Origin of the sequence: Planomonospora antibiotica (genome assembly GCF_014647955.1) — a bacterium.
In the GTDB taxonomy this organism is placed as follows: Bacteria; Actinomycetota; Actinomycetes; order Streptosporangiales; family Streptosporangiaceae; genus Planomonospora; species Planomonospora parontospora.
Genome location: NZ_BMQE01000004.1, coordinates 112153 through 168211 on the forward strand (window position 1 = coordinate 112153; position 56059 = coordinate 168211).

Below are 56059 nucleotides of genomic sequence, written 5' to 3' on the forward strand. Positions count from 1 at the left end.
CGCTGCTGTCGGCGGGCCGCCCGCACAACGTGCTCCCGCTGTCCGGGGTGACCCACATGACCCCGCAGGAGGTCGTGGCCGAGAACCTCCTGCTGCTCCAGGTCGACTTCCTCAAGAAGGCCCTCGGCATCGGCTGAGCCGTACCCCGGCTACCGGGGAGTGCCGTGCCAGCTGCTCCACAGGGCGGCGTAGGAGCCGCCCGCGGCGACGAGCTCGTCGTGGGAGCCCAGCTCGCTGATCCGGCCGTCCTCGACCACCGCGACCCGGTCGGCGTCGTGCGCCGTGTGCAGGCGGTGCGCGATGGCGATCACCGTGCGGCCGTCGAGGACGGCGGCCAGCGACCGCTCCAGGTGCCGGGCCGCCCGAGGGTCGATCAGCGAGGTCGCCTCGTCGAGGACCAGGGTGTGCGGGTCGGCCAGGACCAGCCGGGCCAGCGCCAGCTGCTGGGCCTGGGCCGGCGAGACCTCCTCGCCGCCGGAGCCGACGGCGGTGTCCAGTCCGTCCGGCAGGGCCGCGACCCACTCTCCGGCGTCCACCGCCGAAAGAGCCGCCAGGATCGCGTCGTCGTCCGCCTCCGGGCGGGCGATCAGCAGGTTGTCGCGGAGCGTGCCCCGGAACACGTGGTGCTCCTGGGTCACCAGGGCCACCTGGCCGCGCAGGTCGTCCAGGGGCAGCTCGACCAGCGGCGCCCCGCCGACCGTGACGGCCCCGGCGCGCGGGCCGTGGACGCCCGCGAGCAGCCTGCCCAGTGTGGACTTGCCCGCGCCGGACGGGCCGACCACGGCCAGCCGCTCCCCCGGCCGGACCGCCAGGTCGATGCCGTGCAGCACGTCGCGGCCCTCGCGGTAGGCGTAGCGCACGCCCTCGGCCCGCAGCTCCCGGCCGTCCGGGGCGGCGGTGCCGGCCTCCCGGTCGTCCGGCACCTCGGAGACGCCCAGCAGGCGGGCCATGGAGGCCCCGCCGACCTGGAGCTCGTCGATCCACATGAGCAGCCGGTCGAGCGGGTCGATGAGCTGCTGCACGTAGATCACGGCCGAGGTGACCTGCGCGATCGAGGCCCAGCCCTCGATGTAGAACGCGCCGCCCGCGACCAGCGTGGCCACGATCGGGATCACGTAGCCGAACTCGACCGCCGGGAACCAGACCGTGCGCAGGCCGAGGGTGTAGCGCTCGGCCGCCCACGACCGGGCGATGTCGGCGTCGGTGCGCCGGTGGCGCCGCTCCTGCAGGCCCAGGGCCTCCACCGTGCGGGCGCCGTTGACGGTCTCGGCGAGGCCGTCGGTCATGTCCGCGTAGGCGGCGCTCTCCCGCAGGTAGCCGTCCCGGGCGCGCCTGAGGTACCACCGGGTGGAGAACCAGAGCACCGGGGCGGCCAGCAGTGAGGGCAGCACCAGCAGCGGCCCCACCAGCACCAGCGCACCGACCGTGACGGCGCAGGTGACCAGCGCGATCAGCGTCTCGGGTACGGCGTGCCGCACGGTCCGCGACAGGGAGTCCACGTCCCGGGAGGTCCGGGTGATGAGGTCGCCCGACCCGGCGCGCTCGACCACCGAGAGCGGCAGCCCGAGCACCCGGCCGACGAACTCCTCGCGCAGCTCGGCGAGGACCTTCTCACCGAGCGCGGAGGAGGCGTAGACGGCGTATCTGACCAGCACGGCCTGGCCGACCAGGAATCCCGCCACGGCCAGCGCCACCGCGGCGGGGGCGACCCCGGCGCCGTCGTGCACGTCCTGGACGAGCCCGCCCAGCAGCCACGGCACGGCCAGGCCGCAGGCGGCGGCCAGGCCGTGCAGGACCAGGGCCGCCGCCAGCGCCCGGGGGTACTTCAGGGTGAGCCGCCGGGCGTAGGCGCGGACCTGCGCCCGGTCGGCGACCGGCAGGATCCGTCCGCCGTCCGGCTCGGCGGTTCCTGCGGCCGGTCCGTCCACTCGTTCGCTCACGGCGGATCAGTCCTCCCCTCGGGTGACGGTGGCGGCGTAGGCGGGCGCGGTGGCCAGCAGCTCGCGGTGGGTGCCCTGGGCGCGCGCGAGGCCGCCCTCGACGTAGATCACCTGGTCGGCGCGGTCGAGCACCAGCGGGCTGGTCGTGCAGACCAGTGTGGTCCTGCCCTGCCGGGCCTTGGCGAGCCGGTCGGCGATGCGGGCCTCGGTGTGCGCGTCGACGGCGCTGGTGGGCTCGACCAGGATGAGCACCTCCGGATCGGCCACCAGGGCCCGGGCGAGCCGGAGCCGCTGCTGCTGGCCGCCGGAGAACTCCCGGCCGGACTCGGCGACGGGGGCGTCCAGGCCGCCGGGGAGCGCCTCGACGACGTCCTCGGCGCACGCGGCGTGCAGCGCCTCGGCCAGGACCTCGTCCGGGGCCGTGCCCGAGACGTCCAGCTCGTCGCGGAGCACCCCGGCGAACAGCCGCGCGCCGTTGTCGGCCACCAGGATCCGGCGGCGCACCTCGGCGAGCGGCAGCGTGTCCAGCGGCACGTCGCCGAAGTCCACGTCGCCGCCCGCGTAGCGGCCGAGCCGTTCCGCGACGGCGACGGCCTCCTCGGGCGTGGCCGCCGCGACGGCGGTGAGCGTGCCGGGGCGGACCGCGACCCCGGAGGCCACGTCGCGGAGCAGGCCGCCGTCCGAGCGGGCGGCGCCGCCGGTCATCTCGGGCTCCAGGTTCAGGATCCGCACCACCCGGCGGGCGGAGACGTGCCCCTTGGTCAGCTTGTCGGCGGCCTCGGTGAGGGTCCGCATCGGGGCGACGAGGAAGACCGCGTAGCCGTAGAAGGTGACGAGGTCGCCGGGGGTGATCCGGCCCTCGAGCGCGAAGGTCGCGCCGAGCCAGGTCACCGCGGCGATCAGCAGGCCGGGCAGCAGGATCTGCGCGCCCTCCAGCGCCGAGTCCACCGCGGCCACCCGGACGCCCGCGCGCCGTACCTGCTGCGACTCGGCGGCGTAGCGGTCGGCGAAGACCTGCTCGCCGCCGACGCCCCGCAGCACGCGCAGGCCGGCGACGATGTCGGCGGCCCGGGTGGACAGCTCGCCCTGCAGGTCGCGGTGGGCGTGCTGGCGCCGGTGCAGCGGCCTGAGCAGCGGTGCCACGGCGGCCGCCATGAGCGGGACGCCGGCCAGCACGGTCAGGCCGAGCACCGGCGACATCCCGAACATGATGACGGTCACCGCGGCGACGGCGACGACCGCGCCGGTGCCGCGGAGCAGGATGTCGATCGCGTTGCCGATGTGGGCGATGTCGGAGTTGCCGACGCTGACCACCTCTCCGGTGGACATCCGCCTGGGCAGCGTCGCCCCCAGCCTGGTCGCCTGCCGGACGGTGACCTGGACGGTCCGGTAGGCGGCGCTCAGCCAGTTGTGGACGGCCATCCGGTGCCGCATGACCCCGGTGACCGCCTGTGCGGCGCCCAGGGCGAACGTCAGCGCCCCCCAGGTGAGCAGTCCGGGCAGGTCCTTGTCGGTGATGGCGTCGATGCCGTTGCCCACGAAGGCGGGGACCAGCGCCATCGTGAGCCACCACAGGACGGCGTAGGCGATGCCGACGGCGAGGGGACCGGCCTGGTTTCGGGCGATCCAGAGCAGGTAGCGGACCGGGCTTCGGGCGTCGGGGATGCCGGGATCAGCGGCGGGTAAGGAGCGCATGGCCCGTCCAGGCTGGCAAACTCCGCTCTGACCAGGCAAACCATTTTCCGTCCGCGTGGCGGCCCGCGGGCGCGTCCGCGCCGCTCCCCGCCGGCCCGCGGGCCGGTCCACAGGCCGATCCGCGCACCGGTCGGCACCCGGTCGGCGCGACGTTGGCGTCAATGAGAGTTGACGAAAAGGCTCCGTCAACCTACATTGACATCATGAGCGATACGGCACAGCTGGCCTCCGACGCCGGCAGCCGCGACCCCGCCGTCGGCCTGCGGGCCGTGCGGGCGCTGCGGATGCTCGTGGACCGACTGGAGGCCCTCCAGGTGGAGAACGCGCGCGAGCAGGGCTGGTCCTGGCAGGAGATCGCCTACTGCCTGGAGGTCTCCAAGCAGGCGGTGCACAAGAAGTACGCGGGGGGCCGCGGTCTCCTCAGAAGGGAGAAGTAGGCATGTTCGAACGGTTCACCCAGGACGCCCGCCAGGCCGTCAAGCTCGCGCAGGAGAACGCCCGGCGGCTCAACCACCACTTCGTCGGCAGCGAGCACATCCTGCTGGGCCTGCTCGACCGGCCGGAGAGCGTCTCGGCCCGGCTGCTGACCCGGCACGGCCTGGACCACGAGCGGGCCTACCGGGCCGTCTTCGGCATGATCCCGCCGCACGCGGGCGACCGGATCGACGCCGACGCGCTGGAGGCGATCGGCATCGACCTGTCCGCCATCCGGGAGCGGGTCGAGGCCGCCTTCGGTCCGGGCGCCCTGGACCGGCCGCCGCAGCGCACCCACCGGGGCCGCCTGGTCAGCGGCCGGCACATCGCCTTCACCGCCCCGGCGAAGAAGGCACTGGAGCTGTCCCTGCGCGAGGCACTCGCCCTGAAGCACAAGCACATCACCGACGGCCACATCCTCCTCGGCGTCCTGCGCGCCGGCCCCGGCCCTGCCCATCGCGTCCTGTCCGAGGCGGACGTCGACCTGGAGACCCTGCGGCTGGAACTCGTCGCCGAGCTCGGCTGAGCCGCGAGGCCGGGCGGCCCCGCGCGGACGGGGCGGCCACCGGGGCGCCGGACACGGGACGGCGGTCCGCGCCCCACACCGTGATGACGACCTCCGCCCGCGCATGCCCCGCGGTCCGCGCCTCACACCGTGATGACGACCTTCGCCCGCGCGTGCTCCTCCTCGAGGTAGCGCATGGCCTCGGGGACCTCGCTCAACGGATACGTCCTGTCGACGGCCGGGACGACCTTCCCGGACTCGGCGAGTTCCTTGAGGGCGGCCAGGCTCTCCGCGGTCGTCTTCGCCGCGAGCGGGCGCAGGCCGTGGCCCACGAACGGCGAGAGCGCGAGCGCGCCGACGACGCGGCCCATGGGGCCGATCCGGCGGCCGCCCTCGCCCGAGCACAGGACGAGCGTCCCGCCGGGGTCCAGCACGCTCCGCAGATCCCGCAGCGAGCGGCTGCCCACCACGTCCAGGACGAGGTCGTAGCGCCGCCCGCTCCGGGTGAAGTCCTCCGCCGCGTAGTCGACGACGCGGTCGGCGCCGAGCGCGCGGACCCGGTCGGCGTTGCGCGCGCTGCACACGCCGGTCACCTCCGCCCCGAGCGCCTTGGCGATCTGCACGGCGAACGTGCCCACGCCGCCCGACGCACCGTTGACCAGGACCCGCTGACCCGGTCGCACCCCGCCCCGGTCGCGCAGGCCCTGCAGGGCGGTGCTCCCCGCCAGGGGCACCGCGGCCGCCTGCTCGAACGTCAGGTTCTCCGGTTTGGGTCCCAGCGCGCCCTCCCGGACGGAGACGTACTCGGCGAAGGTCCCGGCCGTCTCGCCGAACACCTCGTCCCCGGGGCGGAACCGCTTCACGTTCCGGCCGACCGCCTCGACCCGGCCGGCGAAATCCCGGCCCAGGATCCGGTGCTTCGGCCGGAAAAGCCCGTACCCCATGGCGCGGACCAGGGACGGCTCGCCTCTCATCAGCTTGCCGTCGGCCGAGTTGACGGCGGCCGCGCGGACGCGCACCAGCACCTCGTCGTCTCCGGCCTCCGGCCGGCCGATCTCCTCCAGGCGCAGGACGTCGGGGGAACCGTACCGGTCCCGGACGATCGCCCTCATCGTGGTCCTCCGGTCCGCCGCGGGCGTGGGCATGACGCGCTCTCCGTTCTCCGTCATTCGACGGTCCGCAGGATCTGCTCGATCGACGCCGTCCGCGACCGCAGCTCCGACAGGTCGGCGGCGGCCCGCTGCTGGGCGTCGAGGGTGTTCTCGGCGAGCTGCTCGTACCGGCGCACGAGCTGCCGCAGGTCCTCCTCCCTGGCCGCCAGCAGCTTCGTCTTGCGGAGCTCCTGGAAGCTCGCCATGACGGCGATGAGGAAGATCACGGCCAGGAGCAGCACTCCGAGGACGAGGACCGTGCCGGGCCAGGTGGTCGTCTCGGCTGCACCGAGGTTCATCAGGACTGCTCCTTGCGGGCGGGACCCTTCTCCGGGTCCGGTCTGGTCAGGGTCTCGGCCGCCTCGGCCAGCGCCGAGGGGGTCAGGCGCAGATCGAAGTCCGCGACCTCGTAGTACTTCATGGCCTTGCCGTCCTCCGACAGCTCGAGGGTGCCGACGATCAGGCCGGCGGCCTCCAGCCGCTGCAGGTGCATGTGGAGGAGCGGGCGGCTGACGCCGATCTCACGGGCCAGGCGGCTCACGTAGTCGCGCCCGCCGGCCAGTCGCGCGACGATGCGCAGCCGCAGCGGATTGGCCAGCGCGGCCAGCGCCGCGACCAGGTCGTCACCGGTCGGCCGATCCTCCGTCATCCGATTCCTTCACCTGTAAGAATTTTCTTATATATGAAACAGTAGCATGCCACCCAGATCGGTGACAGTCCCGACGGCGGTCAACGCCTCGGCGTAGATGTGCTTGACCACCGTCACGTCCGCCGTCCGGGCCGGGAAGGCGAAGAACACCGCCTCAGGGGTCGTCTGCGGCTAACAGCGCATCCGCCTCGGCGGCACGGATGCCGAGAAGACGTACTGCCGTGCCCAGCGATCTGAGCTCATTCGGGTGGTCGGTGGAAAAGCAGAAGAGATCCCGCACTCTTGTAGCCCGGCCCCTGCGATGGCGGCGTCGACATGGCAATATGAGGCGCGGGAGGTGCCATGGACGTCGACTTCACGACCATCCACCCACAGTTGATCAGCCTCTGCGAGAAGTACGGCATCGCCGAGCTGGCGGTCTTCGGCTCGGTCGCCCGCGGCGATGCCCGGGAAGAGAGCGATATCGATCTCCTCTACGTCCTGAAACCCGGCACCGACATCGGCCTTGAGTTCTTCGGCTTTCAGGAGGAGCTGGAAGACCTGCTCGGCCGCAAGGTCGATGTGGTCTCCAAGGAAGGTCTCCACTGGATCATCCGGGATCAGGTGCTCAGTGACGCCCGGGTGCTTTATGCAGCGTGACGGGCTTTACCTGGTGGACATTGTGGAAGCGGCCGGAAAGATCGCTTCCTATCTCGAAGGTGTTTCGCCAGAGGTGTGGGCTGCCGACTCGATGCGTCGTGATGCAGTCATCTGGCAACTCTCCATCATCGGCGAGGCTGTGGGAGGAATCTCAGAGGAGACCCGTGCCTCCGCCCCCGAGATCCCGTGGAAGTTGATCAGAGGGCTGCGCAACAACGTCGTCCACCGATACTTCAGCGTGGACTGGAAGATCGTGCACAACGCCGCCACGACGAATGTTCCCGAGCTGGAGCGGCAGGTGCGAGATCTGCTCCGAAGCTCCTACCCGGACGTTTTCAAACGTCTACAGGAGCAAGAAGAGGAGTGACGAACTCTCGGCAGCGGCACGGGCGGGACGCACGTTGCGATTCCGGACCCCGTGGACCCGTGGCGGCAAAGAAAACACGGGCCGCACCTCCCCACGAAGGTGCGGCCCGCGATGGTTCACGCCGGCTCCCGCGTCGGCCGCGCGAGTCCGGGCAGCCGTGCCCGCGGTTCACTCGCTGCGGTCGCCCGCCCGGAGGCCGGGTCGCCGCCCGGCAGATCGGAGCATACGCCCCTCAGGTCACTTGGACGCCCTGAGGTAGTCCCGGTTCATCTGCGCGATGGTGTCCAGCGGGATGCCCTTCGGGCAGACCGCGGTGCACTCGCCGGTGTTGGTGCAGCCGCCGAAGCCCTCGGCGTCCATCTGCTCCACCATGGCCCTGGCGCGGGAGTCGCGCTCGGGCTGGCCCTGCGGGAGCAGGGACAGGTGGGTGATCTTCGCGGCGGTGAAGAGGGAGGCCGAGCCGTTCGGGCAGGCCGCGACGCAGGCGCCGCAGCCGATGCAGGTGGCCGCGTCGAACGCCGCGTCGGCGTCGGCCTTCTTCACCGGGACGCTGTGCGCGTCCGGAGCCGATCCGGCGGGGACGGAGATGAAGCCGCCCGCCTGGATGATCCGGTCGAACGACGAGCGGTCCACGACCAGGTCCTTGACCACCGGGAACGGCGCGGCGCGCCACGGCTCGACGGTGATGACGGCCTCGTCCTCGAAGTGCCGCATGTGCAGCTGGCAGGTGGTGGTCGCCACCTGCTCGCCGTGGGCGTAGCCGTTGATGACCATGCCGCACATGCCGCAGATGCCCTCGCGGCAGTCGTGGTCGAAGGCGATCGGGTCGTCGCCCTCCAGGATGAGCCGCTCGTTGAGCACGTCGAGCATCTCCAGGAAGGACATGTCCGGCGACACGTCCTCAACCCGGTAGGTGACCATACGGCCCTTGTCCTGCGGCCCCTTCTGGCGCCAGACCTTGAGAGTGAGGTTCACTTGTAGCTCCGCTGGCTCATCTTGACGTATTCGTACTCGAGGGCTTCCTTGTGCAGGACCGGGCCCTGCTCGCCGTACTCCCAGGCCGCGACGTAGGCGAAGTTCTCGTCGTCGCGCAGGGCCTCGCCGTCGGCGTCCTGCGACTCGGCCCGGAAGTGGCCGCCGCACGACTCGGTGCGGTGCAGGGCGTCGATGCACATCAGCTCGGCCAGGTCGAAGAAGTCGGCGACCCGGCCGGCCCGCTCCAGCGCCTGGTTGAGCTCGTCGGCGGTGCCGGACACCTTGACGTTCTGCCAGAACTCCTCGCGGAGCTCGGGGATCCGCTCCAGGGCCTTGCGCAGGGACTCCTCGGTGCGCTCCATGCCGCAGTAGTCCCACATGAGCTTGCCCAGCTCGCGGTGGTAGGAGTCGGCGGTGCGGGTGCCGTTCACCGAGAGCAGCCTCTCGATCTTGCTCTGCACCGCGGCCTCGGCCTCGGCCACGGCCTCGTCGTCGACCTCCCCGTAGGGGCCGTTCGCGAGGTAGTCGCCGATCGTGGTCGGCAGCACGAAGTAGCCGTCGGCCAGGCCCTGCATCAGCGCGGACGCGCCGAGGCGGTTGGCGCCGTGGTCGGAGAAGTTGGCCTCGCCGACCACGAACAGGCCCGGGATGGTGGACTGCAGGTCGTAGTCCACCCACAGGCCGCCCATCGTGTAGTGCACGGCGGGGTAGATGCGCATCGGCTGGCTGTACGGGTCCTCGCCGGTGATGCGCTCGTACATCTCGAACAGGTTGCCGTACTTCTTCTCCACGGCCTCGCGGCCGAGCCGCCGGATCGCGTCGGCGAAGTCGAGGTAGACGCCCAGCCCGCCGGGGCCGACGCCGCGGCCCTCGTCGCAGACGTTCTTGGCGGCCCGGGAGGCGATGTCGCGCGGGACCAGGTTGCCGAACGCCGGGTAGATGCGCTCCAGGTAGTAGTCGCGCTCCTCCTCGGGGATCTCCGAGGCGGGGCGCGTGTCACCGGCCTTGACCGGCACCCAGACGCGGCCGTCGTTGCGCAGCGACTCCGACATCAGGGTCAGCTTGGACTGGTAGTCGCCGCTGACCGGGATGCAGGTCGGGTGGATCTGCGTGTAGCAGGGGTTGGCGAAGTGGGCGCCGCGCCGGTGCGCCCGCCAGATCGCGGTGGTGTTGCAGCCCTTGGCGTTGGTGGACAGGAAGAACACGTTGCCGTAGCCGCCGGTGGCGAGCACGACCGCGTCGGCGAGGTGCCGCTCGATCTCGCCGGTCACCATGTCGCGGACGATGACGCCGCGCGCCCGGCCGTCGCTGACGATCAGGTCGAGCATCTCGTGGCGGGTGTTCATCTTCACGGTCCCGGCCGCGATCTGCCGCTCCAGCGCCTGGTAGGCGCCGAGCAGCAGCTGCTGGCCCGTCTGGCCGCGGGCGTAGAAGGTCCGGGAGACCTGGGCGCCGCCGAAGGAGCGGGTGTCGAGCAGGCCGCCGTACTCGCGGGCGAACGGCACGCCCTGCGCCACGGCCTGGTCGATGATGTTCACGCTGACCTGGGCCAGGCGGTAGACGTTCGACTCGCGGGCGCGGAAGTCGCCGCCCTTGACGGTGTCGTAGAACAGCCGGTAGATCGAGTCGCCGTCGCCGCGGTAGTTCTTGGCGGCGTTGATGCCGCCCTGCGCCGCGATCGAGTGCGCGCGCCGGGGCGAGTCCTGGTAGCAGAACGAGGTGACGTTGTAGCCGAGCTCGCCGAGGGTCGCGGCGGCCGAGCCGCCGGCCAGGCCGGTGCCGACCACGATGACGTGCATCTTGCGCTTGTTGGCCGGGTTGACCAGCTTGGCGCTGAACTTCCGCTTCTCCCAGCGCTCCTCGATCGGACCGGCCGGAGCCTTGGTGTCGCGGATCGGCTCGCCCTCGGTGTAGTGCTTGTTCACTTGATGACTCCGATCATGACCGCGACGGGGACGGCGAGGAAGCCGAGGACCAGCACCGCGGAGATCGTGGCGGCCACGGCCTTCAGCGGACGGTAGCTGCGGCCGCTCGCCAGGCCCAGGGTCTGGAAGGCGCTCCACAGGCCGTGGCGCAGGTGCAGGCCGACCATGACGACGGCGACCGCGTAGAAGGCCGTGACCCACCAGCGCTCGGGCGCGAAGCCCGCCACCAGGCGCTCGTACGGCGTGCCGTCCCAGCCGGCCGGGTTGACCGTGCCGAACGTCAGGTCGAGCAGGTGGTAGACCACGAACAGCAGGATGATGACGCCGCCGTAGCGCATGGTGTGGACGGCGTAGCCGCCGGCCTGGGACTTGCGCTTGGCCGCGTACTTGACCGGCCGCGCCTTGCCCGCCCGCCGGGCCAGCGTGACCGCCGCCCACATGTGCAGGACGATCGCGACGGCGAGCCCGACCTCCACGATCGTCAGCGCCACCCGGTGGGGGAGCATCGGCTCGCCCATGGTGCGCAGGAAGGAGGCGTACTCGTTGAACGAGGCGGCGCCGAAGAACGCCTTGAGGTTGCCGGCCATGTGGCCGACGAGGAACAGCACGAGGGCGGCGCCCGTGACGGCCATCACGGCCTTCCTCCCGTTGGAGGAGCCGAGGAACCCGCCCTTCCTCTTGGCGGGCGCGGCTCGGGGAGGCGTCACAGGCTTCGCGGGGGCACCCGCGGGGGGGTCGACCTGCGCGGTGGACGTTCCGCGCTCAATCATGGCAGTCACGATCCCGAAGCTAGGAAAAGGACTTTGGTCCCGTCCAAGTCATCGCGGATGTGGTTTCCATAGCCTGCGGCTATTGCTTCTGCGTCCTGGGAACTTGGGTCATGACACCGTGTCAGCAAGTGCGAGCAATCTCACAGTGCTGAATGGCGACGCTGCGCGTCGCGGCTCGGGGGCCGGTAACCGCCGTCTTCCCTCGTCACGTGCTCGCTTCGCTGCGCGCGCTCCTCAGTCCAGACGCCGGAGCCCCCTCGCGGGCTGAATGGCGACGCTGCGCGTCGCGGCTCGGGGGCCGGTAACCGCCGTCTTCCCTCGTCACGTGCTCGCTTCGCTGCGCGCGCTCCTCAGTCCAGACGCCGGAGTCCCCTCGCGGACAACCCCGCCCCGGATCGGGGGGCGGGGGATCCCTACGCTAGGGAAGCGTGCAGCTCCAGCAACTGGCCTATTTCGTGGCGGTCGCCGAGGCCCGGCACTTCACCCAGGCAGCCGAGCGGATGCGCGTCGCACAGCCGTCGCTGAGCAAGCAGATCAAGGCCCTGGAAGCCGAGCTCGGTGCGCCGCTGCTCAGCCGTGCCCGGGGCAACGTCACCCTCACCCCCGCGGGGGAGGCGCTGCTCCCGCTGGCCCGCCGCATGCTCGCCGACGCCGACACCGCCCGGCGCGAGATCAGCGAGCTGGCCGGGCTGCGCCGGGGCCGGGTGCGGCTGGGCGCCACCCCCTCGCTCTGCGCCGGGCTGATGGCCGACGCCCTGGCCCGCTTCCACCGCGCCTACCCGGGCATCGAACTGCTGGTGGAGGAGGGCGGCTCCCGCGACCTGGTCCGGGCCCTGGCGCGGGGGCAGCTCGACCTGGCGCTGATCATCATGCCGCTGCAGAGCGACGACCCCTCCCTCGTCACCGAGGAGATCCTGCGGGAGAACCTGGTGGTCGTCTCCCCGTCGATCGCCCCGCCGCGCAGGCCGTACCTGCGGATAGAGGACCTGCGCGGGCATCCGATGGTGATGTTCCGGCGCGGCTACGACCTGCGGGAGGCCACGCTCAGCGCGTGCCGCCAGGCGGGGTTCGAGCCGCGCTTCGCGGTGGAGGGCGGGGAGATGGACGCCGTGCTCCGCTTCGTGGAGGCCGGCCTGGGCATCGCGCTCGTGCCCTCGATGGTCCTGGACGGCCGTCCGGGACTGACCGGGACGCCGCTGGCGCCGCCGGGGCTGCGCCGTACGATCGCCATCGCCCACCGCAAGGACGTCGAGCCCACCCGCGCCGCCCAGGCGTTCCGCGCCACGCTGCTGTTCTTCCTCGCCGAGGCCGCCCACGACGGCAGCCTCCCGCCGGGCGTCGAGTTGCTCGGCGAGGGTCCTTGACAAGGCTTTCGTTCGATCACCCATCCGCATCATCGGGGCGGCAGCACTATTCTCATAGAGTTGACAGGTTTTCCCCCGAGCCCACGAAGAGGCGTTCGTGACCGCCCCTCCCGACGAAACACTCACGCTCCTCCTGATCGAGGACGACGCGGGTGACGCCTTCCTCGTGGAAGAGCTGCTCAACGAGGCGGAGAACCCCCCGAAGATCATCTGGGTGCGCAGCCTCTCGGAGAGCCTGGTGCGGCTCACCGACGAGGTCAGGTGCGTGCTGGTCGACCTCTCCCTGCCCGACGCCAACGGCCTGGAGGCGCTCCAGCAGGTGCTGGCGATGGCTCCGCACGCCGCCGTGCTCGTGCTGACCGGGCTCAACGACTCGCACGTCGGCGTGGAGGCGGTGTCCGCCGGGGCCCAGGACTTCCTCGTCAAGCAGGACATCGACGCCCGCCTGCTGGTGCGCGCGGTCCGCTACGCCATGGAGCGCAAACGCGCCGACATGGCCCAGCGCAAGCTGGTCGAGGCCGAGCTCGTCACCAAGGAGAACTCCCGCCTGGAGCACGGCCTGCTGCCCGTCCCCCTGCTGGAGCCCGGGACCCTCCACCACGAGTCGCGCTACCTTCCCGGCCGCCAGCGGACCCTGCTGGCCGGAGACTTCTGGGACACCGTGCAGAGCCCCGACGGCGCCGTGCACGTGGTGGTCGGCGACGTCTGCGGGCACGGCCCGGACGAGGCCGCGCTGGGGGTGGCGCTCCGGATCGCCTGGCGCACCCTGGTCCTGGCCGGGCACACCGGCAACGACGTGCTGCACACGCTCGACAAGGTCCTCCGGCTGGAACGCAAGTCCGCGGAGATCTTCACCACGCTCTGCACGATGACCGTCAACCCGTCGCTGGACCACGCCCGCCTGCACGTCGTCGGCCACCCGCCGCCCGTGCTGATCCGTGACGGCGTGGTCGAGGTGACGCCGGGCACCCCCTCCGGGCCGCCGCTGGGCATCTTCCCGGACGTGGACTGGACGCCCATCGACGTGCCGCTCGGCCGGGAGTGGTCCGTCCTGCTCTACACCGACGGCCTGATCGAGGCCACCGTGGGAGGCGGTCCCGACCTGCTCGGGACCGAGGGCCTGCTGCGGCTCATCGCCGACCAGGGCGGCGTCCACCTCGACCGGCTCATCGAGCGGGTCATCGAACTGAACGAGGAGGCGCTCACCGACGACCTGGCCACCGTGCTCATCGCCAAGGACTCGCGGAGCGCCTGACGGTGGAAGATCCTCCCCGTCCGCTGCCCCCGCCCGTGGCGGGCTCGGGGCGGCTGCCGCTGGGGAGGTGGTTCCTGATCGCCGGCTCGGTCGTCGCGCTGGCCTTCACGGTCGCCTCCGCGATCGTCGTCGGCACGGTCGGAGCGACGGGTGAGGCCCGGTCGGCCCTGGTCGACGTCATCGACCCGGCGGCCCTGCGCGTGCTGGAGCTCTCCGAGGCGCTCACCGTCCAGGGCGGCGCGGTGCGCGCGTACGGCGCCACCGGCGACGAGCGGTATCTGGAGGACTACCGGGACGCGGCCGCCGCGGAGTCCGCCTCGCTCGCCGCGCTCGAGGCCCTGCTCTCCCGGATGCCCGAGCGGGCGGCCGTGCGCGCCGAGCTCGACACGCTCAGGAGCGCCTCCGCGGCCTGGCGGCGGGACTACGGCGACCGCGTCGTGGCGGCCGGTCCGGCCGAGCGCGCCGACCTGGCCGAGGAGGAGTACGCCAGGGTCGGCGGTGAGCGCTTCCGCACGGTCCAGACCGCGCTGACCGAGCTGCGCGGCCACCTCACCCGGCTGCACGGGACGGCGACCACCAGGCTGGTGCAGGGCTGGCAGACGCTCTACGCCGCCCTCGGCGGGATGGCGGCGATCCTGGTGCTGGCCGGGATCGGCTTCGCCCTCATCGTCCGCCACGCCGTGCTGCGGCCGGTGGCCGAGCTCACCGGCCAGGTCCGCGCGGTGGCCCACGGCGACTTCGAGCACGCGCTCAAGGTCGAGCGCCCCGCCGAACTGGCCGAGCTCTCCGGGCACGTGGACGCGATGCGCCGCAGGATCGTCGCCGAGTGGCGGCGGACCAGCGAGGCGCAGGACAAGCTCGAGGAGCAGGCCGACGAGCTGCGGCGCTCGAACGCCGAGCTGGAGCAGTTCGCCTACGTGGCCAGCCACGACCTGCAGGAGCCGCTGCGCAAGATCGCCAGTTTCACCCAGATACTGGAGCAGCGCTACGGCGACCGGCTGGACGACCGGGCCAGGCAGTACATCGCCTTCGCGGTGGACGGCGCCAAGCGCATGCAGTCGCTGATCAGCGACCTGCTCGACTTCTCCAGGGTGGGCAGGGCCGGCGGCGAGCTCGTGCCCCTCGACGTCGCCGTGCCCCTGGAGGACGCGCTGGAGAACCTCGCCTCGCAGATCGAGGAGGCCGGGGCCACGGTGACCCGGGACGAACTGCCCCGGGTGCTCGGCAACCGGGTCCAGCTCACCCAGCTCTTCCAGAACCTCGTCGGCAACGCGGTCAAGTTCCGCTCCCGGGAGGCGCCCCGGGTGCACATCGGGGTCCGCCGCGCCGGGGACGTGTGGGAGTTCTCCTGCTCCGACAACGGGATCGGCATCGAGGACAAGCACTCCGAGCGGATCTTCCTGATCTTCCAGCGCCTCCACGGCCGGGAGGCCTACTCCGGCACCGGCATCGGACTCGCCCTCTGCAAGAAGATCGTGGAATACCACGGCGGCCGGATCTGGGTGGACAATGATGAGCCGGACGACGGCCGCCCGGGCGAGGAGGGCGCGTCCGCCGGTCGCGGGACCACGTTCCGCTGGACCCTTCTTCCTGGAGACGCGAATGAATGAGATGCGCTGGATCGACGTGCTGCTGGTCGAGGACGACCCGGGCGACATCCTGCTGACCAAGGAGGCGTTCGAGCTCAACAAGGTCAGGAACAAGCTGCACGTCGTCAACGACGGCGAGCAGGCCATGGCCTTCCTCCGCCGCGAGGAGGGCTACGAGGACGCGCCGCGGCCCGACCTGATCCTGCTCGACCTCAACCTGCCCCGCAAGGACGGCCGCGAGGTGCTCCAGGACATCAAGGGCGACGAGGAGCTGCGCCGCATCCCGGTGGTCGTGCTGACCACCTCCGAGGCGGAGGAGGACATCCTGCGCAGCTACAACCTGCACGCCAACGCCTACGTCTCCAAGCCCGTGGACTTCGACCAGTTCATCAGCGTGGTCCGGCGGATCGACGACTTCTTCGTCACCGTGGTGAAGCTGCCCAGCATCGACTGAGGGCCTCCTCCGCCGTCAGATCCGAGTGACAGGAATCACACCTGGTCTGTGAAAATGTGAGTGATGCTTCTCACACAATCTCCGGGTCCCGTCGTAACGTATCCCCCACCAATATGCGTGCGCCCGGGTGAGCCGCCGCGGCGGCTCGGCGCGCGGCACAACTGAAACGACCCGGACCCCCTGCGAGCAGGGTCCGCGGGAGGTGGAGAGGTCACCGATGACCCAGACAGCGGCCGACAGCCCGGCCAGAAGGCAGCGCGCGCAGATCAAGGAGCGCACCCTACGCACCGACCAGTGGTGGCGCTATCCACTGGTCACCTTCATCATCTTCACGGCGTTCCTCGTCTACGCCACGTGGGCGATCTTCGATATGGACTACTTCGTCTCGCCGTACCACGCGCCGTTCGCGTCGCCGTGCCTGGCGACGAGCTGTCCCGAGGAGGCGCGCCTGTTCGGCCTCGCCCCGTTCGGCGACTGGTACACCTGGCCGCCGGGCATCCTCATCCTCGGCCTGCCCGCGGGGTTCCGCTTCACCTGCTACTACTACCGCAAGGCCTACTACCGGGGCTTCTGGCTCTCCCCGCCGGCCTGCGCCGTGAACGAGCCGCACCGCAAGTACACCGGTGAGTCGCGCTTCCCGCTCATCCTGCAGAACGTGCACCGCTACTTCTTCTACGCGGCGATCGTGATCGGCCTGATCCTCGCCTACGACGCGGTGCTGGCGCTCGTCCACAAGCCGGGCGGTCTCGGCACGTGGATCCTGATCGCCAACGCGGTCCTGATCAACCTGTACACGCTCTCGTGCCACTCCTGCCGCCACATCACGGCCGGCCGGCTGACCCACTTCTCCCGGCACCCCGTCCGCTACAAGGCGTGGACCGTCGTCTCCAAGCTCAACGCCAAGCACCAGGAGCTGGCCCTGGTCTCCATGTTCTCGGTCATGGGCGCCGACCTCTACGTACGGCTGGTCGCCAAGGGCATCATCTCCTTCCCGTTCGCATAAGGATCACCTGTGGAAATCGAGCGTCACGAATACGACGTCGTCGTCATCGGCGCCGGCGGGGCGGGGCTGCGGGCGGCCATCGAGGCCCGGCAGCAGGGCAAGCGCACCGCGATCGTCTGCAAGTCGCTGTTCGGCAAGGCGCACACCGTCATGGCGGAGGGCGGCGCGGCCGCGGCCATGGGCAACGTCAACAGCGACGACAACTGGATGGTGCACTTCCGCGACACCATGCGCGGCGGCAAGTTCCTCAACAACTGGCGGATGGCCGAGCTGCACGCCAAGGAGGCCCCGGACCGGGTCTGGGAGCTGGAGGCCTGGGGCGCGCTGTTCGACCGCACCAAGGACGGCAAGATCAGCCAGCGCAACTTCGGCGGCCACGAGTACCCCCGGCTGGCCCACGTGGGCGACCGTACCGGCCTGGAGATGATCCGCACGCTCCAGCAGCGGGTGGTCGCGCTCCAGCAGGAGGACGAGCGGCTGCACGGCGACGCCGAGGCGTACATCAAGGTCTTCGCCGAGTGCACGATCACCCGGCTGCTGAAGGACCACGGCCCCGCGCACGGCCCCGGCGGCGCGATCGCCGGAGCGTTCGGCTACTGGCGGGAGAACGGCAGGCTCATCCTGTTCGACGCCCCCGCGGTCGTGCTGGCCACCGGCGGCATCGGCAAGTCCTACGTGGTCACCTCCAACTCCTGGGAGTACACCGGGGACGGCCACGCGCTGGCGCTGCTGGCCGGGGCCAAGCTGATCAACATGGAGTTCATCCAGTTCCATCCGACCGGGATGGTCTGGCCGCCGTCGGTCCGCGGCATCCTCGTCACCGAGTCCGTCCGGGGCGACGGCGGCGTGCTGCGCAACTCCGAGGGCAGGCGCTTCATGTTCGACTACATCCCCGAGGTCTTCAAGGACAAGTACGCCACGACCGAGGAGGAGGGCGACCGCTGGTACACCGACCAGGCCAACAACCGGCGCCCTCCGGAGCTGCTCCCCCGCGACGAGGTGGCCCGGGCCATCAACGCCGAGGTGAAGGCCGGTCGCGGCTCGCCGCAGGGCGGCGTCTACCTCGACGTCTCCACCCGGCTCCCGGCCGCCGAGATCGTCCGGCGGCTGCCGTCGATGCACCACCAGTTCAAGGAGCTGGCGGACGTCGACATCACCGCCGAGCCGATGCAGGTCGGCCCGACCTGCCACTACATCATGGGCGGCGTCGAGGTCGACGCGGACACCGGCGCCGCCGAGGTCCCCGGCCTGTTCGCGGCGGGCGAGGTCTCCGGCGGCATGCACGGGTCCAACCGGCTCGGCGGCAACTCGCTCTCCGACCTGCTGGTCTTCGGCCGCCGGGCGGGCGCCGGAGCGGCCGCGTACGTCGACCGGCTGCCCGCCCGGCCGTCGGTCCCGGAGGAGTCGGTCGCCGCGGCCAGGACCGAGGCGCTGGCCCCGCTGGAGCGCACGGGTGAGAACCCGTACGAGGTCCACCAGGAGCTGCAGCGGACCATGAACGAGCTGGTCGGCATCATCCGCAACGCCGACGAGGTCACCGAGGCGCTGGAGGCCGTCAAGAAGCTCAAGGAGCGGGCGCGGAACGTCGGCGCGGCGGGCAACCGGATCTACAACCCCGGCTGGCACCTCGCGCTGGACCTGCGCAACATGCTGCTGGTGTCGGAGTGCGTGGCCAGGGCGGCCCTGCTGCGCGAGGAGAGCCGCGGCGGCCACACCCGCGACGACTTCCCCGGCATGTCGGCCGAGTGGCGCCGCAGGCTGCTGGTCTGCGGCGCGTCCCCCGACGGCTCGGAGGTCACGGTCGAGGAGAAGGTCCAGCCCGCGATGCGGGACGACCTGATCACCCTCTTCGACCGGGCCGAGCTGGAGAAGTACATCACCCCAGAGGAACTGGCCGACTTCGACGCGCTGGTGAGGGAGTAGAGCCGTGAGCTACAAGGCGAAGTTCCGCGTCTGGCGGGGCGAGGGCGGCGAGGGCAGGCTGGAGGACTTCACCGTCGAGGTGAACGAGGGCGAGGTCGTCCTCGACATCATCCACCGGCTCCAGGCCACCCAGACCCCCGACCTGGCCGTCCGGTGGAACTGCAAGGCCGGCAAGTGCGGGTCCTGCTCGATGGAGATCAACGGCAAGCCCCGGCTCGGCTGCATGACCCGGATGTCCACCTTCACCGAGGACGAGACCATCACGGTGACGCCCATGCGGACGTTCCCCGTGATCAAGGATCTGGTCACGGACGTGTCGTTCAACTACACCAAGGCGCGGGAGATCCCGTCCTTCACCCCGCCGGCCGACGTGAAGCCCGGCGAGTACCGCATGCAGCAGATCGACGTCGAGCGGAGCCAGGAGTTCCGCAAGTGCATCGAGTGCTTCATGTGCAACAACGTCTGCCACGTGATCCGCGACCACGAGGAGAACAAGCCCGGCTTCGCCGGTCCGCGCTTCCTGATGCGGATCGCCGAGCTGGACATGCACCCCTACGACGTGGTCGACCGCAAGGACTCCGCGCAGGAGGAGCACGGTCTCGGCTACTGCAACATCACCAAGTGCTGCACCGAGGTCTGCCCCGAGCACATCAAGATCACGGATAACGCGCTGATCCCGATGAAGGAGCGCGTCGTCGACCGCAAGTACGACCCGCTGGTCTGGCTGGGCAACAAGATCTTCAAGCGTTCCGGCCCGAAGAGCTAGCCCTCCCCGCGGTCCTTCCCCGACGGCCGGTCACGTTCGCGTGGCCGGCCGTTCGCGTGTCGCCCGTCGGCCTCCGCACCCGCCGCTGCTCCGGACCGTTCGGTTTCGGTCCCGCCGCTCCGGGGCGCGGCGGAGGAGCCCGCGCTACTTCGGGCCGCGGCGGAAGAGCCCGCGCTTCTTCTTCGTCTCCTGCCCCGGCAGGGGGTAGACGGCCGTGGCCGCGGGGCCGGCGGGCGGGGACGGGTCGCCGCCGGTCCCTCCCGGGGACCGGTCTCCGGGAGGAGGCGCGTCCTGCGGGAACCGGTCACCGCCCTGCAGCGCCGGATCCCGGGGGAACCGGTCCTGGGGGAGGTCCTGGGGCGACGGGCCGGGGAGGTCCTGGGGCGACGGGCCGGGGAGGTCCTGGGGCGACGGGCCGGGGAGGTCCTGGGGCGACGGGCCGGGGAGGTCCTGGGGCGACGGGCCGGGGAGGGCCGGGTCCCGTGGGAACGGATCACCGTACGGCGGGAGCGGCCCCGGCCGGGAGAGGCCCTGCTGGAACGGATCCTGCTGGGACGGATCCTGCTGCGGCGGGCCCTGCGGGAGCGGTCCCGGCGCGGTCGGCGCGGCCGGATCCGCGGAGAGCGGGCCGCCGAGACCGGGTCCCCCCGGGAGCGAGCCGGGTTCCTGCGGGAGCGGTCCGCCGGGGGACTCCCCGTAGGGCTCGGGCCCGGTCGGAGACGTCTGCTCCCGGAACATCGGCCCCGGCGTCTCCGGCCCGTGCGGACCCTGCTCGGACGGACCCTGCTCGAACGGGCGCGGGTGCTGCTCGGACGGACCGTGGTGATGCTGCTCGAAGGCGCCGTACGGGTACTGCTCGAAGCCCGGCGGGGGCATGTGCGCGGTCGCCGGGTCGTAGGGCTGGCCGGCCGGATAGGCCTCGGGGTAGACCTGCGGATACATCTGCATCGGGACGAAGCTGATGATCGGGGCGTAGGCCGTGCCCCCCTGGTGGCTCCCGTACGGCAGTCCCGGCGCGGAGGCGTAACCGGGACCCGCGGGGTAGCCGTGGGGGTCGGCCATCCGGGGACCGGCCCGGCGGACGGCGGCGGCATGCGCCAGGCGGCGCAGCCTCCCCTCGAAGATCAGAACGCCGAACAGCACGAGCAGCACCAGGATCAGCGCCGGGATGCCGAGCTGCTGGCTCAGCGCGGCCGGGCTGCTGCCGGAGGTCGCGTTGCGGATCTCGTACGGCACCGTCGCCGGGTCGGGCTCGGCGAACGTGCTGGTGCTCGGCTCGGGCGACGCGGTCGGCAGCGTCTCCGCCGGGCTCGGCTCGGCGGTGGGGAACTGCGGCTCCGTCTCCTCGATCTCGGGGGTCGAGGTCACCGGCGGCTCGACGGGGTTCGAAGGCGGCGGCTGGACCGTCTGCTGGACGGTCTGCGTCGGGGCCGGCGGCGGAGCCGCGGTGGTCGTGGTCGCAGCGGCCGTCTTGGCCGGCTTCTTCGGCGGCGCGGTCACCGTGGCGGTGACCGTCACCTGTCCCGGCGTGCTGGTGGCGGGCGTGGGCACGGTCCCGTCGGGGTTGGCGGTCACCGTGACCGTGACGACCGGCGCGGGTTCCTCGGGCACCTCGGGCTGATCCTGGCACTCGGCCGCGGGATCGACGTCGCACCCCGGGATCTGCGTGGGCTCCGCGAGGACCGTCCTGGCGGCCGCGGAGGCCTGACCGGCGCCGACGAGCGAGGCTGCGGTGGTCACGATCACACCGGTCAGCCCCAGGGACACGAGCACGGCCGAGACGGCTGCCGTGCGGTGAGATCTCGTCACCGGCTGCCTCCGTGCGATTCCCGAATGACTCAGTCAAGAAAATACCAGCCGGGTAAAATTATCAGCAAAGCCGCTCTTCCTGCATCGCCCGAATGGCACGTTTTTGCTGCACTTTCGTCTGTAGCCAGAGCAGGCAGAGCAGGCCGCCTATCGCGACCCCCGTGGCAGGCAGGCCCCGCACCTCCACCAGCGGTTCCGCCTCTCCGGTGATCTTGATCTCCCGGCTCCGGCCGCTCACCTCCAGGGGCAGCGGCGCGCCGCCCTGCGGCTGGGCCGCGGTCGGGGAGGGCACGGCCGTGGGCATCCGGATCTCGGGGGTGGGCCAGGCCGTGGGCGGCTGCACCGTCGGGACCGGCCACGCCCACGACGGGGCCGGCCAGACCCACGCCGGAGCCGGAGCCGGGGCCAGGGCCGGGGCCGGGACCGGCGCGGGCGCAGGAGCGGGCGCGGTGGTCGCCAGGCCGGCGTCCGCGGCGACGTCTGCGGGCCCCCCGGCACCCGCGGCCCCCCGAACCGCCGTCTCCGCACCCGCCGCCGCCCTCGGCCGCTTCAGCGCCGCACCGCCCCTGCCGGGGCGACGCGGACGCGCCGCCCCCGGCACCCCCTCCACGCCGTGAAAGTCGTAGAAGACCTCGTACGGCTCCGCGCCGGGCTCCTCCCCCGTCTCCCCCGCCTCCCCCAGGACGGGGAACAGGTCCTCGGGCCCGCATTCGCACGGCTGCCCGTCGTCCGCCTCCAGCGGCGCGGGCAGCGGCGTGGGCACCGGGACGGGCGGGAGCACCGCATCTGCCGGGACCGGGAAGGTGAGATGTCCCGGAGTCGGGACGGGCATCGCCTCCTCCCCGATGTCCTCCTGGAGGACTCCCGGAGTCCTGGAGGGAGTCCGGTCCGGAGGCGGCGCGGGCCGGGACGGCTTGGGGGACGGCTTGCCGGGCAGCCTGGTGGGCGTCCTGAACGGGACGGGCGGAACCGGCTCGATCGGCGGCACCGGCGGGACGGGCACCAGGGACGGGACGGGCACGGCCGCTCCGACCAGGTCGAGCGGGGGAACGACGGGCTCCGGCTCGACCGCGTGGCCCGCCGGCCAGCCGGCCGGCAGGAGCACTCCCGTCCCCAGAGCCGACACCATCGCCGCGTACTTCCACCATCTTCTGCACAGTACGGTCACCGCGCGTCTCCGATCCCCCGATGTGAACGCATGACGACAACACGCTCTGTAGCAGTTATGTCACGATCGGCTACCGTTCAATCCCGCCGAGCAGTTCCCGCACGGCTCGCACGATCGGCAGGTCCGCGGGCAGCCAGGCGACCTCGTCCAGTTCGTCGGGGGCGAGCCAGCGAAGCTCCCGGTGCTCCTTCGCCTCCGGCTGCCCCTCCACCACCGACGCCAGCCAGACCCGCAGCACGCGGTCTCCGCTCAGCGGCCAGTCACCGCCGACCGCCTCCCCCACCTCGATCAGGACGCCGAGTTCCTCACGGCACTCCCGGACCAGCGCCGTGCGGTCGTCCTCTCCCGGATCGACCTTCCCACCGGGGAACTCCCAGCCCCCTGCCAGTTCCGGCGGCTGGGCGCGCTGCGCGGCGAGCAGCCGGCCCGCCCCGTCGACGATGGCCGCTCCCACGACGACTTTTCTCATGAGCCCTGATTCTGCTGTATCCGTACTGACGGCGACGCTGCGCGTCGCGGCTCGGGGGCCGGTAACCGCCGTCTTCCCTCGTCGCGTGCTCGCTGTCACATTGCGACGCTGCGCGTCGCGGCTCGGGGGCCGGTAACCGCCGTCTTCCCTCGTCGCGTGCTCGCTTCGCTGCGCGCGCTCCTCAGTCCAGACGACGGAGCCCCCTCGCGGGCCGATGGCGACGCTGCGCGTCGCGGCTCGGGGGTTCCTCAGCCCTGGGCCTTCAGTCGGAGCTGCTCCTGGACCGCGGGGTTCTGCAGGGGCCGGGTGAAGCCGACGATGCCCGCCCGCCCGCGGTAGGAGGTGACCTTGATCGGGCCGCACAGGCGGCACCGGGCCTCGATCATCTTGCCGGGCGAGACCACCATGCCGACGTGCCCGGGCCGGTCCGGTCCGGTGCCGGGACCGGAGTTGAAGAAGACCAGGTCGCCCGCCTGCTCCTCGCCCTCGGAGACCTTCACGCCGAACGGCCACTGGCCGAACGTGGTGCGCGGGATGGACAGGCCCGCACTCCGGTAGGCCATGTAGACGATCCCCGAGCAGTCGAACGCGTCCGGCCCGGTGCCGCCCCACAGGTACGGCTTGCCGCGCTGGGCCAGGGCGTACTCGAGGATCTGCGCGACCACGTCGTCCGGGGCCGCCTCGACCAGCGGCTCGTCGCAGGCCGGTTCCGCCTCGGGCGGGACGCTGACCGCGCCGTCCTCGGCGTACTTCCCGGCGATCTCCATGACCTGGTCGACGTACCACCAGGCCCGGTTGTAGACGAACAGCGAGCGCCGCACGTTCTCCGGCGCGCCGTTGCGCTTGAGCATCTTCGCCGCGCCGAGGATGGCGTCGGCCGGGTTGTAGACGTCGGCCCAGCCGTCGCCGTCGCCGTCGGAGGCGTAGCCGTTGAACTCCGACGGGATCTTGATCTTCGCCTTCCCGCCCCAGGTGCTGATCAGGAACTGCATCGGTCCGGCCGCCCCGGCGCTGTTGGTGCCGCTGCGCACGCCCGGGAGCGTGGAGCGCCCGTGGTCGGTCTCGCGCTTGCCGACCCCGGCGAGCACGTTCCACTGCACGCCGACCTTCTCACCGTGCTCGCGGTAGAGCTCCAGGTACTCCGGCGGGATGTCGGACACCGCCGTCTCCGACTCGCCGTCCGCCCGGCCCGCGGTCTCCTCGCAGTCGGGCATTCCCCCGCCGGTGAACGACGGGAAGGTGCTCACCATCATCATCGGAGCCATGATCAGCCCGACCAGGCAGAGCCCCACCACGGCGAGGACCGCCCCGATCCGGACCTTCCTGCCGTCGTCGTTCATCCGCCGGTCCCGGACGGTGACTCGTCCCCCTCCTGGCCCTCGTCGGCGGGCTGCAGGTCGTGGACCCGCCAGTCGGCGCCGACGGGGACGAGCGTGACGGCGTACTCGTCGGTGCGCTCCGTCGCACCGCTCTTCGCGGCGATCCGCTCGGTGCAGGCGACCACGAACACCACCGAGGAGTCCTGGACCTGCCGGATCTGCCGCACCTTCGCCGAAGCGGTGGAGACCACCTCGTCGGCGCGGTTCGCCTCGACGAACCCCGGCGACGTGCGGGCCCGCACCAGGACCTCGGCGAACTCCGCCGTGGCGTAGCCCTTCAGCCGGTCCCCGTAGGCCGCCGGGTCCTCGTCATGGGCGTAGGTGCCGTACTCGGCCGTGAACCGCTCGGCGTAGTCGGCGGCCGCAGCCAGTTCCTGCTTGGTCATCGGCAGGTAGGAGTAGACGTCGAACGGCGCGTCGCTGGCCGTCGCCGCCGGGCGCGGCGGCTCGGCGTCCGCCTGCCGGCCCGCCCCCGGCTCCGTCCCGGTACGGCTGACGCCCACCGGGCCGGTCTGCGCCTGACCGCCGCCCGTCCCGCTCTCCCACATGGTCAGGTAGATCCCGACCGCCGCCAGGAGCCCGACGAGAACCGCGAAGACGATCCCCCGGCGGCCACCGATCTCGGCCATCGTCCGTCAGTCCCTGTCCGATCCGGAGGGGCGCAGCCAGAACGGCGTGGGGGCCTCGTCGGCCCGCCGGCCCCGGTCCGACCGGCTCGGCAGCCAGAGCGGGGGCGCTTCGGACGACCTGTCCGCGCCGCCGCTCCTCGACGCGCCGCCGGAGGAACCCCGGGACCCGCCGCCGAAGATGCTCCCGCCCGACCCGGACGAGCCGCGCGAGCCCGAAGAGCCGCGGGACCCGCCGAAGATGCTCCCGCCCGATCCCGACGAGCTCCGGGACCCGCCGTTCCGCGATCCGCCCGAGGAGCCGCGCGAACCCGAGCCGGACGAGCTCCGGGACCCGCCGCCGAAGATGCTCCCGCCGGACCGGCCGCCGCCTCCCGAGGAGGAGGACCTGCCGCCGCCCGACGGCGCCGGCGCCCCCCCGCCGGACCCCGAGCCGCCCCGCGGAGCCCAGCCTCCGGCCCGCCCGCCGAACCAGCCGCCGCCCCCGCCGGACGCGCCGGAGCCGCCCGAACGCGTGGGAGGCGCGCCGCCCGCCGTACGGTTCCCGGAGAGGTTGAGCGGAGGCGCCGCGCCGGGGCGGGCCGTGGTGACCGGGCGGCCCGCGGCGGCCCGCCGCCCGCCCGTCTTGGCCTCGGTGTCCAGCGGCGCGGGCTGCGCGGTGACCGGGACCCTGGCGCCGGAGGGAGTGCCCGCCGCGTCCTCCCGGCCCCGGACCCTGCCCTGGGCGACCGCCGCCGCCGCGCCCGCACCCGCACCGCCGGCGACCGCTGCCGCCTGCAGCAGGGGTTCGGCCTTGCGCATGCCCCACCGGCCCGCCCTGGCCGCCGCGACCGGCGGGAGCACGCCCGCCGCGCGCTGCAGGGTCGGCGCGCTGGCCGCGTCGCCCAGCATGCGGGTGGTGAGGGTGTGCCCGTCCATGGAGGCGAACAGGTGCTGGAACGGCCGCCGGTAGAAGAAGACGGCGATCGTCAGCAGCGCCATGAACATGACCTGCATGCCCCACGGCATCGCCGTGGAGATGATCAGCGCGTAGCCGTACACCAGCACGCCCAGCACGAGGGCCAGCACCGCCTGCCGGAGCAGCGTGCCGACCAGCATCTCCACCCAGCGCATCGCGATGATCCGGCCGGAGCCCGGATGCACGCCGATCAGCAGGAAGACCGGGGCCATGATGAGCAGGAGCAGGAAACCGACCTTGAGCGCCAGCAGGGAGACCGCCACCAGGAAGATCAGCGTCCCGGCGACCATCGCGGCCAGGAGGGCGCCGATCGCGATGCCCAGCCGGTTCGTCCAGTCCTTGCCCTGGAAGAGGAAGTAGACCGGGCTGCTCTCCAGGTATTTGGCCATCTCCTCCACGTAGCGGGCCTGGTGGGCGCTCGTGTTCGGCGTCTGGGCGGCCTTCTGCTCGGTCAGGTCGAGGGCCTGGATGTCCAGCGCCTTCGCGCCGAAGTTCTTCACCGCCGGGGCCTCGGGGTCGGCGGTGCCGAACATGCCCATCAGCCACGGCTTGCAGACGAGGGTCGACCAGAGCGCGTCGGCGTTCTGGTCCACGCTCGGCGTGCCGGTCCGGCCGTAGCCCCCGGGCTGCGCCTGCGGGGCCGTCTCCCCCTTGGCCGGCAGGCACGAGGCCCCGCCCGCGCCGGGCAGGCCGGAGAAGGCCGAGTTGACGACCTCCCCGGTCTTGTCGGTGACGGTCTTGCCCAGCCCGGTGAAGTCGCCGGGGCGGCTGAAGAACCAGACCGCGACGGTGACCGCGAGGACCATCCAGATGACGCCCTCGGCGGTCGTGGTCGCGCGCTTGCGGATCAGCCCGTACCACGCCAGCCAGATCGCGCCGAGGATCACCACCGGCCGCAGGAAGGGCCAGTACATCGCGTCGGAGAGCCGGATCACGATGTCGTCGACGACGTCCTTGATCGCCTCCAGCGGGCCCTCGCTGGCCGCCGCCTGGTAGGTCGTGATGGTCAGCCGGTCCAGCGCCTTGGCCCAGGAGAAGACCGTGTTGGCCCAGGCGTTGCCCAGCACCGCGGCGACGTCGTCGCAGCCGAGTTCGTGGGTGTGCCAGAACAGGCCGCTCATGCCGTAGGTGGCGTAGTTCGTCTGGACGGCCGGGGGCGGCGCGGTGGTCCCGGCGGCCCCGGTGGTCCCCGTGGCCCCGGCGGCCGCGTCCGGAGGCGGCGGCTTGACCAGGCCGTCCACTCCGCCGCCCACCACCTCGGGCGCCAGGTCCGGGGAGAGGTCGCAGGGCGCCGCCGCCGCGGCGACCGACCCGCCGGCCGGGAACGCCAGCGGCAGCGCGGTGAGCGCCACGAACGCCACCAGCGCGACGGCGAGCCGCCGGCCCAGCCGCCGCCCGGCGCCCCCGCCCCTCCCGGTGCCCCCGGCCCGCCGCGCCGCCCGGTCCGCCCGCCGTTCCCTCGCGGAACGCCCCGGTCTCTCGTCGGAGTCCTTCATGACCTCGCCTCCAGCGCCGTAGTCCCCGGCCTGCCGACTCTGCCGCCCTCCGACAGATCGTGCACGTTGTCGTCGGGCTTGTCATGGGTGGGATTGGTGTCGAGCCGTCGCAGCAGCTCACCGGAGACGAGGTCCACCCCGATCCGGCCCGCCCGGCCGTCCAGGTCGCGGAAGACGCACTCGCCGTTGCCCAGGGAGCGCAGCACCGCCTTGTGCTCCTCGGAGGGGTCCACCCCGAGCAGCGCCATCACGTTCTCCACCTCGACCCGCTCGGTGGAGCGGAAGGCGAAGACGGACGACAGGCAGTTCGTCACCTGCTCGTTCAGCAGGTCGCCGGCGTTCTGCGAGACCAGCACGAGCGCGGTGTTGCGCGAGCGGCCCATCCGGCTCACCTCGGGCACCAGCTTGGCGCCCTCCGGGGTGGAGGTGATCGCCCACGCCTCGTCCAGGAAGATCGCCTTCGGGGTCCGCCGGTCCAGGCCGTTCATCAGGCCCCGGGCGAACTGCGCGACGAGGTAGAGCAGGGCCACCGACAGGCGCTGCTCGTAGGAGTAGTCGTCACGGCCGGTGGCGGCGTCCGGCAGGGTCAGCCCGCCGAGGGTGAAGACCGTGGTCCAGCCCTCGGTGTCGATCTGGTCGCCGCCGGAGGGGTCGAAGCAGAGCCGGGCCAGGTGCATCTCCGACATCGAGCGGAGCACCGCGCCCAGGTTCTTGGAGGCGGCGTCCCCGGCCTGCTCCAGGAAGTCGACGACCTTGCCGAGCGAGGGGTCCGGCGCGTTGGAGACCGCCGCGACCGCCTGGATCATCGCCGACTCGCGCTCCTCCGACATGCGCGGAAGCAGCAGCCGCAGGGTCTCGGTGGCCATCGTCTTCTTGGCCGCGAGGTCGTCGCCGAACGAGAACGGGTCGAGCAGTCCGGGCGCGGCCGAGCCGAGCGGGATGATCCGTGCCCTCCTGCCCCGCTCCTGCAGGAGCCGGACCAGGGAGTCGGCGTCGCCCTTGGGGTCGATCACCGCGACCGTGACCCCGCGCAGCGCCATCTGGTAGATCATCAGCAGTGCCAGCGTCGTCTTGCCGCCGCCCGGCTCACCGGTGATCGCGATGGCCGTCGGCCGGTTGCGCGCCGCCGCCACCAGCGGGTCGAAGTGCACGATGCTGCGGGCCCGGCCCAGGGTCTCCCCGATGTACGGTCCCATCCAGCCGGCGTTCGTCTCGTCCACCCGGTCGCCGAGGTCCACGGTGGCCGTGGCCATGCCGCCCGCGATGGTGCGCAGCGGCTGCCGCTGCGCGTAGGCGTTGACCCGGACCCGCTCGCCGGGCAGCGCCTCGCAGAACAGCGAGAACTGGTCGCCGGTGGAGTTGACGATGTCGATGCCCATGTCGCGGTAGTGCTCGACGACCGCCTCGACCCGCTGCACGCAGATCTCCTCGGTCGGCGCGGACACGATCAGCCGGTGCCAGCCGTACACGAAGGGCAGCCGCTCCTTGGTGATGCCGTGCTCCAGCATCCGGGCCGCGTCGATCTGCTCGGCCAGGGCCAGCGGCGCCTCCGCGCCCGCCTCCCGGATGTGGATGTCCATGTCGCGGGCGTGGGCGAGCTTGCGCGCGACGTCCTTGCTGGCCTTGACCGGGGAGATCAGCCGCATCCTGGAGCTGATCTCGACCGGGAAGGGCAGCTGGTCGGCGAAGTGCATCCACGGCTCGCCGTCGGGGAAGGGCATCAGGTCCGGGAACCGGGCGAAGGACAGGTTGGCGACGTAGGACTCGCCGTGCGGCTGCTCGACCCTCAGCAGCGACCTGCCGTTGTGGATCTGCCCCTCGACCAGGGACTCGATCTCGCCCCTGCCCCACCGCCGCTTCGGACTGGCCGAGGGCGGCGGGTCGCCGAGGGAGCCGGTCGCGGCGTGCTGGAAGAGCCAGGCGATCTCGGTGGAGGTGGCGTGCCGGGCGTACAGGGCGCTGGCGGACAGCGCCCGGCCGAGCCGTTCGGCGTGACCGGTCCACTTGGCGACCTCGGCCTTGGGGACGTGGTCGTCCTCCAGGCCCAGGGCCTTCTCCCCGCGCTGGTAGAAGCCGAAGAGCTGGGAGAACACCCCGTCGCCCAGCTGCGCGCCGCGCGGGCCGAGCCGTACGCCGAGGTAGACCTCCTTGGTCCAGAAGTCCTTGGCCCAGACGTGCCGGTACAGCTCCTCGAGGTAGTCGCGCCAGCCGGGGCCCTCGTCGGAGGTGGTGTTGAGCGCCAGCGCCCACTCGGCGGCCGGGTAGGTGCGGTGGGCCACCCGCAGGTGCACCTCGGCGTCCGGCATCCGGATCGCGGCCAGCGCGATCGTGATGTTGGTGGCCAGCGCCTCGCGCTCCTCGGGGGTGATGAACTCGTAGCTCACGGTCGGCAGGCGGAAGTAGGCCCACGCCGAGGAGTCGGTCAGCAGGATCCGGTCGTCGAAGTAACGGACGGCCAGGCGGTTGCGGGCCCGCGACGCGCGGCTCATGCGGCCCCCTTCCCCGGTCGCGCGGGCCGGGGGCCGCCGTGCCCGCCCGCGGCCCCCTCCGCCGTCCGTACGAACCGTTCCCTCACAGGAACATCACGTCTTCTCCCGCCCCGGGTCTCACTGGGCCAGCTCCTCCTCGCTCGTTCGGTTCGTCCGCATCGCTCCCAGTCCGGCCACCACGACCCCGGCCAGGGCGAGGTAGGCCCGGCGGCCCGGCGCCCGCAGATGGGACGGCTCCACCCGCTCGGACCTGCCGGGGGCCAGCTCGTCCTCCCAGGGCACCCGCACGATCGCCCGGCACCTGCCGCGCGCGACCGCCTCGGCCTGCTCCACGTCGGCCATGCTGCGCCGGCTCACCCCGTTGACGACCATGATCGCCCTGCGCCGGAGGTCCGTGCAGCCGTGCCCGTCGAGCCATTCGTACGTCATCGCGACCGCGTCGGCCCCGTCCTCGCTGGCGGGGGCCACCAGGATCAACTGGTCGGCGTAGGGCAGGACGCGTGCGGCCAGTGCCGCGGCCGGGTCCACGACGACCAGCTTGTAGTGGCGGTCCAGCAGGTCCATCGCCTGGCCGAGCCGCCGGTCGGAGAAGAGTCCCCGGTCCGACAGGCGCTGCTCGGCGCCCGCGTCGGTGTCGCTCCCGAGGACCTCCAGGCCGGAGGCGCAGCGGCTGGTGTAGGCGCGCATGCCCAGGTATCCCTGGACCCCGTCCAGGCCCGCCAGCAGGGAGCTCAGCGTCTCGGGCGACTCCCCCCGGACCCGGCCGGACAGGGCGTGCGCGCCGGTGCTGGCGTCGACGGCCAGCACCCGGTCGTCGCGGAGACGGGCGAGCGTGTGGCCGAGCATGAGCGCCGTCGTGGTCTGCCCCGCGCCGCCGGTGCAGCCCAGCACCACCACCCGGCGGCTGCCGCTGAAGACCCCCCTGGCGCGTGCCTCGTCGACCTCCGACCCGTCCGTACGGCTCCCGCTCCCCGGGCCCATCACCACCTGGGCCAGCCGCCGCCAGCCGCCCTCGGAGTCGCGGCCGATGACCGACTCCACCCGGCGGACCTTGGGCTCGGCCTGCCCCGGCGGTGCCGCGGGGGCGGCGGGAGCCGGCGCCGCGGGGGTGGCCTGCGCCGCGGCGGGCCCGGCGGGCACGGCCCGGATCGAGACCCCTCCCGGCACGATCGCCGACCGCTCCTGCGGCCAGGACTTCCACTCGTCCCCGGACCGACGGCCGCCCTCTCGCGGCTCCCTCCCGGAACGCCGGGCCCGCACGTCCTCGACCCGCTCCGGTACGGCCCGCACGTCCTCGACCGGCTCCGGTACGGCCCGCGCGTCCTCGGCCCGCTCCGGTACGGCCCGCACGCTCCGGGCCTGCGCCTCCCCGGACTCCGCGGGCCGCACGTTCCCGGGTCCCACGGCCTCCTCGGACTCCGCGGGCCGCACGTCCCGGGGCCTCCCGGTCTGCGCGGGCCCGACGAACCGCGGCATGATGCGCGGGACGGACGGCCTCCCCCGGCTCCCACCGGGCCCGGCGGGCGGGGCGGGCAGGCCGGAAGCGGTGGACGGAGCCGGCCCGGGCGGCGCCGCGGGCTCGGCCCGCTCGGCCTCCGCGGAGGCGGCGAGCCTGCGCAGGCGTCGCAGTGCCTCGGTGTCGATCGGGGTGGCCGGAGCCTGCTCCGGCGCCGGAGCGGTCGCCGGGGCCTCAGCCTGCTCCGGCGCCGGAACCGGAGCCGGAACGGAGGACGCGGCCGCCACGGGCACCGCGGGCCGTACGGGCGCCTCGGACGGCGAGGAGGGAGCGGACGGCGCAGGCGACGCAGCCGACGCAGCCGACGCAGCCGACGCGGAGGGCGCGGAGGGCGCGGACGCCGTCGGCACGGCGGCGGGGGCCGTTCCGGTGGACGGGACGGGGCGGCCGAGGGCGGGAGCGGTGCCCCTGCGAGGGGCGGCGACCGTACCCCAGGCGACGCGGTCACCGGTGACCGGCGCGGTCGCCGCGGCGGCGGCAGCGGCGGCCACCGCGGGACGGACGGTACGGGAGGCCTCGGCGGCGCGCCTGGACGGCGCGGCGTGGCGGGCCCTGCGCGCGACCTTGACCCGGACCGGCGCGGCCTGCTGGGGAAGCGTCCGCCAGACCCGGCCGACGAGGGTGATCTCCGAGGGCTCCGCCGCGGGGGCCATCCGGCACCAGGTCCGCGGCTCCCCCAGATAGCGCGACTGCGACTGGAGCAGCTCGGTGAGCCGCTTGCCCTCGATCACCGGGCGGGTGGACAGCCACGTCACCACTCCCGGCGGCACCAGGTAGACCACGTGCCAGGGGGCGTCGAAGGGCAGGCCGAGCATCGCGAGCAGGAACGACCAGGGAGCCGTCACCCCCACGAACACACCGATCCAGACGATCGGAAGCGGCATCGGCAGCCGTAGGTCGTACAGCTTGTAGAGCCGCTTCTCGATCCGCCAGATATTGGTATAAGTGGGCAGGTCCATGCGCTCCTCCTCTCCGCCTCTCGTCGTCCGGCCGCCGCCGAGCGGCCTCAGCTCCCCGTGATGCCCAGAGCGCCCGCGATCGCCTTGGCCGTCACCTCGATGATGTTGGGCACGTAGAAGATCACACCGATGGCGATGGCGAGGATGATGAACTGGACGAACCTGGTGATCTCACGGGTGAACAGGAAGAACAGGGCCACCACGGAGACGATGACGAGGAAGAGCGGGGCGAAGAACCGGCGGAGGAAGTCCGCCAGGCCCTCGGTGTTCACACCTGCCGGAGGAGCGGTCGGCTGGCCGGTCGGCTGCTGAGCGAGATCGATCACGCTCAGCAGGATGGTCTTCAGAGTCACTTCTCGTCCTCCGTGCTCACGGTCGCACGCGCCGGGGGGACGCGGGGCCGCGGCGCGTGCGCGCCGACCGCCCCACCACCGGCTCGTCGACCAGGGGGGGTCTGTTCACTGCGGACTGCCACCATTCGATCATGCGTCACCCCACGGACCGTCCGGCGCCCCGGATGCTCTGGACGAACCATTTGTCGCCCTGCTTGACCACGGTGAGGACGTAGGCCTGCTCCAGCCTGCCGCTCACGCCCCCCGGGTCGCTCGGCGTGGGACCGGCGGACGGGCCCGCACCCGCCGGCACCCCCCAGACCACCGTCGCGGTCACCTCCCTGGTGGCGCCGGTGGTCAGCGGCACGAGCAGGTCCTTGAGCTCCAGGAAGGCGAAGGACCCGCCGAACCCCTGGAGCACGGCCCCCTCCGCGGCGTACTGCTGCAGGGAGGCGGTGTCGCTGGCGGCGTAGGCCTTGAAGAAGTTGGCCATGGGCGTGCGCAGCTCCTGCTCCGCGGCCTCGTCGCGGTCGGGCTCGGCCACGGGCGGGAGATCCGCCGGCGTCGGCGCGGGCAGGATGCCCGGACGCCCGGAGACCACGAACCTCCCGGTCTCCTTGTCGTGGAAGACCGGGACCGACAGGAGCTGCCGGCGGTCGTCCGACTGGAACGCCAGCGTCACGACGGCGTTCTCCGCGTCGGCGACCTCTATGCCGTAGGGCTGGATCGCCCCGGCGCTCATCCGCCCGAGACCGTCCCAGCCGAACTGGGGCTCGGCCCCGTCGGGCAGGAAGGGGGCCAGCCGCCCGGCCCGCTCCGCCGTGCGCACGGCGTCGAAGTTCAGGTAGACGGCCGCGAACTGGCTGGCGAAGGAGGTGGCCTTCGTGGTCGGGAATCCCGCGTCGACGGGGACGGGCGCCGCACCCGTGTTCGTGTTTCCGCCGGTGAACCGCTCGAAAGGCGCGCGGACGCCGTTCACCAGGATGACCACGATCAGCGCCCAGAGGATGACGCGGCCGGTCCACACCAGCCAGCGGCCGCCCCCTCCGGACCAGCGGCCGCGGCGCGGCACGCCCCGTCCCCGGGCCGGGGCGGAATCGAGGTCGAGGTCGTCGGACGTCCCCGGGTACGCCGAAAGCTCAGGGTCACCAGCGGTCCGAGGATCCTGCTGGACGATTGACCTTCGAGCCATCACGCCTCCGCTCGCGCCGATCCCCCCGGCCGGCGCGGTGTCGTATTACTCCTGACCCCGTGAGCCATGGTGAAGCGATTACCTTAGCTGCCTCGCCGATTCTTCCAGGAAAACCACGCCCATGCTGCAGTCATCGTATGGACTGAGCAAACCGGGTCTGGAACCGTTCGTACGCCCCCGTCCTCCCCCGCAGGGCGGACAAAGCGCGTTCCTCCTGGCCAGAGCCCATCCCGGTTACCCAAACGCCACCCCTTGCTATCCAAAAAGCGTGCCCACTGTCCCGACCTGCGCATTTGCCGGACAGAACCTCACGGAGTGCGACAAAGCACAGGGCGGGCGCGGTCCTGCCGGACCGCACCCGCCCTGCGGAGACTCCGGCGCCCGGAGGGCTCGGAGCGGACGCTCAGACGTTGAAGCGGAACTCCACGACGTCGCCGTCGCGCATCACGTAGTCCTTGCCCTCGATGCGGGCCTTGCCCGCCTGCCGCGCCGCGGCGATGGAGCCGGCCTCCACCAGGTCGTCGAAGGAGACGACCTCCGCCTTGATGAAACCGCGCTGGAAGTCCGTGTGGATGACGCCGGCGGCCTCGGGGGCGGTCGCGCCCCTGGGGATCGTCCAGGCCCGCGTCTCCTTGGGGCCCGCCGTCAGGTAGGTCTGCAGGCCGAGGGTCTCGAAGCCGACCCGGGCGAGCTGCGCCAGGCCCGACTCCTCCTGGCCGACGGACTGGAGCAGCTCCAGCGCCTCCTCGTCGGAGAGCTCGACCAGCTCGGACTCGATCTTGGCGTCCAGGAAGACGGCCTCGGCCGGCGCGACGAGGGCCGACAGCCGGTCGCGCAGCTCCGTGTCGACCAGTTCGTCGGCGTCGAGGTTGAAGACGTAGAGGAACGGCTTGCCGGTCAGCAGGTGCAGGTCCCGCAGGTCCGCCGGGTCGATCCCGGCGCCCTTGGCCCCGGCGTACAGGGTCGTGCCGCCGTCCAGGAGCTTGACCGCGGCCTCGGCCGCCTCCAGCACGGGCTTGCGGTCCTTGTTGGTCCTCGCCTCCTTCTGCAGGCGCGGGATCGCCTTCTCCAGCGTCTGCAGGTCGGCCAGGATCAGCTCGGTGTTGATGGTCTCGATGTCGCGCTCGGGGGCGACCGCCCCGTCCACGTGGGTCACGTCCGGGTCGCTGAAGACCCGGATGACCTGGCAGATCGCGTCGGTCTCCCGGATGTTGGCGAGGAACTGGTTGCCCCGGCCCTGTCCTTCGGAGGCGCCCTTGACCAGGCCGGCGATGTCGACGAACTCGACCTTCGCGGGCAGGATCCTGGCGGAGCCGAAGATCTCGGCCAGCTTCTCCAGACGCGGGTCGGGCACGCCGACGATGCCCACGTTGGGCTCGATGGTGGCGAACGGGTAGTTCGCCGCCAGGGCGTTGGCGGTCTTGGTCAGCGCGTTGAAAAGCGTGGACTTGCCGACGTTGGGCAGTCCGACGATGCCGATGCTCAGGCTCACGTGACCCGAGTCTACGGGGAGCCGTGCAGTGCCACTCGCCGCAGGCAGGTCACAGGGCGGGGAATCCCCGGCCCGCGCACCCGCAGATAGCGGTCCGAACCCGCCGGGCAGCCGTCGTTGGAGCGGGCCCTGGCCGTCACCCGGGCCCAGGCCTCCGGGGAGCCGCACGGAGCCCTGGTGAGCGCCCGGCGGCTGACCAGCCGCTCCCCGGGCCGCACCACGCAGTCGCCCACGGAGAGCACGCCGCCCCCCTCTCCCAGGCAGGCGACCGCCCGGCCGCCGACGGCGAGCGCGTCGAGCGCGCCGCCCGGGCAGGTCTCCTTCCCGCCGACCACCGCCAGCACCCTGCCGTACCAGCCCCGCGCCGAGCAGGGCAGTTCCCCGCCGCGCAGCGCCAGGCAGTCGCCCGGGCGCAGCACCCCGCCGCCCCGGCCCGGGTCTCCGGCGTGCGGTCCCCGCAGGCTGCGCACGCACGCCGTACGGCCCGCCCGCAGGCTCTGCGGGGCCACCTCGCCCGCCTCCCCCGCCGTCCCCGGCGCGGCCGGGGCGCCGGAGATCATGACCAGCTCGTCCGTCTCGGCGGGGCACTCGGGCACACGGGCGTCCACCACCGAGATGACCCTGCCGTCGGCGGCCGCGCAGGGGACCAGGTCGAACCTGGCGCCCTGCCGGTCGACGCAGGCTCCCCGGCCCCAGGTGAGCGCGGGCGGAGACGTCGCGCCGACGCCCGCCGCCGCCGCGTCCGGCTCCCCACCGCCCTGGCCGGCGATGAGCCCGATCGCCGCGGCGCCGGCGGTGGCGACGATGACGAGCACGGCCCCCAGCGCCGGCGCCATCTTCGGACGTAGGCCATGTGTACTCACGAACTCCCCCTACTTTACGTGTTCACAATGAAACTTTGAGTGATGGAGGGCGTGCGCACAAGCGGAACGGCCCGGCCGGTCCGCTAGGCGTGTCGGCCCGGCCCCGGCCGCCGGACCTGGGATCATCTGCGGGCATGAACGTCATGGCACTCGCCTTCCAGCTCGCCGTGGGACTCGCGGCGGGGCTCGCGATCGGGTTCCTGCTGGGCCGGGCCCGGGCCTCGGCCGGAGCCGCCGACGCCGTCGCCCGCCTGGCCGACGCCGAGGCCCGGGCCAGAGCCGCCGAGGAGAAGGTCGCCTACGTCGAGGAGCAGCTCGCCGAGCGCTTCCAGGCCCTGTCGGCCCGCGCACTCGACGTCAACAACCTGCGCTTCCTGGAGCTGGCCGAGACCCGGATGGCCGCCGGCCGCGCCGAGGCCGCGGGAGAGCTGGAGCAACGCAAGCAGGCGGTCGAGCACCTGATCGAGCCCCTGAAGGACACGCTGGCCCGCGTCGAGGCCCAGCTGCGCGACACCCAGTCGGGCCAGCGGGCCGCCCACGCCGAGCTGGCCCGGCACATCGAGATCGTCAGGGAGAGCAACGACCGCCTCCGCGACCAGACGAACGCCCTGGTGCGCGCCCTGCAGCGGCCCGAGGCCGGCGGCCGGTGGGGGGAACTGCAGCTGCGCAGGGTCGCCGAGATCGCCGGCATGCAGCGGTTCTGCGACTTCGAGGAGCAGGCGAACGCGACCACCGCCGACGGCGCCCTCCGCCCGGACATGGTGGTACGGCTGGCCGGCGGCAAGAACATCGTGGTCGACTCGAAGGTCTCCCTGGCCGCCTACCTGGAGGCCGCCGAGACCGGTGACCCCGACCAGCGCTCCGCCCGGCTCGACGCCCACGCCCGGCACGTGCGCGACCACGTGGACCGGCTGGCGGCCAAGGCCTACTGGCAGGCGTTCAGCCCCGCGCCGGAGTTCATGGTGCTCTTCATCCCGGGGGAGGCGTTCCTGGCCCCCGCGCTGGAGCGCGACCCCGGCCTGCTGGAGTACGCCATGCGCAAGCGGGTCCACATCGCCACCCCCACCACGCTGGTCACCATGCTGCGCACCGCGCAGTACGCCTGGCAGCAGGCCGCGCTCAGCGAGAACGCCCGCGCGGTCTTCGAGCTCGGCAAGGAGCTCTACGAGCGGCTGGGCAGCATGGGGCGCAACCTGGACACGCTGGGCCGCTCGCTGAGCCGGGCCGTGGAGTCCTACAACCGGGCCGTGGGCTCCCTGGAGACCAGGGTCCTGGTGAGCGCGCGCAAGCTGAACGACCTGGGCCTGGTCGACGCCGACCTCGACCGGCCGCAGATGGTCGAGGACCTGCCGCGCACGCTGGCCTCGCCCGAACTGCTGGAAGAAGAGGCGCCAAGCGCGTCCCCCGTCTCCCGCCTGAACGGTAAGTTGGCCGAAGACCTGCTTTGAAAGCCGTTTCCTGAAACCGGGGGGAGCCCCACACTGGAGCCGTGCAGGAGCGGGCGTGAGGGGGGACGGGCGAGGTGATCGCATGAGTGAACGGAACCCGGCATCCGGCATCCGGCTGACCGCACGGGGCGCGGTGGCGTCCGTGCTGGTGTTCACGCTGCTGGGCAGCGTGCTGAACACCGTGCTCGGGCTGCCGGCCGTGGTCGGCCTGGCGTTCGTGGGCGGCTGCGTCGCCGCCGTCTCCCTGGTGAACCCGCGCGACCTGCTCTCGCTCGTGGTCTCCCCGCCGCTGGCCTTCTTCGCCGCCGTACTGCTCGCCGAGGCGGTGCGGTCCCTGACCGCGCCCTCGCCGGCGGCGGCCTTCGGCCTGGGGATCTACAGCTCGCTGTCGCGGGGCGCCCCCTGGCTCTTCGCCGGCTCGGCGCTGGTGCTGCTCATCGCCTGGCGGCGCGGCCTGAACCGCTGCGTCCGCGACCTGCGCGACGAACTGCGCGCCTCCGGACCCGCCGTCCCCCGGCCGCGCGCGGGCGGGGCCGCCGGAGCGGCGGCGGGATTCGCCCCCGAGCCCGAGGGCTACTTCGAGCCCAGGGTGTACGGCTCGCCCCGCGAGGGCCAGTAGCCCCCGCGGGAGCGAGGGTCGGCAGCCCCCGCGGGAGAAGGAGCCCGGACTCCGGGTCCCCCTCGGGAGGAGAAGGAACCCGGGCCCCTCTCCGGCTCAGACCTCGGCGCGCAGGTCCTTGCGGAGCTCGTGCGGGAGGGCGAAGCGCACGCTCTCCTCGACGGACTCGACCTCCTCGACGTCCTCGAAGCCGTGCGCCGCCAGGCGGGCCAGGACCTCGGCGACGAGCTCCTCGGGCACCGAGGCGCCGCTGGTCACACCGACCGTGGTGACGCCCTGCAGCCATTCGTCCCGGATGAAAGAGGCGTTGTCGACCAGGTAGGAGGCGTCGGCCCCGTGGTCGAGGGCGACCTCGACCAGCCGCTTGGAGTTGGAGGAGTTCTCCGAGCCGACGACGATGACCAGCTCGGCCTCGGCGGCGATCTCCTTCACCGCGACCTGGCGGTTCTGGGTGGCGTAGCAGATGTCGTCGCTCGGCGGGTCGATCAGGTTGGGGAAGCGCTCCTTGAGCCGGGCGACCGTCTCGGTCGTCTCGTCCACCGAGAGCGTGGTCTGGGAGAGCCACACCAGCCGGTCGGGGTCCTTCACCCGGACGGAGCCGACCGAGTCGAGGCCGTCCACGAGCTGGATGTGCTCCGGCGCCTCGCCCGCGGTGCCCTCGACCTCCTCGTGGCCCTCGTGGCCGATGAGCAGGATGTCGTAGTCCTGGGAGGCGAAGCGCTTGGCCTCGTTGTGCACCTTGGTGACGAGCGGGCAGGTGGCGTCGACCGTCTTCAGGCGGCGCTGGGCGGCCTCCCGGTGCACGGCGGGCGAGACCCCGTGGGCGGAGAAGACCACGATGGCCCCCTCGGGGACCTCCTCGGTCTCCTCGACGAAGACGGCGCCCCGCGCCTCGAGCGTCTTGACCACGTGGGTGTTGTGCACGATCTGCTTGCGCACGTAGATCGGCGCGCCGTACTGCTCCAGGGCCCGCTCCACGGCCTGGACCGCACGATCGACCCCCGCACAGTAACCGCGGGGCTTCGCCACAAGCACGCGTCGAGTCGCGCGGGTCTTTGAAGTCATGTTCTTATGCTACGTGGAGTATCCATGGGGCCCGTTCACGTGCCTCTTGACCTCACAAAGCACCTTATTGCCGCAATCAGTTGTCCGATACCGTTCTCCAGGAGACGAAATGTCAGTCCCTGATCTCTTCCGCAACGTCGCCGGGAAGGCGAAGGAACTACCGCTCTACGTTCTGCAGACCACCCTGAGCGGAGTCGGCCAGGCGCTGATGCTCGGCGACCGGGTCCGCAGCAGGATCAAGCGCATGGCCGGCGCCGACGGCGATCTCGACGAGGGGCGCCCGTCGGCGTCCGAGCAGGTCGCCGACATCGACGAGCAGGCGGGGACCGCGGAGGAGCGGCCCGCCCGCCGCGAGCCGGTCATCTTCGCCCCCGCGAAGCCCAAGACCGAGACCAAGCCCGAGACCGAGACCGAGACCAAGGCCGAGACCGCCGCCACGGCCGCTTCCGCTTCCGCGCCCGAGGCCGCTGCGGGGAGCGGCACGGAGACCGCCGCGAAGGCCGCCGCGGAGGCCCCGAGCGCCGCGGCCGAGCCGGAGACCGTCGAGCCCGCCGCCGCGACCGCGGAGCCCGCCCGGCCCGAGGCCGCCCCGAAGGCCTCGACCGCGGAGTCCGAGGCCGTTGCGAAGACCGCCGAGCCCGCCCGGCCCGAGGCCGGCTCCAACGGCGGCAGGACCCGGCCCGAGCCGGTCGTCTTCGCCCCCGCGCCCACGGCCGCCGAGCCCGCGCCCGAGCCCGTGATCGCCGTGCCGCCCGCGGTGAAGGTCGAGGTGGCCGAGGTGGAGGTCGAGGTCGAGAAGCCCGACGCCCTCGGTGCCGTCCCGGTCGAGGCGGAGGTCGAGGTCGTGAAGACCAAGCCCGCCGAGCCCGAGCTCGCCAAGTCCAAGACCACCCGGGCGAAGGCCGCGAAGGCCAAGGTCCAGCAGGAGGCCGCGAGCCCCGCCCCCGCGAAGGCCGCCCGGACCTCGAAGCCCGCCAAGCCCGCCGCCGAGCCCGGGACCGCCGCGCCCGCGAAGGCCGGTGAGGGCGTGCCCGCCGAGCCGCTGCCCGGTTACTCCGGCCTGACCGTCGCCTCGCTGCGCGCCCGCATGCGCGGCAAGAGCGCCCAGCAGATCAAGGACATGATCGCCTACGAGCAGGCGACCACGGCCCGCGCCGAGGTCGTGCGGATGTACGAGAACCGCCTCGCGAAGCTGGAGGCCGCCGAGTAGCCGCGCCCGCCCTCTAGGCTTCCCGCATGACGTCGAAGACCACTCCGGAGCAGCCGCTGCCGGTCCGCACCGTCCTGCAGATGGTCGGCGGCTGGATCGGCAGGCTCGGCACCGTCTGGGTCGAGGGACAGATCACCGAGCTGACCGCGCGGGGCGGCACGGTGTTCCTGACGCTGCGCGACCCGGTGGCGAACGTGTCCACCAAGGTGACCTGCCCCCGCGGGGTCTACGAGGCGACCGTCCCCCGCCCGGTGGACGGCGCCCGGGTCGTGATGAACCTGAAGCCCGACTTCTGGGTCAACCGGGGCTCCTTCGCGTTCACCGCGCTGGAGATGCGCCCGGTCGGGGTCGGCGAGCTGCTGGCCCGGCTGGAGCGGCTGCGCCAGGTGCTCGCCGCCGAAGGGCTCTTCGCCGCCGACCGCAAGCGCCGCCTGCCGTTCCTGCCCGGCACGGTCGGGCTGATCTGCGGCCGCGACTCGGCGGCCGAGCGCGACGTGCTGGAGAACGCGCGGCGCCGCTGGCCCGCGGTCCGGTTCAAGGTCGAGCAGGCCGCCGTGCAGGGACCGTACGCCGTGGGCGAGGTCACCGAGGCGCTGCGGCGGCTCGACGCGGACGGCGAGGTCGAGGTCATCGTGATCGCCCGGGGCGGCGGGTCGATGGAGGACCTGCTGCCCTTCTCCGACGAGGCGCTGGTCCGCGCGGTGGCGGCGTGCCTGACGCCGGTGGTCAGCGCGATCGGCCACGAGCAGGACAGCCCGCTGCTCGACCTGGTCGCCGACGTGCGGGCCTCCACCCCGACCGACGCGGCCAAGAAGGTCGTGCCGGACGTCGGCGAGCAGCTCACGCTCGTCCGCCAGCTGCGCGACCGGGGCCGCCGGGTGGCCGGCGGCTGGCTGGACCGCGAGACGGCCTGGCTGACCGCGGTCCGCTCCCGGCCGTCCCTGTCCGACCCGGTCCGCGAGATCGAGCGCCGGGCCGAGCAGGCCGAGCAGTTGCGGGACCGGGCCCGGCGCGCGCTCACCGGCTCCCTGGACCGCGCCCAGGACTCCCTGGTCCACCTGCGCGCCCGTCTGCTCGCCCTCTCCCCCGCCGCCACCCTGGAGCGCGGCTACGCGATCGTGCAGCGCCCCTCCGGCGAGGTCGTACGGCGGGCGGCCGACGTGACCGGAGGCGACGAGCTGACGGTCCGCTTCCCCGACGACCGGATCACGGTCGTCACCGCCAGGAGGGATGCCACCGCGTGAGCGGGCGGGCGGCCGGGTCCCGCCGCGTGGGCGCGTTCCCGGACCGGGAGCGGGACCGGGAAGGGCCCCGCCGGGTGAGCGGGCCGGTCAGGAGAGGTCTCACCGGGGTGAGCGGGCGGATCAGGAGAGATCCCGCCAGGTGAGCGAGGGGTAGCCGTCCTCGACGAAGCCGAGCTCGCGGTAGAGCGGCTCCCCGTCCGAGGTCGCGTGCAGATCCACCTTCCGGACGCCGCCCGCCCGGTACCAGTCCAGGAGCGCGCCCAGGACGGCCCGGCCGTGTCCCCTGCGCCGGTGCCGGGGATCGGTGGTCATCCCCTGGATGTAGCCGTACCTGCCGTCGGGGAGGGACGGTCCGGGGAAGCGGTTGAAGACCAGGCCGATCCCGCAGGAGGCGAGCCCTCCCCCGGGGGCGTCCACCACGTAGACGGCCGTGTCGGAGGTGCCGATCCGCTCGGCGAGGCTCTCGGCGTAGGCCTCCTGCCAGTGCTCGGAGAGCGGGTAGGTCCCGTCCTGGGCCATCCGCTCGGTCAGGATCTCCCGCAGGCGGACCAGCTCGGGGATGTCACCGGGGGTCGCGTCGCGCACACTCACCCCGCCAGTCTTCCAGCCGTCCGGTGGTGCTCCGCCAAGCCGGACCGCCGAGCCGGGCCCTCAGACCGGGACGTCAAGCCTGGCCCTCAGACCGGGACGTCAGGCCGGGACGTCAGGCCGGGCCCGCGGGCTCACTCCCGTGTCAGGCCCGGCGCCCCGGTTCCGGCGGCGCAGGAGGAGGAGTCCGGCCCCGCCGAAGAGGAGGACCGAGACGACCGAGTTGCCGGCGAGGCCGAACACCACGTCGCCGTGGCCCTCGTAGCGCACATGGCCGTTGATCAGGAGCGGGGTCGTCAGGGCGTTGCTGACCGTGTGGAGCACCACGCCGGGCCAGATCGAGCCGGTCCGCACGCGCATCTCGCCGTAGAGGACGGCCATCGCCACGATGCCCGCGAGGAAGGTCGGCAGGTACCACGCCCACGGCAGCGTCGTGCTCTGGCGGAAGTCCGCCTGCGACATCCAGACGGTGTACAGCGGGAGGTGCCACAGCCCCCAGACCAGTCCGACGAGGACGTGCGGGGCGACACCGCGCAGGCCGAGCGCCATCGCGGTGCGCGTGCCGTAGCCGCGGAAGATGAACTCCTCCAGCAGGTTCTTGACCACCAGGAAGCCGAGCGCGGTGGCGAAGGCGGCGAGGAGGGGCTGCTCGCCGGCGTGGGGTGCGACGGAGAACGTCGCGGCGCCGGAGGCCGTCGCCGCCGCCACCGCGACGGCGGTCACGGCCGGGGCGAACACCGCCGCGAACGCGAACCAGCGGGCCCGGCCCGCGAACCGCAGTGTGAGCCCCAGGCGTCCCGCGCCGTCCCGGCTGAGGAAGTACAGGGCGAGCGCGGTCAGCGCCGGGACGGCGATCCACAGTCCCTGCCCGTTCGTGCCGCCGCTGGCGGAGGTCACGCTCCCGGTGCCGACGGTCTCCCCGGTGGCCCGGTCCAGGGCGGCGAAGAGCCAGCCGCCGCCGACGGTGACGGCCGAGAAGACGGCGAAGTTGATCCGGGCGCGCAGCCGCGAGACCGGGCGGCGCCGCTGCGCGACGTCCACCGGATCGGCCGAGACGGTCATCATGATTCTCCGTTCGCGGGGGTGTCGTCCTCGGGGACGTCCTCGGGGACGTCCTCGGGGACGTCCTCGAGGAGGGTGAGGGCCTCGTCGACCCAGGCGATGGCGGCCTCGGCGTTGTGCCGTCCGGAGGAGATGGTCGTCAGGACGTAGGGCAGGTCCGGGGAGCCCGCCTCCTCGGCGGAGATCGTGCGGGCCAGGCCGTCGTACTCGGCCAGGCTCCGCTCGGCGTCCGCCCTGGTCTCCAGCAGCAGCTCCCGGCACTTGCGCACGCCCAGGGTCCGGCCGAAGAACAGCCGCAGCAGGAGCCCGCTCCGCGGCGGCGTCGCCGCGATCGGCTCGCTCAGCAGCTCGCGCAGGCGGGCGGTGCCGGAGTCGGTGATGGCGAAGGTCGACGAGCCGGAGCGCGGCCCCTCGCGGCGTTCCACGTGGCCCTGCCGTTCGAGGGCGCCGAGCGTCGGGTAGATCTGCCCGAAGCTCTCGCTCCAGAAGTGCCCCAGCACGTCCCGGATGGCCTCCCGGAGCGCGTAGGCCGTCATCGGGTGCATGCTCAACGCCCCCAGCACCGCCGTCTCCGTCTGGCTTCGCCGTGCCATCGGCACCTCCCTCTCTCTCAGATATATCTAACAGATACAGAATCGTATGGCAATCCTCCGCGCAGGGGACCGGAACTCCCTCTCCCCGCCGGACCCGGGACGCCCCCGCCCCCGTGCCGGGGCACGCGGGTCCGGCCGTGACCGGACCCGCCCGGCGGGGCACCACTAGGGTGGGTGCGTGGCCGAGGAGAAGACACCGTCGTACGAGCAGGCACGCGAGGAGCTGACCGAGGTGGTCCGCCGTCTGGAGGCGGGCGGGCTCACCCTGGAGGAGTCGATCGAGCTGTGGGAGCGCGGCGAGAGGCTGGCCGCGCTCTGCGAGGAGTGGCTGCAGGGCGCCCGGGTGAAGCTGGCCGCGGCCATGGCGCAGCGCAGGCAGCCCGACCCCGGCGGGGACGAGCCCTTCTAGGTCCCCGCCGGGACCGCTCCGGACCCCTGGCCGGGACGGCGGGCCCCTGAGCAGGGCGGCTCCGGCCCTCGCCCGGGACGGCGGCGGACCTCCGACCAGGACGGCTCCGGCCCCCGCCCGGGACGGCGCCGGCCCCCCGACCGGGGTCCTGCTAGGACGCGGCCTTCGGCTGCTCCTTCAGGGAGCCGGCGAAGGCGGTCAGCTCGTCCCACCCGGCGGTGCCGGTGACGACGACCACGGAGCCGGGCAGGACCCGCACCAGCGAGCGCTGGTCCTTGTCCTCCCGCTGGCGCTTCTCCCAGGCCGCGCCGGCGATCTGGACGGTGCCGACGGACCGGTTGCTGTTGGCCATCCGGTCGGCGAACCCGGTGGCGGGCTTCTCGTCGCTCTGCGCGAGCATCACGTGCTCGCGCTCGCCGTCGGCGCCCTTGGCGGTGGCGAAACCGAGCCGCCAGGTCACCACGCCCCGCTGCGCGGTCTTCCGGGAGCTGGTGGGGATCCAGTCCGCGGGCACCGGCTCGGGCGTCCAGACCCGGTACGGCGCGTCGCGCCGCATGTTGGCGACGTCGATGGAGTAGTCGATCCTGGGGATGTGCTCTTCCCTGCTCTGCGGCGTGACCAACAGGAAGACGAAGACGCCGAGAAGGCAGATCAGCATCGCGGCGACGTAGCCGCGGAAACCCTCAGTGAACCGTTGCACGAGTGGCGAGACTACCCGTCCGGGGGTGCGGTCCGGCCTGCAGGTGCGGCCGGGCGGGGTGTCACCCGGCGGCCTGCGGGCCGGGGATCCGCCCGATGATGGCGAGCACGTCCTCGGCGAGCCGGCGGGAGGCGTCCTCGTCCGGCGACAGGACGATCTCGGAGACGGCGGCGGCCAGCGCCCCGGTGACGACCACGACCAGCGCGCCCTCGTCGCCCTCGAACAGCGCGGCGTTGCGCTTGGCCCACTGGCGCAGCCGGTCGCGCATGACGAGCTCGAACCCGGGCGGGCCGTCACCGCGCAGGAACAGCGCGGCGAGCTCGCGCTCGGCCAGGCAGCCCTCCAGGTAGGCGCGGGCCCCGGCGATGAACAGCCGCATCGGGTCGGTCTCGCCCTCGGCCCTGGCCGACTGGAGCGCCTGCTTGGTGCGCTGGGTCTGCCGGGCCTGGAACTCCTCGAAGAGCGTCAGATAGAGATCGGCCTTGCCGGAGAAGTGGTGGTAGAGGCTGCCCACGCTCGCCCCCGCACGCGCGACCACCTCGGTGACCCCGGCGTCGGCGAAGCCGCTCGTGACGAAGACCTCCCTGGCCGCCGCCAGGAGCGCGACGCGCGTGGCGGCGCCCCGCTCCGAGGTCCGTGCGGTCACGCCCGTCGCCGACCGATCCGTGTCGCTGCTCATGGTCGGCAGATTATCCCTTCCGGGCCAGGCAAGAGGGGGACAACTACGATCGTTGCAGTAATCCACGAGAGGGGCCTTCCGCCATGTCCGAGCAGACGTCCGTTCCCGCCGCCCTCGCCACGGGCGCGCACGCGCCCGATCGCAACCTCGCCCTGGAACTGGTCCGGGTGACCGAGGCCGCCGCGATGGCCGCCGCCCGCTGGGTGGGGCGGGGCGACAAGAACGGCGCCGACGGCGCGGCCGTCAACGCGATGCGGCAGCTGATCAACACCGTGTCGATGAACGGCGTGGTCGTGATCGGCGAGGGCGAGAAGGACAACGCGCCGATGCTCTACAACGGCGAGTCCGTGGGCGACGGCACCGGCGCGGAGTGCGACGTGGCCGTGGACCCGATCGACGGCACCCGGCTCACCGCGCTGGGCATGCCCAACGCCATCTCGGTGATCGCGGTCAGCGAGCGCGGCTCGATGTACGACCCGTCCGCCGTCTTCTACATGGACAAGCTGGTGACCGGCCCGGAGGCCGCGTCCTCGGTGGACATCAACGCGCCGGTGGCCGACAACATCGCCGCGGTGGCCCGCGCCAAGGGGTGCGAGTCCTCGGACGTGACCGTGGTCGTCCTCGACCGGCCCCGGCACGAGAAGATCATCTCCGAGATCCGGGAGACCGGCGCGCGGATCAAGCTCATCACCGACGGCGACGTGGCCGGCGCGATCATGGCGGCGCGCACGGGCACCGGCGTCGACCTGATGCTCGGCGTCGGCGGCACGCCCGAGGGCATCATCGCGGCCTGCGCGCTCAAGTGCCTGGGCGGGGTGATCCAGGGCAGACTGTGGCCGCGGGACGACGCCGAGCGCCGCAAGGCCCTGGACGCGGGCCTCGACCTGGACGCCACGCTGACCACCGACGACCTGGTCAAGTCCGACGACGTGTTCTTCGCGGCCTCCGGCATCACCGACGGCGAGATCATGCAGGGCGTGCGCTACCGGGGCGGCCGGGCCGTGACCAGCTCGCTGGTGATGCGCGGCCGTTCCGGCACGATCCGCAAGATCGAGTCGGAGCACCAGCTCTGGAAGCTCCGCGCCTACAGCGCGATCAACTTCGACAGCGCCAGCTAGGACCCGCGCCGCGTCCCGGCGGACGGCCGGGACGCCCGGGACGCCCGACGCGGCGGTGCGGACCCCGCCGTCCGGGAGCCGCACCGGAGCCGCCCGGAAGCCGCGAAGGCCGTACGGCGGACCGTCGGAGGCCGTACGGCGGGCCATCGGAGGGAAGGTCCGCGCGTCAGCGGCGGAACCAGGAGCGGCGGGGCCGCTTGGGCGACTTGGCGATCACGCTGCCCATGGAGACGAGGCCGGTGATCTCGATGACCGGGCCGTCGGGGGCGGGCCGGACCTGGTTCTTCTTCCCGCCCAGGAAGAACGAGGCGGGCATCTCGATCCGCACGCCCTCCGGGACGATCAGTGTGAGCGTCCCGCCGATCACGGTGACCTGGAGGGTCACGTGGCTGGACTGCAGCAGCGCCTCGCACAGGTCGAGGGTGACGTTGGCGCAGACGGCGGTGGCGGAGAAGCGGGTGGGCACCACCCAGCGACCCGAGCGCTCCTCCGAGCCGAAGAAGGCCGTCACGGGCCGGACGTCGGTGCGCAGCGGCTGGTCCTCGGGCGGGAGCAGGTCGGCGGTGATCACGGCGAGCTCGCCCAGCGTGCGGGCGCGGTAGACCGCCTCCAGCCGCTCCTCGTGCTCGTCGTGGGCCAGCCTGCCGTCGGCGAGCGCGTCGCCCAGGACCGCGGCCACCCGCTCCCGGTCGGAGTCCCCCGCCCGCAGCTCGCCGGGGCGGGGTTCCGGCGCGTTCCCCCTGCGCGCGGGGGGCCGCAGCGGAGGCGGCACGGCCGGCGTCGCGGGGGGCCTGGAATCGTCCACGCCTCGACGATAATCCCTGCCGGCCCCCGATGCGCCCGGCCCGCGGACGACCGTTGACCCGGAGGGGAGACACGCCTAGCCTGGCGAGAACTTGAACCCCCCTCATGTTCTCTGGAGGTCGCGATGCCGACCCCGCGTGACCGGCAGGCACGGGTGGCGACCTGGGCCGCCTTCTTCGTCCAGGGCCTGTGCTTCGCCACCCTGCTCACCCATGTGATCGACCTGCAGCACGCGTTCGGGCTGAGCGACGGCGACCTCACACTGGTCCTGCTGCTGGTGCCGCTGATCGCGGGCGTCGGGAGCGTCGCCGCCGCACCGCTGGCCGCGCGGTACGGCAGCGCGCCGGTCCTGAGGCTCTCCCAGCTCGCCGTCTGCGCCGTCGTGGTCCTGATGGGCTGGAACGGCCAGCTCGCCGGGCTCTACGTCCTGAGCGCCGCCTTCGGGCTCTTCGTCGGGGCGGTCGACGCGGCGATGAACATGCAGGCGGTCGCGGTCGAGCGCCGGTACGGCATGAGCGTGCTGACCGGCTTCCACGCGGTCTGGAGCGTCGGCTCGATGCTGGGCGCCGGGCTCAACTCGGCCTTCAGGGCCCTGGAGGTGGACCTGGCCTGGGCGTTCTCCGTCCCGATGGTGCTCGGCGCGCTCGTCTCGCTGGCCCTGCTCCCCCGCCTGTACGGCGCCGCCGAGGAGCGGGTCCCGCAGCGGGCGGCCACCGGACACGCCGGGGAGCACGCCATGGAGCACGCAGTGGGGGGCACCGCGGAGAACGCCGGGCGGAACACCGCGGAGCACCCGGGGGAGGACGCACCGGCCGGACCGCCCGCGCGGGAGGGCCGGGAGAGGACGGCGCCGGTCCGGGTGCCGTGGCGGCCGATCATCCCGCTCTGCCTGGCGATGGCGTTCCTCTACGTCGGCGACGCGGCGGTCTCCAACTACAGCACGGTCTACATGGAGAAGGCGCTCGCCGCGAGCGAGTGGCTGGTGCCGCTGGCCTACTTCGCCTACCAGGCCGCCATGCTCCTGGCGCGGGTCCCCGGCGACCTCGCCGTCCGCCGCCACGGTCCGGCCCCCGTGGTCCGCGCGGGCGCGGTGGTCGGGGCGCTGGGCGCGCTCGGCGTCGTCATCGCCCCCGGCCCGGTCGTGGCCGTCCTGGCGTTCGGCCTGGTCGGGGTGGGCCTGTCCGTCATCGCCCCGCAGTCGTTCTCGGCGGCGGGACGGCTCGGCGCCGGGGCCGAGACGGCGATCGCGCGGGTCAACCTGTTCAACTACGTCGGGTTCGTCGTCGGCGCCGCCGTGGTCGGCACGATCAACGACACCGTGGACGTGCGGACGGCGTTCGTGCCCGCGGTGGTGCTGATCGCCCTGATCGTGCCGCTGGCCGGGGGTTTCCGGCCGAGGCCCGCGACCGCCCCGGCGGCCTCCTGACCTCCCCGGGGCGGCGGCCGTCAGCGGGTGAGGTCACCGGCGACCGCGGCGACGACCTCCCCCGCGCGCTGGACGGGGAGCCGCGCGAACCCCATGACCAGGGCGGGCGGACCCGGTCGGCGGCGCATCGGAGCCACCGGCTCGACCGCCAGGCCCCGGGCCCGGGCCGCCGCCGCGACGGCCCGCTCGTCCCAGCCGCCGGGCAGCTCGGCGAACAGGTGCAGCCCGGCGGAGACGCCCCACACGGTGATCTCGGGGAGGTGCTCGGCCAGGGCCCGCACGAGGGCGTCCCGCCGGGCACGGTACTCCCGGCGCATCCGCCGCAGGTGCCGGTCGTAGGCCCCGGTCCGCAGGAGGTCCGCCAGCACGTGCTGCTCCAGCACCGGCGACCCCATGTCCTGCTCCGCCCGTGCCCGCCGTACCGCCCCGGCGATGTGCGGCGGGGCCACCACCCAGCCGAGCCGGAGTCCCGGGGCCAGGGACTTGCTGACGCTCCCGGCGAGGACCACCCGGCCCGGGGCGAGCCCCTGCAGGCAGCCCACCGGGTCGCGGTCGAACCGGAACTCCGCGTCGTAGTCGTCCTCCAGGACCACCGCGCCCGTCGCCGCGGCCCACTCGGTCAGCTCCGCGCGGCGGCGCGGGGAGAGCACGACCCCGGTCGGATAGTGGTGGGCCGGGGTGAGCAGCACCGCCCGGACCTCCGCCGCGGCCAGCGCCGCCACGTCGATGCCCTCCTCGTCGGCCGGGACCGCGACCAGGTCGGCGCCCGCGGCCCGCAGCAGCGGCAGCTGGCGCAGGCCGGTCGGGTCCTCCACCGCGAGCCGCAGGCCGTGCTCGCGGTCCGCCGGGCGCGCGGCCCGGCCGGTGAACCAGCCGAGGTCGCGGCCGGGGTGCTCCCCCGGCCCGGGGAAGCGCCCGGCGAGCACCTGGACGGTGAGGCTGAGCCCCTGGGCGACCCCGCCCACGATCACCAGTTCGTCCGCGGTCGCGTCGGCCCCCCGGACCCGGCGCAGGTAGGCGGCCAGTTCCTCGCGCAGTTCCCGGACGCCGCCGGGATCGCCGTAGTCCAGGGCTCCGGCGGGGAGGGAGGCGAGCACCCGCCTGGTCGCGGCCAGCCATCGCTCCCGGGGGAAGGTCCGCAGGTCGGGGGAGGTGGGGCGGCGCCCGTAGTCGCACTCGTGGACCGGCGTCCCCGGATCCGCGGGGCCGGGGCGCTCCGCCCCCGCGCCCGGAGAGCCTCGGCGGGGGACACCGTCGGCCCCGGAAGCGGAGCCGGAACCGAGAGCCGGAGCGGAACCGGAAGCCGAACCGGGGCCGGAACCGGGACCAAGGCCGGAGCCGGGACCGGGACCGGGGCCGAAGCCGGGACCGAGACCGGGACCGGGGCCGAAGCCGGGACCGAGGCCGGGACCGGGACCGAGGCCGGGACCGGGAGCGAGGCCGGGACCGGGAGCGCGGCTCGCGGCGGGTGCGACCCTGGTCCCGGCCCCGACCTTCGCGACCAGGAACCCCTCGGCGACCAGCTGTTCGTACGCCTCGACGACGACGCCCCGCGACAGGCCGAGATCCCTGGCCAGCTCCCGGCTCGCCGGCAGCCGCACCCCGGCGGCCAGCCTGCCCTGCCGTACGGCTTCGCGCAGCTCGCGGGTGATCTGCCCGGCGATCCCGCCCGCGGCCCGGTCGACGCTCAGGTGGAGATCGGCCAATTGGTCCTCTGTTCTGCTCAGTGATTGGACTGAATGGGCGAACCATTGCCTCCCTAGCATTCCGGGCATGAGCGATGTTGTCACCACCCGCGCGGCCCGGTTCCGCGGTCCCGCCCAGGCGGCCGGGGCGATGTTCCTGGTGGGCACCCTGGCCGGCGTCTCCGGGCTGATCGAGGACTATCCGGTCTACGGCGGCCAGGCGCTGCGCTACCTGCTGGCCGCGGCGATCCTGCTGGCCGCCGTCCGGCTGTCGGGCCTGCGGTTCGTCCGGCCGTCGCCCCGCGAGGCCGCCCTGCTGGCCGCCCTCGCCCTCACCGGGCTGGCGGTCTTCAACGTGTGCGTGATCGAGGCCACCCGGCACGGGGGCCCCGCACTGGTCGGCACCGTGCTCGGCACCGTCCCGCTGGCGCTCGCCCTGATCGGCGGGCGCCCCTCCCCCCGGATGCTGGCGGCGGCGGCGGTCGTGGTCGCCGGGGCCACCGTGGCCACCGGCCTGGGCAGCGGCGAGCCGGCCGGGCTGCTCTGGTCGCTGGGCGCCCTGGCCTGCGAGGTGTGCTTCTCGGTGCTGGCCATCCCGCTGCTGCCCCGGCTGGGCGCGCTGCGGGTCTCGGCCTACTCCGCCGCGCTGGCCGTACCGCTGCTGGGGGCGATCGGGCTGCTGGCCGACGGGTCCGCGGCGCTGCGCGTGCCGACCGGCGCCGAGGCGGCGGGCCTGGGCTACCAGGCGGTCGTCGTCACCGCCGTGGCGTTCTTCCTCTGGTACGACGCGCTGCCCCGCATCGGCGCGGCCGCGGCCGGGCTGTTCGCCGGGCTGATCCCGGTCGGCGCGATGGTCACGGGTGCGGTGCTCGGCCTCGGCGCGCCGTCCGCGGCCGACCTGGCCGGGGCCGCGCTGGTCGTCGCCGGGATCGCCGTCGGGCTCACGGCCGGGTCCGGGCACGGGAGGGCCGCCCCCGCCCGGCCGGCGGCCGCGGTGGCGGACCCGTCCTGACCGGCGTCGCACGACGGCCTGCGGCGGCGTCGGCCGCGGCCGGTCGGCGCCCCGCCGTCAGTGGCGCAGCGGACGCTGGTTCTTGTTCTCCTCGGCGACCATGTGGAGCACGATGGTGAGCAGTGACCCGACGAGCCCGCCGATGACGAGCAAGCCGATGGCGAACAGTACGTAAGAACCGATTTCCATGATCTTCCCCCGAGCTGCCGGACATGCAACGCATACGGCATCATGTCCATCCTCCACCCGCCGCCCTGCCCGGACGGGCAAGGGACGTCACGGAAACCGCATGTTCCCGTCAAGGACGTTTCGCCCGCGCGGGCACCGGACCTGGACGCCGGACATGGGCACCGGACGCGGACACCGGACGCACGGAGGCCGGGCGCGGGGAGGAGCGCCCGGATCCGGCCCGCCGTCCTCAGCGGTGGACGATCGGCCACTCCTGGTCCCGGAGGCCGAGCTCGTGCAGCACGAGCCCGATCAGCGGCACGAGCAGCCCGGCGAGCACCAGCAGGCCGAATCCCAGCATCATGATCTGACCGGTTTCCATGGCTTCCCCCTCGGTGAAGCGGAACGGATGCTTTCACTCATCCCTCCGTCGCCGCGCGGGCAAGCGGACGTCCCGGGCGCGCCACGGTTCGCCCAAGAAGCGGCCGCGCCTCCGGGAGCCGTACGGCGGGCGCCTTCCGGAACGCCCGGCGGGAGGCCGTACCCTCTAGCAGGAACCGGCGAGAACCGGCAGAAGGCCCCCGGCACGGAGGATCGAAGACGATGCCCGAGTTCGACTACACCGACCTGCTCCCCCTGGGAACGGACGAGACGGAGTACCGCCTGGTCAGCAGTGAGGGGGTGCGCGTGGTCGAGGCCGCGGGCCGCAGGTTCCTGGAGGTCGACCCCGAGGCGCTGCGGCTGCTCACCGAGACCGCGATCCACGACATCTCGCACTACCTGCGGTCGTCGCACCTCGCCCAGCTCCGCAAGATCATCGACGATCCCGAGTCCAGCGGCAACGACCGCTTCGTCGCCCTCGACCTGCTCAAGAACGCGTCCATCTCGGCCGGCGGCGTGCTCCCGATGTGCCAGGACACCGGCACCGCCATCGTGATGGGCAAGCGCGGCCGGCACGTCCTGACCGACGGCGCCGACGCCGAGCACATCTCCCGCGGGGTCTACGACGCCTACACCCGGCTGAACCTGCGCTACTCCCAGATGGCCCCGATCACCATGTGGGAGGAGAAGAACACCGGCTCCAACCTCCCCGCCCAGATCGAGCTGTACGCCGAGGACCCGCACGGCCACCCGGACGAGTACAAGCTGCTGTTCATGGCCAAGGGCGGCGGCAGCGCCAACAAGTCGTTCCTGTACCAGGAGACCAAGGCCGTCCTCAACGAGAAGCGCATGCTGGCCTTCCTGGAGGAGAAGATCCGCTCCCTCGGCACGGCCGCCTGCCCGCCGTACCACCTGGCGATCGTGGTGGGCGGCACCTCGGCCGAGTTCGCGCTGAAGACCGCGAAGTACGCCAGCGCCCGCTACCTGGACTCCATCCCGACCGAGGGTTCCCCCAGCGGGCACGGCTTCCGCGACACCGAGCTGGAGGCCAAGGTCTTCGAGCTCACCCAGAAGCTCGGCATCGGCGCCCAGTTCGGCGGCAAGTACTTCTGCCACGACGTCCGGGTGATCCGCCTGCCCCGGCACGGCGCCTCCTGCCCGGTCGCCATCGCGGTCTCCTGCAGCGCCGACCGCCAGGCCCTGGCGAAGATCACCCCCGAGGGGGTCTTCCTGGAGCAGTTGGAGACCGACCCGGCCCGCTTCCTGCCGGACACCACCGACGAGCACCTGTCGGACGACGTCGTCAAGATCGACCTCAACCGGCCGATGGCGGAGATCCTCGCCGAGCTGACGAAGTACCCGGTCAAGACCCGCCTCTCGCTGACCGGTCCGCTGGTGGTCGCCCGCGACATCGCGCACGCCAAGATCGGCGAACTGCTCGACGCGGGCGGCGAGATGCCGCAGTACATGAAGGACCACGCCGTCTACTACGCCGGTCCCGCCAAGACCCCCGAGGGCTACGCCTCCGGCTCCTTCGGCCCGACCACCGCCGGGCGGATGGACTCCTACGTCGAGCGCTTCCAGGCCGCGGGCGGCTCCATGGTGATGCTCGCCAAGGGCAACCGGTCCAGGCAGGTCACCGAGGCCTGCCAGAAGTACGGCGGCTTCTACCTGGGCTCCATCGGCGGCCCGGCCGCCCGCCTGGCCCAGGACTGCATCAGGAAGGTCGAGGTCCTGGAGTACCCGGAGCTCGGCATGGAGGCCGTCTGGAAGATCGAGGTCGAGGACTTCCCGGCCTTCATCGTCGTCGACGACAAGGGCGAGGACTTCTTCGTGGACCGCACCGGCCCGGCCCTGTCCATCGGCCGCCGGAGCTGACCGCGGGGCGCGCCGCGGCCCGGGGAGCGGATCCCCGGGCCAAGGCGGCCTTGCAAAAATAGGAAGACCGGTCTACTTTTTCCCCATGGGCCAGAAAGGCGAGGAGACCCGCGGGCGCCTGCTCGACGCGACGCGGGACCTCATCGAGACCGGCGGTTACTTCGGCACGGGGCTGAACCAGGTGGTCGCCGCGAGCGGGGCGCCACGCGGCTCGCTCTACTTCCACTTCCCCGGCGGCAAGGACCAGCTGGTGGCCGAGTCCGTACGGCGTGCCGGGCGGGAGATCGGCGAGGCGCTGCGCGGGCTGGCGGAGGCCGCACCCGACGCCGCGGACCTGGTCGCCGGGGTGATCCGGCTGCTGGGCGACCGGCTGGAGGAGTCCGGCTGGCGCAAGGGCTGCCCGGTGGCGACCGTGGCGCTGGAGACGGCCGCCACCAGCGACCCCCTCCACCGGGCCTGCTCAGACGTCTACGGATCCTGGGAGGAGGCGCTCCGCCTGCGCCTGGCCGCGGACGGCCATCCCGAGCCGGACGACACCGCGGCCACCGTGCTCGCCCTGGTCGAGGGCGCGCTGCTGCTGGCCCGGGCGCACCGGAGCCGGGAGCCGCTGGACCGCGTCACCCGCCGGATCACCGCACTGCTGTAGAAATCCCGATCCCCCGCTCCCGGTCCCGGCCCCGCTCCCGCTCCGGCGGGTCGCCTCGCGCCTTGAAAATATGTAGACCGATCTATAAACAGGAGTGATCGCATGACCCCCGACTCCCTCGTCCTCGGCGCCGCCGGGTTCGTCGGCCGCTCCCTGGTGGCCGAGCTGCTCCGCCAGGGACGCACGGTCGCCGCCGCCGTACGCGGCTCCGGGGACGGGCTGACCGCCTGGCTCGCCGAGCAGGGGGTGGGGGCCTCCCGGTTGACCGCCGTCGCCTGCGACGTCACCGTGCCCGGTCTCGGCCTGCGGACGGACGCCGGCCTGGAGGGGGTGCGCGACGTCTACAACGCCGCCGGCCGGTTCGCCTTCGGGCTGACCGTGCAGGAGGCGCGGTCGGTCAACGTCACCGGGGCGCTCAACGTGGCCGACTGGGCCGCGGCCCGGCCCGGCCTGCGCCGCCTCGTCCACGTCAGCGGCTACCGGGTGAGCGGCGCGACCCCCGACTACCGGCGGGAGGGGCCCTACGAGGCCTCCAAGAAGGAGGCCGACGCGGCGGTGCGCGCCCGGGCCGTCGAGCTGGATCTCCCGCTGACCGTGGTCAACCCCTCCACCGTGATCGGCCCCGGCCAGTTCATCGGCCTCGCCTCGCTCGTCCGGGACCTCTGGCACCGACGGCTGCCCGTCCTCCCCGGTGGGCCGGACGCCTTCGTCCCCGTGGTCGACATCGACTACCTGGCCCGGTTCATGGCCGCCCTGCCCGAGCACGGGGAGACCGCGGGCAGGTCCTACTGGGTGCTCGACGACGGGACGCCCGAGCTCCCGGAGCTGGTCGCGCTGCTCGCGGCCCACCTGGGGGTGCCCGCGCCGCGGTGGTCGGTCCCCGTCGGGCTGGTGCGGCGGCTGCCCCGCGCGCTGACCGGAGCCGACCCGGAGACGCTGTCGTTCATCTCGAAGGACCGCTACGACACCGCTCCGGCCCTGGCCTTCGCCGAGCGGATCGGGCTGCGCATGCCGCCGGTCGGCCAGGCCCTCCGGCGCTGGGCCGACGACCTGGTCGCCGCGCGCTTCGGAGCGGCCCGCGGTGGCGCGGACGAGGCCGGTACGGCTCGCACGGCGCACTGACGCCGCGGCC

Annotated in this window: 53 protein-coding genes (1 of these 53 cut by a window edge); 23 read left to right on the forward strand and 30 right to left on the reverse strand. The window is 73.0% G+C overall.

Annotation, left to right across the window (positions count from 1 at the left end; translation table 11 throughout):
• Positions 1 to 137: the end of a S9 family peptidase gene (locus IEZ06_RS05220; protein WP_189235497.1), read on the forward strand. It extends 1933 nt beyond the left edge of the window; the window shows 137 of its 2070 coding nt (coding positions 1934-2070); its start codon lies off the left edge, out of view; it ends in the stop codon at positions 135 to 137.
• A gap of 12 nt (positions 138 to 149) precedes the next feature.
• Here IEZ06_RS05220 and IEZ06_RS05225 read toward each other — a convergent pair whose 3' ends face one another.
• Positions 150 to 1940, reverse strand: coding sequence for an ABC transporter ATP-binding protein (locus tag IEZ06_RS05225; RefSeq protein WP_229797799.1), 1791 nt, complete (start codon positions 1938 to 1940; stop codon positions 150 to 152).
• A 6-nt stretch (positions 1941 to 1946) separates the two neighbouring features.
• Complete coding sequence (locus IEZ06_RS05230) at positions 1947 to 3635, reverse strand: ABC transporter ATP-binding protein (protein ID WP_189235498.1); 1689 nt, start codon at positions 3633 to 3635, stop codon at positions 1947 to 1949.
• Positions 3636 to 3838: 203 nt separating this feature from the next.
• On the opposite strand from IEZ06_RS05230, the gene IEZ06_RS05235 reads away from it, so the two are divergent.
• Both IEZ06_RS05235 and IEZ06_RS05240 read left to right on the forward strand, forming a co-directional pair.
• Positions 3839 to 4072: an RNA polymerase subunit sigma-70 gene (locus IEZ06_RS05235; protein ID WP_068901296.1), complete on the forward strand. Its 234-nt coding sequence runs from the start codon at positions 3839 to 3841 to the stop codon at positions 4070 to 4072.
• A 2-nt stretch (positions 4073 to 4074) separates the two neighbouring features.
• Positions 4075 to 4635 (forward strand): Clp protease N-terminal domain-containing protein, encoded by a 561-nt coding sequence (locus IEZ06_RS05240; protein WP_189235499.1) that lies wholly within the window; start codon positions 4075 to 4077, stop codon positions 4633 to 4635.
• A 122-nt stretch (positions 4636 to 4757) separates the two neighbouring features.
• On the opposite strand, the gene IEZ06_RS05245 is transcribed toward IEZ06_RS05240, so the two are convergent.
• From IEZ06_RS05245 to IEZ06_RS05255, 3 genes are read right to left on the reverse strand one after another with little or no spacing between them, the layout of a single operon-like run.
• Positions 4758 to 5783 carry an NAD(P)-dependent alcohol dehydrogenase gene (locus tag IEZ06_RS05245; protein WP_229797800.1) on the reverse strand — a complete coding sequence of 342 codons (1026 nt, stop codon included), beginning with the start codon at positions 5781 to 5783 and terminating at the stop codon, positions 4758 to 4760.
• Positions 5780 to 6064, reverse strand: a complete 285-nt coding sequence (locus IEZ06_RS05250) for a hypothetical protein (protein WP_189235500.1) — start codon at positions 6062 to 6064, stop codon at positions 5780 to 5782. The genes IEZ06_RS05245 and IEZ06_RS05250 overlap by 4 nt, the downstream gene beginning before the upstream one ends.
• On the reverse strand, positions 6064 to 6414 hold the full coding sequence (locus IEZ06_RS05255) for an ArsR/SmtB family transcription factor (RefSeq protein ID WP_189235501.1): 351 nt from the start codon (positions 6412 to 6414) through the stop codon (positions 6064 to 6066). The genes IEZ06_RS05250 and IEZ06_RS05255 overlap by 1 nt, the downstream gene beginning before the upstream one ends.
• Before the next feature lie 342 nt (positions 6415 to 6756).
• On the opposite strand from IEZ06_RS05255, the gene IEZ06_RS05260 reads away from it, so the two are divergent.
• Positions 6757 to 7053, forward strand: a complete 297-nt coding sequence (locus tag IEZ06_RS05260; RefSeq protein WP_189235502.1) for a nucleotidyltransferase family protein — start codon at positions 6757 to 6759, stop codon at positions 7051 to 7053.
• A 13-nt stretch (positions 7054 to 7066) separates the two neighbouring features.
• Positions 7067 to 7420 carry a HepT-like ribonuclease domain-containing protein gene (locus IEZ06_RS05265; protein WP_189235503.1) on the forward strand — a complete coding sequence of 118 codons (354 nt, stop codon included), beginning with the start codon at positions 7067 to 7069 and terminating at the stop codon, positions 7418 to 7420.
• 237 nt (positions 7421 to 7657) lie between these two features.
• Here the strand turns inward: IEZ06_RS05265 and IEZ06_RS05270 are convergent, their stop codons facing one another.
• Genes IEZ06_RS05270 through IEZ06_RS05280 form a run of 3 tightly spaced genes read right to left on the reverse strand, consistent with a single transcriptional unit; the run spans position 7658 to position 11099 of the window.
• Positions 7658 to 8395, reverse strand: coding sequence for a succinate dehydrogenase/fumarate reductase iron-sulfur subunit (locus IEZ06_RS05270; RefSeq protein WP_189235504.1), 738 nt, complete (start codon positions 8393 to 8395; stop codon positions 7658 to 7660).
• Positions 8392 to 10320, reverse strand: coding sequence for a fumarate reductase/succinate dehydrogenase flavoprotein subunit (locus IEZ06_RS05275; protein ID WP_189235505.1), 1929 nt, complete (start codon positions 10318 to 10320; stop codon positions 8392 to 8394). Before IEZ06_RS05275 ends, IEZ06_RS05270 begins: the two co-directional genes overlap by 4 nt.
• The gene (locus IEZ06_RS05280; protein ID WP_229797801.1) at positions 10317 to 11099 is read right to left on the reverse strand and encodes a succinate dehydrogenase cytochrome b subunit; all 783 of its coding nucleotides are present in this window, start codon (positions 11097 to 11099) and stop codon (positions 10317 to 10319) included. Before IEZ06_RS05280 ends, IEZ06_RS05275 begins: the two co-directional genes overlap by 4 nt.
• Positions 11100 to 11518: 419 nt before the next feature.
• Here IEZ06_RS05280 and IEZ06_RS05285 point away from each other — a divergent pair, with 419 nt between their 5' ends.
• From IEZ06_RS05285 to IEZ06_RS05315, 7 genes are all read left to right on the forward strand, one after another.
• The gene (locus IEZ06_RS05285) at positions 11519 to 12454 is read left to right on the forward strand and encodes a LysR family transcriptional regulator (RefSeq protein WP_189235506.1); all 936 of its coding nucleotides are present in this window, start codon (positions 11519 to 11521) and stop codon (positions 12452 to 12454) included.
• 97 nt (positions 12455 to 12551) lie between these two features.
• Positions 12552 to 13709: a PP2C family protein-serine/threonine phosphatase gene (locus tag IEZ06_RS05290; protein ID WP_189235507.1), complete on the forward strand. Its 1158-nt coding sequence runs from the start codon at positions 12552 to 12554 to the stop codon at positions 13707 to 13709.
• 2 nt (positions 13710 to 13711) lie between these two features.
• Positions 13712 to 15319, forward strand: coding sequence for a sensor histidine kinase (locus tag IEZ06_RS05295; protein WP_189235508.1), 1608 nt, complete (start codon positions 13712 to 13714; stop codon positions 15317 to 15319).
• On the forward strand, positions 15312 to 15752 hold the full coding sequence (locus IEZ06_RS05300) for a response regulator (RefSeq protein WP_189235509.1): 441 nt from the start codon (positions 15312 to 15314) through the stop codon (positions 15750 to 15752). Before IEZ06_RS05295 ends, IEZ06_RS05300 begins: the two co-directional genes overlap by 8 nt.
• 217 nt (positions 15753 to 15969) lie before the next feature.
• Positions 15970 to 16755: a succinate dehydrogenase subunit SdhC gene (gene sdhC / locus IEZ06_RS05305; RefSeq protein ID WP_189235510.1), complete on the forward strand. Its 786-nt coding sequence runs from the start codon at positions 15970 to 15972 to the stop codon at positions 16753 to 16755.
• 9 nt (positions 16756 to 16764) lie between these two features.
• Positions 16765 to 18678 (forward strand): fumarate reductase/succinate dehydrogenase flavoprotein subunit, encoded by a 1914-nt coding sequence (locus IEZ06_RS05310; RefSeq protein ID WP_189235511.1) that lies wholly within the window; start codon positions 16765 to 16767, stop codon positions 18676 to 18678.
• Between the two features lie 4 nt (positions 18679 to 18682).
• Positions 18683 to 19444 carry a succinate dehydrogenase/fumarate reductase iron-sulfur subunit gene (locus IEZ06_RS05315; RefSeq protein ID WP_189235512.1) on the forward strand — a complete coding sequence of 254 codons (762 nt, stop codon included), beginning with the start codon at positions 18683 to 18685 and terminating at the stop codon, positions 19442 to 19444.
• Positions 19445 to 19588: 144 nt separating this feature from the next.
• On the opposite strand, the gene IEZ06_RS05320 is transcribed toward IEZ06_RS05315, so the two are convergent.
• The 12 genes from IEZ06_RS05320 to IEZ06_RS05375 all read right to left on the reverse strand — a co-directional run bounded on the left by IEZ06_RS05320 (position 19589) and on the right by IEZ06_RS05375 (position 36192).
• Complete coding sequence (locus IEZ06_RS05320; RefSeq protein WP_189235513.1) at positions 19589 to 21253, reverse strand: hypothetical protein; 1665 nt, start codon at positions 21251 to 21253, stop codon at positions 19589 to 19591.
• A 61-nt stretch (positions 21254 to 21314) separates the two neighbouring features.
• Positions 21315 to 22421, reverse strand: coding sequence for a hypothetical protein (locus IEZ06_RS05325; RefSeq protein ID WP_189235514.1), 1107 nt, complete (start codon positions 22419 to 22421; stop codon positions 21315 to 21317).
• 70 nt (positions 22422 to 22491) lie between these two features.
• On the reverse strand, positions 22492 to 22890 hold the full coding sequence (locus tag IEZ06_RS05330; RefSeq protein WP_189235515.1) for a (deoxy)nucleoside triphosphate pyrophosphohydrolase: 399 nt from the start codon (positions 22888 to 22890) through the stop codon (positions 22492 to 22494).
• 248 nt (positions 22891 to 23138) lie between these two features.
• Positions 23139 to 24230, reverse strand: a complete 1092-nt coding sequence (locus IEZ06_RS05335; protein WP_189235516.1) for a C40 family peptidase — start codon at positions 24228 to 24230, stop codon at positions 23139 to 23141.
• Positions 24227 to 24898 (reverse strand): hypothetical protein, encoded by a 672-nt coding sequence (locus IEZ06_RS05340; protein WP_189235517.1) that lies wholly within the window; start codon positions 24896 to 24898, stop codon positions 24227 to 24229. The genes IEZ06_RS05335 and IEZ06_RS05340 overlap by 4 nt, the downstream gene beginning before the upstream one ends.
• A gap of 6 nt (positions 24899 to 24904) precedes the next feature.
• On the reverse strand, positions 24905 to 27349 hold the full coding sequence (locus IEZ06_RS05345) for a type IV secretion system protein (RefSeq protein WP_189235518.1): 2445 nt from the start codon (positions 27347 to 27349) through the stop codon (positions 24905 to 24907).
• Positions 27346 to 29838, reverse strand: a complete 2493-nt coding sequence (locus IEZ06_RS05350; protein ID WP_189235519.1) for an ATP-binding protein — start codon at positions 29836 to 29838, stop codon at positions 27346 to 27348. The genes IEZ06_RS05345 and IEZ06_RS05350 overlap by 4 nt, the downstream gene beginning before the upstream one ends.
• Before the next feature lie 117 nt (positions 29839 to 29955).
• Positions 29956 to 32313 carry a TcpE family conjugal transfer membrane protein gene (locus IEZ06_RS05355; RefSeq protein WP_189235520.1) on the reverse strand — a complete coding sequence of 786 codons (2358 nt, stop codon included), beginning with the start codon at positions 32311 to 32313 and terminating at the stop codon, positions 29956 to 29958.
• A 47-nt stretch (positions 32314 to 32360) separates the two neighbouring features.
• Positions 32361 to 32639, reverse strand: a complete 279-nt coding sequence (locus tag IEZ06_RS05360; RefSeq protein WP_229797818.1) for a hypothetical protein — start codon at positions 32637 to 32639, stop codon at positions 32361 to 32363.
• A 163-nt stretch (positions 32640 to 32802) separates the two neighbouring features.
• On the reverse strand, positions 32803 to 33717 hold the full coding sequence (locus IEZ06_RS05365; RefSeq protein WP_229797802.1) for a conjugal transfer protein: 915 nt from the start codon (positions 33715 to 33717) through the stop codon (positions 32803 to 32805).
• 523 nt (positions 33718 to 34240) lie between these two features.
• Positions 34241 to 35329 (reverse strand): redox-regulated ATPase YchF, encoded by a 1089-nt coding sequence (gene ychF / locus IEZ06_RS05370; RefSeq protein WP_068901253.1) that lies wholly within the window; start codon positions 35327 to 35329, stop codon positions 34241 to 34243.
• Positions 35330 to 35340: 11 nt separating this feature from the next.
• Positions 35341 to 36192: an LppU/SCO3897 family protein gene (locus tag IEZ06_RS05375; RefSeq protein WP_189235522.1), complete on the reverse strand. Its 852-nt coding sequence runs from the start codon at positions 36190 to 36192 to the stop codon at positions 35341 to 35343.
• A 134-nt stretch (positions 36193 to 36326) separates the two neighbouring features.
• Between IEZ06_RS05375 and IEZ06_RS05380 the strand changes: the two genes are divergently transcribed.
• Entirely contained in the window at positions 36327 to 37640 is a 1314-nt protein-coding gene (locus IEZ06_RS05380) for a DNA recombination protein RmuC (RefSeq protein ID WP_189235523.1), read from the forward strand.
• Positions 37641 to 37722: 82 nt separating this feature from the next.
• Entirely contained in the window at positions 37723 to 38259 is a 537-nt protein-coding gene (locus IEZ06_RS05385) for a DUF6542 domain-containing protein (RefSeq protein ID WP_068901251.1), read from the forward strand.
• A gap of 96 nt (positions 38260 to 38355) precedes the next feature.
• Here IEZ06_RS05385 and IEZ06_RS05390 read toward each other — a convergent pair whose 3' ends face one another.
• Positions 38356 to 39324: a 4-hydroxy-3-methylbut-2-enyl diphosphate reductase gene (locus IEZ06_RS05390; RefSeq protein ID WP_189235524.1), complete on the reverse strand. Its 969-nt coding sequence runs from the start codon at positions 39322 to 39324 to the stop codon at positions 38356 to 38358.
• Positions 39325 to 39433: 109 nt separating this feature from the next.
• Here IEZ06_RS05390 and IEZ06_RS05395 point away from each other — a divergent pair, with 109 nt between their 5' ends.
• Both IEZ06_RS05395 and xseA read left to right on the forward strand, forming a co-directional pair.
• Positions 39434 to 40534, forward strand: coding sequence for a hypothetical protein (locus IEZ06_RS05395; protein WP_189235525.1), 1101 nt, complete (start codon positions 39434 to 39436; stop codon positions 40532 to 40534).
• 26 nt (positions 40535 to 40560) lie between these two features.
• Positions 40561 to 41778, forward strand: a complete 1218-nt coding sequence (xseA, locus tag IEZ06_RS05400; RefSeq protein ID WP_189235526.1) for an exodeoxyribonuclease VII large subunit — start codon at positions 40561 to 40563, stop codon at positions 41776 to 41778.
• Positions 41779 to 41898: 120 nt separating this feature from the next.
• On the opposite strand, the gene IEZ06_RS05405 is transcribed toward xseA, so the two are convergent.
• The 3 genes from IEZ06_RS05405 to IEZ06_RS05415 all read right to left on the reverse strand — a co-directional run bounded on the left by IEZ06_RS05405 (position 41899) and on the right by IEZ06_RS05415 (position 44021).
• Positions 41899 to 42369 (reverse strand): GNAT family N-acetyltransferase, encoded by a 471-nt coding sequence (locus IEZ06_RS05405; protein ID WP_189235527.1) that lies wholly within the window; start codon positions 42367 to 42369, stop codon positions 41899 to 41901.
• A 99-nt stretch (positions 42370 to 42468) separates the two neighbouring features.
• Positions 42469 to 43431: a CPBP family intramembrane glutamic endopeptidase gene (locus IEZ06_RS05410; protein ID WP_189235528.1), complete on the reverse strand. Its 963-nt coding sequence runs from the start codon at positions 43429 to 43431 to the stop codon at positions 42469 to 42471.
• A complete protein-coding gene (locus IEZ06_RS05415) occupies positions 43428 to 44021 on the reverse strand; it encodes a PadR family transcriptional regulator (RefSeq protein ID WP_189235529.1) in 594 nt (197 codons plus the stop codon). The genes IEZ06_RS05410 and IEZ06_RS05415 overlap by 4 nt, the downstream gene beginning before the upstream one ends.
• Positions 44022 to 44199: 178 nt before the next feature.
• On the opposite strand from IEZ06_RS05415, the gene IEZ06_RS05420 reads away from it, so the two are divergent.
• Complete coding sequence (locus tag IEZ06_RS05420; RefSeq protein ID WP_189235530.1) at positions 44200 to 44430, forward strand: exodeoxyribonuclease VII small subunit; 231 nt, start codon at positions 44200 to 44202, stop codon at positions 44428 to 44430.
• Positions 44431 to 44581: 151 nt separating this feature from the next.
• Here IEZ06_RS05420 and IEZ06_RS05425 read toward each other — a convergent pair whose 3' ends face one another.
• On the reverse strand, positions 44582 to 45130 hold the full coding sequence (locus IEZ06_RS05425; protein WP_189235531.1) for a DUF4245 domain-containing protein: 549 nt from the start codon (positions 45128 to 45130) through the stop codon (positions 44582 to 44584).
• 61 nt (positions 45131 to 45191) lie between these two features.
• Positions 45192 to 45809 (reverse strand): TetR/AcrR family transcriptional regulator, encoded by a 618-nt coding sequence (locus tag IEZ06_RS05430; protein ID WP_068901241.1) that lies wholly within the window; start codon positions 45807 to 45809, stop codon positions 45192 to 45194.
• A gap of 83 nt (positions 45810 to 45892) precedes the next feature.
• Here IEZ06_RS05430 and glpX point away from each other — a divergent pair, with 83 nt between their 5' ends.
• Positions 45893 to 46927 carry a class II fructose-bisphosphatase gene (gene glpX, locus IEZ06_RS05435; protein WP_189235532.1) on the forward strand — a complete coding sequence of 345 codons (1035 nt, stop codon included), beginning with the start codon at positions 45893 to 45895 and terminating at the stop codon, positions 46925 to 46927.
• A 166-nt stretch (positions 46928 to 47093) separates the two neighbouring features.
• Here the strand turns inward: glpX and IEZ06_RS05440 are convergent, their stop codons facing one another.
• Complete coding sequence (locus IEZ06_RS05440) at positions 47094 to 47732, reverse strand: DUF1707 SHOCT-like domain-containing protein (RefSeq protein WP_229797803.1); 639 nt, start codon at positions 47730 to 47732, stop codon at positions 47094 to 47096.
• A gap of 123 nt (positions 47733 to 47855) precedes the next feature.
• Here IEZ06_RS05440 and IEZ06_RS05445 point away from each other — a divergent pair, with 123 nt between their 5' ends.
• The gene (locus IEZ06_RS05445) at positions 47856 to 49157 is read left to right on the forward strand and encodes an MFS transporter (protein WP_189235533.1); all 1302 of its coding nucleotides are present in this window, start codon (positions 47856 to 47858) and stop codon (positions 49155 to 49157) included.
• 20 nt (positions 49158 to 49177) lie between these two features.
• On the opposite strand, the gene IEZ06_RS05450 is transcribed toward IEZ06_RS05445, so the two are convergent.
• A complete protein-coding gene (locus IEZ06_RS05450) occupies positions 49178 to 50863 on the reverse strand; it encodes an aminotransferase-like domain-containing protein (RefSeq protein ID WP_229797804.1) in 1686 nt (561 codons plus the stop codon).
• A gap of 67 nt (positions 50864 to 50930) precedes the next feature.
• Between IEZ06_RS05450 and IEZ06_RS05460 the strand changes: the two genes are divergently transcribed.
• Positions 50931 to 51854 (forward strand): EamA family transporter, encoded by a 924-nt coding sequence (locus tag IEZ06_RS05460; RefSeq protein ID WP_189235534.1) that lies wholly within the window; start codon positions 50931 to 50933, stop codon positions 51852 to 51854.
• Positions 51855 to 51911: 57 nt separating this feature from the next.
• Here the strand turns inward: IEZ06_RS05460 and IEZ06_RS37090 are convergent, their stop codons facing one another.
• Together IEZ06_RS37090 and IEZ06_RS37095 are read right to left on the reverse strand one after the other, a co-directional pair.
• Positions 51912 to 52043 (reverse strand): hypothetical protein, encoded by a 132-nt coding sequence (locus IEZ06_RS37090; RefSeq protein WP_268245578.1) that lies wholly within the window; start codon positions 52041 to 52043, stop codon positions 51912 to 51914.
• A gap of 229 nt (positions 52044 to 52272) precedes the next feature.
• The gene (locus IEZ06_RS37095; protein ID WP_268245579.1) at positions 52273 to 52404 is read right to left on the reverse strand and encodes a hypothetical protein; all 132 of its coding nucleotides are present in this window, start codon (positions 52402 to 52404) and stop codon (positions 52273 to 52275) included.
• A gap of 221 nt (positions 52405 to 52625) precedes the next feature.
• On the opposite strand from IEZ06_RS37095, the gene IEZ06_RS05465 reads away from it, so the two are divergent.
• From IEZ06_RS05465 to IEZ06_RS05475, 3 genes are all read left to right on the forward strand, one after another.
• Positions 52626 to 54281, forward strand: coding sequence for a fumarate hydratase (locus IEZ06_RS05465; protein WP_189235535.1), 1656 nt, complete (start codon positions 52626 to 52628; stop codon positions 54279 to 54281).
• An 85-nt stretch (positions 54282 to 54366) separates the two neighbouring features.
• On the forward strand, positions 54367 to 54927 hold the full coding sequence (locus IEZ06_RS05470; RefSeq protein WP_189235536.1) for a TetR/AcrR family transcriptional regulator: 561 nt from the start codon (positions 54367 to 54369) through the stop codon (positions 54925 to 54927).
• A gap of 102 nt (positions 54928 to 55029) precedes the next feature.
• Positions 55030 to 56049, forward strand: coding sequence for an SDR family oxidoreductase (locus tag IEZ06_RS05475; protein ID WP_189235537.1), 1020 nt, complete (start codon positions 55030 to 55032; stop codon positions 56047 to 56049).
• Positions 56050 to 56059: the final 10 nt, after the last annotated feature.

Bases quoted from the DNA above. Each gene is read 5' to 3' on its own strand.
- IEZ06_RS05415 (WP_189235529.1), bottom strand. From the start codon at position 44,021: ATGGCACGGCGAAGCCAGACGGAGACGGCGGTGCTGGGGGCGTTGAGC.
- IEZ06_RS05255 (WP_189235501.1), bottom strand. From the start codon at position 6,414: ATGACGGAGGATCGGCCGACCGGTGACGACCTGGTCGCGGCGCTGGCC.
- IEZ06_RS05460 (WP_189235534.1), top strand. From the start codon at position 50,931: ATGAGCGATGTTGTCACCACCCGCGCGGCCCGGTTCCGCGGTCCCGCC.
- IEZ06_RS05465 (WP_189235535.1), top strand. From the start codon at position 52,626: ATGCCCGAGTTCGACTACACCGACCTGCTCCCCCTGGGAACGGACGAG.
- IEZ06_RS05395 (WP_189235525.1), top strand. From the start codon at position 39,434: ATGTCAGTCCCTGATCTCTTCCGCAACGTCGCCGGGAAGGCGAAGGAA.
- IEZ06_RS05355 (WP_189235520.1), bottom strand. From the start codon at position 32,313: ATGGACCTGCCCACTTATACCAATATCTGGCGGATCGAGAAGCGGCTC.
- IEZ06_RS05345 (WP_189235518.1), bottom strand. From the start codon at position 27,349: ATGAAGGACTCCGACGAGAGACCGGGGCGTTCCGCGAGGGAACGGCGG.
- IEZ06_RS05390 (WP_189235524.1), bottom strand. From the start codon at position 39,324: ATGACTTCAAAGACCCGCGCGACTCGACGCGTGCTTGTGGCGAAGCCC.
- IEZ06_RS05330 (WP_189235515.1), bottom strand. From the start codon at position 22,890: ATGAGAAAAGTCGTCGTGGGAGCGGCCATCGTCGACGGGGCGGGCCGG.
- IEZ06_RS05410 (WP_189235528.1), bottom strand. From the start codon at position 43,431: ATGATGACCGTCTCGGCCGATCCGGTGGACGTCGCGCAGCGGCGCCGC.
- IEZ06_RS05300 (WP_189235509.1), top strand. From the start codon at position 15,312: ATGAATGAGATGCGCTGGATCGACGTGCTGCTGGTCGAGGACGACCCG.
- IEZ06_RS05380 (WP_189235523.1), top strand. From the start codon at position 36,327: ATGAACGTCATGGCACTCGCCTTCCAGCTCGCCGTGGGACTCGCGGCG.
- IEZ06_RS05250 (WP_189235500.1), bottom strand. From the start codon at position 6,064: ATGAACCTCGGTGCAGCCGAGACGACCACCTGGCCCGGCACGGTCCTC.
- IEZ06_RS05445 (WP_189235533.1), top strand. From the start codon at position 47,856: ATGCCGACCCCGCGTGACCGGCAGGCACGGGTGGCGACCTGGGCCGCC.
- IEZ06_RS05260 (WP_189235502.1), top strand. From the start codon at position 6,757: ATGGACGTCGACTTCACGACCATCCACCCACAGTTGATCAGCCTCTGC.
- IEZ06_RS05230 (WP_189235498.1), bottom strand. From the start codon at position 3,635: ATGCGCTCCTTACCCGCCGCTGATCCCGGCATCCCCGACGCCCGAAGC.
- glpX (WP_189235532.1), top strand. From the start codon at position 45,893: ATGTCCGAGCAGACGTCCGTTCCCGCCGCCCTCGCCACGGGCGCGCAC.
- IEZ06_RS05385 (WP_068901251.1), top strand. From the start codon at position 37,723: ATGAGTGAACGGAACCCGGCATCCGGCATCCGGCTGACCGCACGGGGC.
- IEZ06_RS37090 (WP_268245578.1), bottom strand. From the start codon at position 52,043: ATGGAAATCGGTTCTTACGTACTGTTCGCCATCGGCTTGCTCGTCATC.
- IEZ06_RS05470 (WP_189235536.1), top strand. From the start codon at position 54,367: ATGGGCCAGAAAGGCGAGGAGACCCGCGGGCGCCTGCTCGACGCGACG.
- xseA (WP_189235526.1), top strand. From the start codon at position 40,561: ATGACGTCGAAGACCACTCCGGAGCAGCCGCTGCCGGTCCGCACCGTC.
- IEZ06_RS05240 (WP_189235499.1), top strand. From the start codon at position 4,075: ATGTTCGAACGGTTCACCCAGGACGCCCGCCAGGCCGTCAAGCTCGCG.
- IEZ06_RS05245 (WP_229797800.1), bottom strand. From the start codon at position 5,783: ATGACGGAGAACGGAGAGCGCGTCATGCCCACGCCCGCGGCGGACCGG.
- IEZ06_RS05235 (WP_068901296.1), top strand. From the start codon at position 3,839: ATGAGCGATACGGCACAGCTGGCCTCCGACGCCGGCAGCCGCGACCCC.
- IEZ06_RS05335 (WP_189235516.1), bottom strand. From the start codon at position 24,230: ATGAACGACGACGGCAGGAAGGTCCGGATCGGGGCGGTCCTCGCCGTG.
- IEZ06_RS05475 (WP_189235537.1), top strand. From the start codon at position 55,030: ATGACCCCCGACTCCCTCGTCCTCGGCGCCGCCGGGTTCGTCGGCCGC.
- IEZ06_RS37095 (WP_268245579.1), bottom strand. From the start codon at position 52,404: ATGGAAACCGGTCAGATCATGATGCTGGGATTCGGCCTGCTGGTGCTC.
- IEZ06_RS05340 (WP_189235517.1), bottom strand. From the start codon at position 24,898: ATGGCCGAGATCGGTGGCCGCCGGGGGATCGTCTTCGCGGTTCTCGTC.
- sdhC (WP_189235510.1), top strand. From the start codon at position 15,970: ATGACCCAGACAGCGGCCGACAGCCCGGCCAGAAGGCAGCGCGCGCAG.
- IEZ06_RS05430 (WP_068901241.1), bottom strand. From the start codon at position 45,809: ATGAGCAGCGACACGGATCGGTCGGCGACGGGCGTGACCGCACGGACC.
- IEZ06_RS05350 (WP_189235519.1), bottom strand. From the start codon at position 29,838: ATGAGCCGCGCGTCGCGGGCCCGCAACCGCCTGGCCGTCCGTTACTTC.